General features: G+C 62.1%; 60 protein-coding genes and 1 pseudogene (2 of these 61 running past the window's edge). 19 read left to right on the top strand and 42 right to left on the bottom strand.

From position 1 onward, the window contains the following. The 3 genes in view from mutY to nudC are tightly spaced (at most 8 nt apart) and all read left to right on the top strand, a layout consistent with a single transcriptional unit that may run on beyond the window. Positions 1-469: the 3' end of an A/G-specific adenine glycosylase gene (gene mutY, locus ACFX59_RS02665; RefSeq protein WP_387429402.1), read on the top strand. Its footprint begins 581 nt before the window's first position; 469 of the gene's 1,050 nt are visible here — the last part of the coding sequence; its start codon lies off the left edge, out of view; it ends in the stop codon at positions 467-469. An 8-nt stretch (positions 470-477) separates the two neighbouring features. Continuing rightward, complete coding sequence (locus ACFX59_RS02660) at positions 478-1,797, top strand: serine hydrolase domain-containing protein (RefSeq protein ID WP_387429625.1); 1,320 nt, start codon at positions 478-480, stop codon at positions 1,795-1,797. Then, entirely contained in the window at positions 1,794-2,648 is an 855-nt protein-coding gene (gene nudC, locus ACFX59_RS02655) for an NAD(+) diphosphatase (RefSeq protein WP_387429399.1), read from the top strand. The genes ACFX59_RS02660 and nudC overlap by 4 nt, the downstream gene beginning before the upstream one ends. Positions 2,649-2,671: 23 nt before the next feature. Here the strand turns inward: nudC and ACFX59_RS02650 are convergent, their stop codons facing one another. Continuing rightward, a complete protein-coding gene (locus ACFX59_RS02650) occupies positions 2,672-3,562 on the bottom strand; it encodes a prephenate dehydratase (protein WP_309697154.1) in 891 nt (296 codons plus the stop codon). Between the two features lie 117 nt (positions 3,563-3,679). Between ACFX59_RS02650 and ACFX59_RS02645 the strand changes: the two genes are divergently transcribed. The 4 genes from ACFX59_RS02645 (at position 3,680) to ACFX59_RS02630 (ending at position 7,477) form a co-directional block, all read left to right on the top strand. After that, positions 3,680-4,387: a c-type cytochrome gene (locus ACFX59_RS02645; protein WP_387429395.1), complete on the top strand. Its 708-nt coding sequence runs from the start codon at positions 3,680-3,682 to the stop codon at positions 4,385-4,387. Positions 4,388-4,393: 6 nt separating this feature from the next. After that, positions 4,394-5,434, top strand: a complete 1,041-nt coding sequence (locus tag ACFX59_RS02640) for an NAD(P)H-dependent flavin oxidoreductase (protein ID WP_387429392.1) — start codon at positions 4,394-4,396, stop codon at positions 5,432-5,434. A 45-nt stretch (positions 5,435-5,479) separates the two neighbouring features. Beyond that, on the top strand, positions 5,480-6,547 hold the full coding sequence (locus ACFX59_RS02635) for an exo-alpha-sialidase (protein ID WP_387429390.1): 1,068 nt from the start codon (positions 5,480-5,482) through the stop codon (positions 6,545-6,547). 111 nt (positions 6,548-6,658) lie between these two features. After that, the gene (locus tag ACFX59_RS02630; RefSeq protein ID WP_387429388.1) at positions 6,659-7,477 is read left to right on the top strand and encodes a shikimate 5-dehydrogenase; all 819 of its coding nucleotides are present in this window, start codon (positions 6,659-6,661) and stop codon (positions 7,475-7,477) included. 263 nt (positions 7,478-7,740) lie between these two features. On the opposite strand, the gene ACFX59_RS02625 is transcribed toward ACFX59_RS02630, so the two are convergent. Beyond that, positions 7,741-8,142: an EVE domain-containing protein gene (locus ACFX59_RS02625; RefSeq protein ID WP_387429622.1), complete on the bottom strand. Its 402-nt coding sequence runs from the start codon at positions 8,140-8,142 to the stop codon at positions 7,741-7,743. A 140-nt stretch (positions 8,143-8,282) separates the two neighbouring features. Here ACFX59_RS02625 and ACFX59_RS02620 point away from each other — a divergent pair, with 140 nt between their 5' ends. Both ACFX59_RS02620 and ACFX59_RS02615 read left to right on the top strand, forming a co-directional pair. Further along, positions 8,283-8,663: a hypothetical protein gene (locus ACFX59_RS02620; protein WP_387429385.1), complete on the top strand. Its 381-nt coding sequence runs from the start codon at positions 8,283-8,285 to the stop codon at positions 8,661-8,663. Between the two features lie 76 nt (positions 8,664-8,739). Then, positions 8,740-9,018, top strand: a complete 279-nt coding sequence (locus ACFX59_RS02615) for a DUF3297 family protein (RefSeq protein WP_309697142.1) — start codon at positions 8,740-8,742, stop codon at positions 9,016-9,018. Between the two features lie 251 nt (positions 9,019-9,269). Here ACFX59_RS02615 and ACFX59_RS02610 read toward each other — a convergent pair whose 3' ends face one another. The 4 genes from ACFX59_RS02610 to lipB all read right to left on the bottom strand — a co-directional run bounded on the left by ACFX59_RS02610 (position 9,270) and on the right by lipB (position 13,276). Next, on the bottom strand, positions 9,270-11,132 hold the full coding sequence (locus ACFX59_RS02610; protein WP_309697140.1) for an ABC-F family ATP-binding cassette domain-containing protein: 1,863 nt from the start codon (positions 11,130-11,132) through the stop codon (positions 9,270-9,272). A gap of 161 nt (positions 11,133-11,293) precedes the next feature. Then, positions 11,294-12,001, bottom strand: a complete 708-nt coding sequence (locus tag ACFX59_RS02605) for a hypothetical protein (protein ID WP_307100574.1) — start codon at positions 11,999-12,001, stop codon at positions 11,294-11,296. A gap of 246 nt (positions 12,002-12,247) precedes the next feature. Then, positions 12,248-12,514: a hypothetical protein gene (locus ACFX59_RS02600; protein ID WP_307100572.1), complete on the bottom strand. Its 267-nt coding sequence runs from the start codon at positions 12,512-12,514 to the stop codon at positions 12,248-12,250. A gap of 90 nt (positions 12,515-12,604) precedes the next feature. Then, a complete protein-coding gene (gene lipB, locus ACFX59_RS02595; protein ID WP_387429381.1) occupies positions 12,605-13,276 on the bottom strand; it encodes a lipoyl(octanoyl) transferase LipB in 672 nt (223 codons plus the stop codon). A 173-nt stretch (positions 13,277-13,449) separates the two neighbouring features. Between lipB and ACFX59_RS02590 the strand changes: the two genes are divergently transcribed. Together ACFX59_RS02590 and ACFX59_RS02585 are read left to right on the top strand one after the other, a co-directional pair. Next, entirely contained in the window at positions 13,450-14,301 is an 852-nt protein-coding gene (locus tag ACFX59_RS02590; RefSeq protein ID WP_309701085.1) for a hypothetical protein, read from the top strand. 11 nt (positions 14,302-14,312) lie between these two features. Further along, positions 14,313-15,041, top strand: a complete 729-nt coding sequence (locus ACFX59_RS02585; protein WP_309697135.1) for a hypothetical protein — start codon at positions 14,313-14,315, stop codon at positions 15,039-15,041. On the opposite strand, the gene ACFX59_RS02580 is transcribed toward ACFX59_RS02585, so the two are convergent. From ACFX59_RS02580 to petA, 7 genes are all read right to left on the bottom strand, one after another. After that, the gene (locus ACFX59_RS02580; RefSeq protein WP_387429377.1) at positions 15,031-15,624 is read right to left on the bottom strand and encodes a GNAT family N-acetyltransferase; all 594 of its coding nucleotides are present in this window, start codon (positions 15,622-15,624) and stop codon (positions 15,031-15,033) included. The genes ACFX59_RS02585 and ACFX59_RS02580 overlap by 11 nt on opposite strands. A gap of 3 nt (positions 15,625-15,627) precedes the next feature. After that, positions 15,628-16,488 (bottom strand): oxygen-dependent coproporphyrinogen oxidase, encoded by an 861-nt coding sequence (gene hemF / locus ACFX59_RS02575; protein ID WP_387429373.1) that lies wholly within the window; start codon positions 16,486-16,488, stop codon positions 15,628-15,630. A 35-nt stretch (positions 16,489-16,523) separates the two neighbouring features. Continuing rightward, the gene (locus ACFX59_RS02570; protein ID WP_309697130.1) at positions 16,524-16,979 is read right to left on the bottom strand and encodes a TrmH family RNA methyltransferase; all 456 of its coding nucleotides are present in this window, start codon (positions 16,977-16,979) and stop codon (positions 16,524-16,526) included. Then, positions 16,979-17,515 (bottom strand): adenine phosphoribosyltransferase, encoded by a 537-nt coding sequence (locus tag ACFX59_RS02565; RefSeq protein WP_387429370.1) that lies wholly within the window; start codon positions 17,513-17,515, stop codon positions 16,979-16,981. The genes ACFX59_RS02570 and ACFX59_RS02565 overlap by 1 nt, the downstream gene beginning before the upstream one ends. A gap of 248 nt (positions 17,516-17,763) precedes the next feature. Beyond that, a complete protein-coding gene (locus tag ACFX59_RS02560; RefSeq protein ID WP_387429368.1) occupies positions 17,764-18,612 on the bottom strand; it encodes a cytochrome c1 in 849 nt (282 codons plus the stop codon). 25 nt (positions 18,613-18,637) lie between these two features. Further along, complete coding sequence (locus tag ACFX59_RS02555; protein WP_309701095.1) at positions 18,638-19,936, bottom strand: cytochrome b/b6; 1,299 nt, start codon at positions 19,934-19,936, stop codon at positions 18,638-18,640. A gap of 15 nt (positions 19,937-19,951) precedes the next feature. Continuing rightward, positions 19,952-20,545 (bottom strand): ubiquinol-cytochrome c reductase iron-sulfur subunit, encoded by a 594-nt coding sequence (petA, locus tag ACFX59_RS02550; RefSeq protein WP_307100557.1) that lies wholly within the window; start codon positions 20,543-20,545, stop codon positions 19,952-19,954. 287 nt (positions 20,546-20,832) lie between these two features. On the opposite strand from petA, the gene ACFX59_RS02545 reads away from it, so the two are divergent. Continuing rightward, positions 20,833-21,357, top strand: coding sequence for a hypothetical protein (locus ACFX59_RS02545; RefSeq protein WP_307100555.1), 525 nt, complete (start codon positions 20,833-20,835; stop codon positions 21,355-21,357). Here the strand turns inward: ACFX59_RS02545 and ACFX59_RS02540 are convergent, their stop codons facing one another. From ACFX59_RS02540 to ACFX59_RS02505, 8 genes and pseudogenes are all read right to left on the bottom strand, one after another. Next, on the bottom strand, positions 21,358-21,807 hold the full coding sequence (locus ACFX59_RS02540) for a MaoC family dehydratase (RefSeq protein WP_387429365.1): 450 nt from the start codon (positions 21,805-21,807) through the stop codon (positions 21,358-21,360). 12 nt (positions 21,808-21,819) lie between these two features. Continuing rightward, positions 21,820-23,145, bottom strand: a complete 1,326-nt coding sequence (locus ACFX59_RS02535; protein ID WP_387429363.1) for an ectonucleotide pyrophosphatase/phosphodiesterase — start codon at positions 23,143-23,145, stop codon at positions 21,820-21,822. 86 nt (positions 23,146-23,231) lie between these two features. Then, positions 23,232-23,624, bottom strand: coding sequence for a BLUF domain-containing protein (locus ACFX59_RS02530; protein WP_387429360.1), 393 nt, complete (start codon positions 23,622-23,624; stop codon positions 23,232-23,234). A 79-nt stretch (positions 23,625-23,703) separates the two neighbouring features. Continuing rightward, positions 23,704-24,804 (bottom strand): redox-regulated ATPase YchF, encoded by a 1,101-nt coding sequence (gene ychF / locus ACFX59_RS02525; RefSeq protein ID WP_309701103.1) that lies wholly within the window; start codon positions 24,802-24,804, stop codon positions 23,704-23,706. 207 nt (positions 24,805-25,011) lie between these two features. Further along, positions 25,012-25,206: a hypothetical protein gene (locus tag ACFX59_RS02520; protein WP_307100545.1), complete on the bottom strand. Its 195-nt coding sequence runs from the start codon at positions 25,204-25,206 to the stop codon at positions 25,012-25,014. A gap of 160 nt (positions 25,207-25,366) precedes the next feature. Beyond that, positions 25,367-25,969: a TIGR02466 family protein gene (locus ACFX59_RS02515; protein ID WP_307100543.1), complete on the bottom strand. Its 603-nt coding sequence runs from the start codon at positions 25,967-25,969 to the stop codon at positions 25,367-25,369. Continuing rightward, positions 25,966-26,541: an aminoacyl-tRNA hydrolase gene (pth, locus tag ACFX59_RS02510; protein ID WP_307100542.1), complete on the bottom strand. Its 576-nt coding sequence runs from the start codon at positions 26,539-26,541 to the stop codon at positions 25,966-25,968. Before pth ends, ACFX59_RS02515 begins: the two co-directional genes overlap by 4 nt. A 183-nt stretch (positions 26,542-26,724) precedes the next feature. Then, a pseudogene (locus tag ACFX59_RS02505) lies at positions 26,725-27,015 on the bottom strand (RadC family protein); the annotation flags it as partial. Positions 27,016-27,063: 48 nt separating this feature from the next. On the opposite strand from ACFX59_RS02505, the gene ACFX59_RS02500 reads away from it, so the two are divergent. After that, on the top strand, positions 27,064-28,689 hold the full coding sequence (locus ACFX59_RS02500; RefSeq protein WP_387429356.1) for a recombinase family protein: 1,626 nt from the start codon (positions 27,064-27,066) through the stop codon (positions 28,687-28,689). A gap of 50 nt (positions 28,690-28,739) precedes the next feature. Continuing rightward, the gene (locus tag ACFX59_RS02495; RefSeq protein WP_387429354.1) at positions 28,740-28,931 is read left to right on the top strand and encodes a hypothetical protein; all 192 of its coding nucleotides are present in this window, start codon (positions 28,740-28,742) and stop codon (positions 28,929-28,931) included. Between the two features lie 640 nt (positions 28,932-29,571). On the opposite strand, the gene ACFX59_RS02490 is transcribed toward ACFX59_RS02495, so the two are convergent. Beyond that, a complete protein-coding gene (locus ACFX59_RS02490; protein WP_387429352.1) occupies positions 29,572-30,048 on the bottom strand; it encodes a hypothetical protein in 477 nt (158 codons plus the stop codon). 14 nt (positions 30,049-30,062) lie between these two features. Further along, entirely contained in the window at positions 30,063-30,638 is a 576-nt protein-coding gene (locus ACFX59_RS02485) for a hypothetical protein (protein WP_387429349.1), read from the bottom strand. 490 nt (positions 30,639-31,128) lie between these two features. Here ACFX59_RS02485 and ACFX59_RS02480 point away from each other — a divergent pair, with 490 nt between their 5' ends. The 4 genes from ACFX59_RS02480 to ACFX59_RS02465 all read left to right on the top strand — a co-directional run bounded on the left by ACFX59_RS02480 (position 31,129) and on the right by ACFX59_RS02465 (position 34,105). After that, entirely contained in the window at positions 31,129-31,644 is a 516-nt protein-coding gene (locus ACFX59_RS02480) for a hypothetical protein (RefSeq protein ID WP_387429347.1), read from the top strand. 17 nt (positions 31,645-31,661) lie between these two features. Then, positions 31,662-32,321 (top strand): hypothetical protein, encoded by a 660-nt coding sequence (locus tag ACFX59_RS02475; RefSeq protein ID WP_387429344.1) that lies wholly within the window; start codon positions 31,662-31,664, stop codon positions 32,319-32,321. Continuing rightward, positions 32,321-33,637 carry an SGNH/GDSL hydrolase family protein gene (locus ACFX59_RS02470; RefSeq protein WP_387429341.1) on the top strand — a complete coding sequence of 439 codons (1,317 nt, stop codon included), beginning with the start codon at positions 32,321-32,323 and terminating at the stop codon, positions 33,635-33,637. The genes ACFX59_RS02475 and ACFX59_RS02470 overlap by 1 nt, the downstream gene beginning before the upstream one ends. An 87-nt stretch (positions 33,638-33,724) precedes the next feature. Then, positions 33,725-34,105 carry a hypothetical protein gene (locus ACFX59_RS02465; protein WP_387429339.1) on the top strand — a complete coding sequence of 127 codons (381 nt, stop codon included), beginning with the start codon at positions 33,725-33,727 and terminating at the stop codon, positions 34,103-34,105. Positions 34,106-34,141: 36 nt separating this feature from the next. Here the strand turns inward: ACFX59_RS02465 and ACFX59_RS02460 are convergent, their stop codons facing one another. The 18 genes from ACFX59_RS02460 to ACFX59_RS02375 all read right to left on the bottom strand — a co-directional run bounded on the left by ACFX59_RS02460 (position 34,142) and on the right by ACFX59_RS02375 (position 53,673). Further along, positions 34,142-34,423, bottom strand: a complete 282-nt coding sequence (locus ACFX59_RS02460; protein ID WP_387429336.1) for a hypothetical protein — start codon at positions 34,421-34,423, stop codon at positions 34,142-34,144. Between the two features lie 25 nt (positions 34,424-34,448). Further along, the gene (locus tag ACFX59_RS02455) at positions 34,449-40,673 is read right to left on the bottom strand and encodes a phage tail protein (protein WP_387429334.1); all 6,225 of its coding nucleotides are present in this window, start codon (positions 40,671-40,673) and stop codon (positions 34,449-34,451) included. Then, the gene (locus tag ACFX59_RS02450; RefSeq protein WP_387429331.1) at positions 40,673-41,110 is read right to left on the bottom strand and encodes a DUF6950 family protein; all 438 of its coding nucleotides are present in this window, start codon (positions 41,108-41,110) and stop codon (positions 40,673-40,675) included. Before ACFX59_RS02450 ends, ACFX59_RS02455 begins: the two co-directional genes overlap by 1 nt. Before the next feature lie 24 nt (positions 41,111-41,134). Continuing rightward, a complete protein-coding gene (locus ACFX59_RS02445; protein ID WP_387429328.1) occupies positions 41,135-41,725 on the bottom strand; it encodes a hypothetical protein in 591 nt (196 codons plus the stop codon). A gap of 7 nt (positions 41,726-41,732) precedes the next feature. Further along, positions 41,733-42,296 (bottom strand): hypothetical protein, encoded by a 564-nt coding sequence (locus tag ACFX59_RS02440; RefSeq protein WP_387429325.1) that lies wholly within the window; start codon positions 42,294-42,296, stop codon positions 41,733-41,735. Between the two features lie 13 nt (positions 42,297-42,309). Beyond that, positions 42,310-45,291 carry a tape measure protein gene (locus ACFX59_RS02435; RefSeq protein WP_387429322.1) on the bottom strand — a complete coding sequence of 994 codons (2,982 nt, stop codon included), beginning with the start codon at positions 45,289-45,291 and terminating at the stop codon, positions 42,310-42,312. A 250-nt stretch (positions 45,292-45,541) separates the two neighbouring features. Next, positions 45,542-45,919 carry a gene transfer agent family protein gene (locus ACFX59_RS02430; RefSeq protein WP_387429319.1) on the bottom strand — a complete coding sequence of 126 codons (378 nt, stop codon included), beginning with the start codon at positions 45,917-45,919 and terminating at the stop codon, positions 45,542-45,544. Between the two features lie 11 nt (positions 45,920-45,930). Then, a complete protein-coding gene (locus tag ACFX59_RS02425; protein ID WP_387429317.1) occupies positions 45,931-46,356 on the bottom strand; it encodes a phage tail tube protein in 426 nt (141 codons plus the stop codon). A 49-nt stretch (positions 46,357-46,405) separates the two neighbouring features. After that, positions 46,406-46,789 carry a DUF3168 domain-containing protein gene (locus ACFX59_RS02420; RefSeq protein ID WP_387429314.1) on the bottom strand — a complete coding sequence of 128 codons (384 nt, stop codon included), beginning with the start codon at positions 46,787-46,789 and terminating at the stop codon, positions 46,406-46,408. Beyond that, positions 46,789-47,178: a hypothetical protein gene (locus ACFX59_RS02415; protein WP_387429311.1), complete on the bottom strand. Its 390-nt coding sequence runs from the start codon at positions 47,176-47,178 to the stop codon at positions 46,789-46,791. The genes ACFX59_RS02420 and ACFX59_RS02415 overlap by 1 nt, the downstream gene beginning before the upstream one ends. Then, complete coding sequence (locus ACFX59_RS02410; RefSeq protein ID WP_387429309.1) at positions 47,175-47,531, bottom strand: head-tail adaptor protein; 357 nt, start codon at positions 47,529-47,531, stop codon at positions 47,175-47,177. The genes ACFX59_RS02415 and ACFX59_RS02410 overlap by 4 nt, the downstream gene beginning before the upstream one ends. Further along, entirely contained in the window at positions 47,531-47,701 is a 171-nt protein-coding gene (locus tag ACFX59_RS02405; RefSeq protein WP_387429306.1) for a hypothetical protein, read from the bottom strand. The genes ACFX59_RS02410 and ACFX59_RS02405 overlap by 1 nt, the downstream gene beginning before the upstream one ends. Before the next feature lie 8 nt (positions 47,702-47,709). Beyond that, positions 47,710-48,252: a head-tail connector protein gene (locus ACFX59_RS02400; protein WP_387429303.1), complete on the bottom strand. Its 543-nt coding sequence runs from the start codon at positions 48,250-48,252 to the stop codon at positions 47,710-47,712. Positions 48,253-48,476: 224 nt separating this feature from the next. Further along, positions 48,477-49,649: a phage major capsid protein gene (locus ACFX59_RS02395; protein ID WP_387429301.1), complete on the bottom strand. Its 1,173-nt coding sequence runs from the start codon at positions 49,647-49,649 to the stop codon at positions 48,477-48,479. Positions 49,650-49,697: 48 nt separating this feature from the next. Beyond that, positions 49,698-50,315 carry an HK97 family phage prohead protease gene (locus tag ACFX59_RS02390; protein WP_387429298.1) on the bottom strand — a complete coding sequence of 206 codons (618 nt, stop codon included), beginning with the start codon at positions 50,313-50,315 and terminating at the stop codon, positions 49,698-49,700. Further along, on the bottom strand, positions 50,302-51,603 hold the full coding sequence (locus tag ACFX59_RS02385; RefSeq protein WP_387429296.1) for a phage portal protein: 1,302 nt from the start codon (positions 51,601-51,603) through the stop codon (positions 50,302-50,304). The genes ACFX59_RS02390 and ACFX59_RS02385 overlap by 14 nt, the downstream gene beginning before the upstream one ends. Before the next feature lie 50 nt (positions 51,604-51,653). Beyond that, positions 51,654-53,225, bottom strand: coding sequence for a terminase large subunit (locus ACFX59_RS02380; RefSeq protein WP_387429294.1), 1,572 nt, complete (start codon positions 53,223-53,225; stop codon positions 51,654-51,656). A 1-nt stretch (position 53,226) separates the two neighbouring features. Further along, positions 53,227-53,673: a phage terminase small subunit P27 family gene (locus ACFX59_RS02375; protein ID WP_387429291.1), complete on the bottom strand. Its 447-nt coding sequence runs from the start codon at positions 53,671-53,673 to the stop codon at positions 53,227-53,229. Between the two features lie 93 nt (positions 53,674-53,766). Between ACFX59_RS02375 and ACFX59_RS02370 the strand changes: the two genes are divergently transcribed. Further along, positions 53,767-54,186 (top strand): hypothetical protein, encoded by a 420-nt coding sequence (locus ACFX59_RS02370; protein ID WP_387429289.1) that lies wholly within the window; start codon positions 53,767-53,769, stop codon positions 54,184-54,186. A gap of 237 nt (positions 54,187-54,423) precedes the next feature. On the opposite strand, the gene ACFX59_RS02365 is transcribed toward ACFX59_RS02370, so the two are convergent. Beyond that, positions 54,424-55,360, bottom strand: partial view of a hypothetical protein gene (locus ACFX59_RS02365; protein ID WP_387429287.1) — the 3' portion only. It continues 86 nt past the right edge of the window; 937 of the gene's 1,023 nt are visible here — the last part of the coding sequence; its start codon lies beyond the right edge, outside the window — the gene reads right to left on this strand; its stop codon occupies positions 54,424-54,426.

The raw sequence follows: 55,360 nt of genomic DNA, 5'->3' as shown, positions 1-55,360 counted from the left end.
TGGCTCCGCGATCTGCACGGTGAAGAAGCCGCAATGCCTGCTCTGCCCCCTGGCGGTCGATTGCGATGCCCGCGCGCAAGGGATTGCTGAGACGCTTCCCGCCAAGGCGCCCAAGAAAAAACGTCCCTATCGTCACGGCACCGTCTTCTGGATCGAGCAGGAAGGGCGGGTCTGGCTGGTCCGCCGCCCGGACAAGGGGATGCTGGGCGGCATGCGAGCGCTGCCGACCGGGCCATGGAGCGACGAACGGCCGGGTCTGGCCGAGGCACCGGGCAAGGGGCCTTGGACGATGTTGAACGAGACGGTCGTGCATGGCTTCACCCATTTCGAGCTGGAACTCGCGCTCGCCCGGAGCGAAGGGCGGCCCGAGGACGCGGCGGCGGGGGAATGGTGGCCGGTCGCCGATCTGGGAACCGCCGGGCTCCCCACGCTGTTCGCGCGGGCGGCCGATCTGTTGAAAAGGACCTGATGCCGATGATGCGCCGAATGATGATGACGGGCGGGGTGGCGATGACCCTGCTGGCGACCGCCGCCCCGGCCCAGCTCGCGGCACCGCCCCGCGCGTCGATGGCGGCGGCGACCCGGCTGCCCGCGACCCAGGCCCTGTTCGACAGCTATGTCCGCACCGGCAAGATGCCCGGCATCGTCGCCGCGCTGGGGATGCAGGGACAGCCGACCGTCTTCGTCTCGGCAGGGCGGACCGGCCTGGAGCCGAACGCGCCCGCCGCCGGGCCGGACACGCTGTGGCGGGTCTATTCGATGACCAAGCCGATCACCGCGATGGCCGCGATGATGCTGATCGAGGAGGGGCGGCTGAAGCTCGACCAGCCGCTGTCCGACATCTATCCGGCCTATGCGCGGATGCGGGTGCTGACCGATCCGGAGCATTCGCTGGAAACCCGGCCTGCGACCCGGCCGATCACCATCCGCGAGCTGATGACCCATACGGCGGGGCTGGGATACAGCATCGTCACGAAGGGGCCGCTGCTTCAGGAATATGAGCGGCTCGGCATCGTGCCCTTCGCGGCCAATGCGCAGGTCGAGGCCAAGGTGCGGCCGACCCGCCCCGCCAGCCTCCAGCAATTCGCCGAGCGCGTCGCGACCCTGCCGCTGATCGCCGAGCCGGGGACCAAATGGAGCTATTCGATCGGCCTCGACGTGTTGGCGGCCGTGGTCGAGAAGGTGTCGGGCATGCCGTTCGAGCGGTTCGTCCAGACGCGGCTGTTCGCCCCGCTCAGGATGACGTCCAGCTATTGGCAGGTCCCGGCCTCGGCGGCGAACCGGCTGGCGACCAATTACACCTTCATCGGCGACCAGCTGGTGCCGCTTGATCCGGCGGCGGGCTCGGTCTTTCGCCAGCCGCCCAGCTTTCCCTATGGCGGGGCGGGGCTGGTCATGTCGGCGCGCGACTATGACCGGTTCCTCCAGATGCTCCAGAATGGCGGGGAGGTGGACGGCGTCCGCGTGATGAAGGCCGAGACGGTCAAGCTGGCCATGTCGAACCTGCTGCCGCCGGGCGTCACCTATGGCTCGGTTTCGGGCACGACCGGGGGCAGCGCGGGCGAGGTGCCGACCGGCTTCGGCGCGGGCGGGTCGGTGACGCTGGCCGATACGCCGGGCGGTCCGGGCAAGGGCACCTATGGCTGGGGCGGCGCGGCGGGCACCATCGCCTTTGTCGACCCCAGCCGCCACATGCGCGGGACCGTCATGGTCAATTACTTCCCGGCGGACCGCTATCCGTTGCGGCGCGATCTGGCGGCGGCATTGTACCAGGATCTGGGGGCGCCGCGTCGATGAACGGACTGGGCTTTACCGGCGGGCGACTCGACCGCGCCGATCCGCTGCGTCATGACGAACCGGGTTTCGCGGCGGCGCTGGCCGATCCGGCGGCACGGCTGCTGATCCTGAACGAATATCAGCCGGTCATGGCCGAGGGACGCCTGGGCTGGACCGCCATCGCCCCCGACGCCCGGCCGGAGGATCATGTCCTGCTGGGCATCGAGGACGGCGTGCCGCATTTCGCTCGGCTGGTGGCGGAACCGGCCGCGGGGCGCTCGGTCGAGATGATCGCGGCGCTCCACGCACTGGCGGCGGGCGAGGCGGCGACCTATGCGGCGGCGCGCTCGGTGCTCGACTGGCATGCCCGGCACGGCTTTTGCGCGCGCTGCGGCGCGGCGACCGCGCCGTTCCGCGCGGGCTGGGGACGGCGCTGCCCGGCGTGCGGCACCGAGCATTTCCCGCGAGTCGATCCGGTGGTCATCATGATCGCCGAGCATGACGGGCGCGCGCTGCTCGGCCGCCAGCCCGCCTTTCCGCCGGGGCGCTATTCGGCGCTGGCGGGGTTTCTGGAACCCGGCGAATCGATCGAGGAAGCGGTCGCGCGCGAGCTGTTCGAGGAAGCGGGCGTGCGGGTGCGCGACGTCCGCTATATCGCCAGCCAGCCCTGGCCCTTCCCTTCGTCGCTGATGATCGCCTGTGTCGCGACGGCGCTGGACGACCGGCTGGCGATCGACACGACCGAGCTGGAGGACGCGATCTGGGTGTCGCGGGACGAGGTGCGCGCCGCGCTGGCAGGGGATGCGTCCAGGTTCGGCGTGCCGCCCACTTATGCCATCGCGCATACGCTGTTGGAGGCGTGGGCCCGATAATCCTCCCCGGTACGGGGAGGATTTCAGCCGCGCTGGCGTGCCTGGGCGTAGGTGCCCAGCACCCGCATCCATTTGCTGTGGAAGCCCAGTTCCTCGATCGCGCGGTCGAAGGCGGGGTCGCCCGGCTTGCCGACCACGTCGCAATAGAATTCGGTCGCCGCGAAGCTGCCGCCGCGCTGATAGCTTTCCAGCTTGGTCATGTTGACGCCGTTGGTCGCAAAGCCGCCCATCGCCTTGTAGAGCGCGGCGGGGATGTTCTTCACCTCGAAGATCAGGCTGGTCATCCACGGACCGTCGCCCACCGGCGGCTGGCCGCCGCGCGCCAGCACCACGAAGCGGGTCATGTTGCGGTCGCCGTCCGAAACATCCTCGGCCAGCAGGTTCAGGCCGTACAGCTCGGCGGCGCGCGGCGGGGCGAGCGCGGCGATGCTGGCGTCGCCCATCTCCGCCACCCGCGCCGCCGCGCCCGCCGTATCGGCATAGGCGATCGGGCGAATCCCATGCGCGCGCAGCCAGTGGCGGCATTGGCCCAGCGCCTGCGGATGGCTCATCGCCTCGACCAGCCCCTCGCGGCCGCCCGTCGCCATCAGGGCGTGGCGGATCGACAGGAAATGCTCCCCGACGATCGCCAGCCCGGATTCGGGCAGCAGGAAATGGATGTCGGCGACGCGCCCGTGCAGCGAATTCTCGATCGGGATGATCGCGCGGTCGGCCTTGCCGCTCTTCACCGCATCCAGCGCGTCGGCAAAGTCGAAACAGGGCAGCGGCAGGCCGTCCGGAAAGGCCTCCACCGCCGCGACATGGCTGTTGGCGCCCGGCGCACCCTGAAAGGCGACCGCGCGCGCGGGTTCGGCCAGCGCGGCCTCGGTCATCGCCGCGACGATCGGGCGGGCGGGGGCGGCATAATTTTCCATGGGCCAGCGGCCTAAAGCGCGGGCGCCATGCGATCAAGGGAAGCAAAACTTGCCGTCCGCGAAAGCCGCACCTAAGGTCTGCGTTCAGGAGAGATATTGGCGGGGCAGCGAAAAGCGATGGACCTAAAGACCAATACGATCGCGGGATGGGTGCTGGGCGCGGCAGGCGTCGCATTGGGCCTTTCGATCGTCGGCGGCATGATCTTCCACGACGAGCGTCCCGAGAAAATGGGCTATGCGATCGAGGGCGTCGAGGCCGAGGGATCGGGCGGGGGCGCCGCCGAGGTGCCGATCGCCTCGCTGTTGCCGACCGCCGATGCGGCCAAGGGCGCCGAAGTCTTCAAGAAATGCGCCGCCTGCCACACGATCAACCAGGGCGGCGCGAACGGGATCGGTCCCAACCTCTATGCCACCATGGGAGAGGCCATCGCGCAGGGCAAGGCGGGCTTCGCCTTCTCCGATGCGCTGAAGGCGGTCGGCGGCACATGGGACTGGGACAAGATGAACGCGTGGCTGACGTCGCCGCGCAAATTCGCGCCCGGCACCAAGATGACCTTTGCCGGGCTGTCCAATCCGCAGGACCGCGCGAACGTGATCCTCTATCTCAACCAGCAGGGATCGAACCTGCCGCTGCCCGCCGCGCCGGCCGCCAAGGAACCGGCGACGGGCGACGCCCCCGCCAACGGCGCCGATGCGGCGGTCAACCGGGTCGAGGAGGATCCGCGCGGCGATACCGGGTCGATCGCCAATACCGGCACGCCCGCACGGGGCGCGCCCTCGGTCGATCCGCAGGCGGCGGTGGAGGGGGCCAAGGCGCCGCGCTGACCGGGAATGCTGCCCGGCCTGAACCTCGATCCGCCGATCCTGCAAGCGCCGATGGCGGGGGTGTCGACGCCCGCCATGGCGGCGGCAGTCGGAGAGGCGGGCGGCCTCGGCGCGGTCGCCCTGGGGGCGAGCGATGCCGCCAGTGCCGCCGCCATGATCGCCGAGACGCGGGGCCGAACGCCGCGCCCCTTCAACGTCAATCTCTTCGTCCATGCGCCGCCTCGCCCCGATCCCGAGCGGGAGGCGGCCTGGCGCGAGGCATTGCGGCCCGTCTTCGCCGAACAGGACGCCGCCCCGCCGCTGGCCTTGCGCACCATCTATGCCAGCTTTGCCGAGGATGACGCGATGCTGGCGCTGCTGGTCGCGACGCGCCCCTCGGTGGTCAGCTTCCATTTCGGCCTGCCCGGTGCCGATCGGATCGCGGCGCTGAAACGCGTGGGATGCCGGCTGCTGGCCAGCGTCACCTCGCTGGCGGAGGCGCGGGCCGCCGAGCATGCGGGCATCGATGCGCTGGTCGCGCAAGGCTATGAAGCGGGCGGGCATCGCGGCGTCTTCGACCCGGATGCGCCCGACGACCGGCTGGGGACGCTGGCGCTGACCCGGATGCTGGTGGTGCGGACGCGCCTGCCGGTCATTGCGGCGGGCGGGATCATGGATGGGGCGGGCGTGTCGGCGGCGCTGGCGCTGGGGGCGGTGGCGGCGCAGCTGGGCACTGCCTTCATCGCCTGTCCGGAAAGCGCGGCGGATGACGCCTATCGCGCGGCGCTGAGCGGACCCGGAGCGGCGCATAGCGTCATGACCCACGCCATATCCGGGCGGCCCGCGCGCTGCCTGCCCAATCGCTTCACCGCGCTGGGCGAGACCTTGTCGGTCGCGCCGCCCGATTATCCGCGGGCCTATGACGCCGGAAAGGCGCTGAACGCCGCCGCCCGCGCGAAGGGCGAGCATGGCTATGGCGCGCAATGGGCCGGGCAGGGGGCTCCGCTGGCCCGCGCCCTGCCGGCGGGCATGCTGGTCCGCACGATCGCTGGCGAGATACGGCGATAGCGTCTATCCGCGCCGACGATTGCAGGCATCGGAAAGGGACAGTTTGTGAGAATCGCGCTTTGGATGGCGGCCCCCGCGCTGGTCGCGGCCGCGCCCCTGCCCGCAGCGGAGAGCCGCTCGCCGATCCTGCTGTCCGAGTTCGTCGATGCCGCCGCCCCCTATCCACAGGCGCATGCCTCCACGATCGTCCAGCTTCCCGACGGCACGCTGGCCGCCGCCTGGTTCGCCGGGTCGGGCGAGAGCCGCCCCGATGTCCGCATCTGGTTCGCGCGCCGGGGGGCAAAGGGCTGGGCCGCGCCAGTGCCCGTCGCCGATGGCGTCAGCGCGGACGGCAAACGCTATCCGACCTGGAACCCGGTGCTGTTCCAGCCGCCGGGCGGCGCGCTCCAGCTCTTCTACAAGGTGGGTCCGAACCCGCGCGAATGGTGGGGCATGGTGATTCGCTCGACCGATGGCGGCCGCACCTGGACCCGTCCCGAGCGGCTGCCCGAGGGCGTGCTGGGGCCGATCAAGAACAAGCCGGTGATCGCCGCCGATGGCAGCTGGATCGCCCCCTCCAGCCGCGAGGAGGGCAATGCCGAGGCCAATATCTGGTCGCTGCGGATCGAGCGCAGCACCGACCAGGGCAAGAGCTGGATGGTGGGCCCGCGCATCGCCAGCCCCATGCATATCGAGGCGATCCAGCCCAGCATCCTCTTCCACCCGGACGGTCGCCTGGAGCTGATCGCGCGGACGCGGCAGGGCGCGCTGGCGCAGAGCTGGTCGCGCGACAATGGCGTCACCTGGTCGCCGATCGCGGCCATCGACCTGCCCAATCCCAATGCGGGCACCGATGCGGTGACGCTGGCCGACGGGCGGCAGCTGATCGTCTATAACCACAGCGCACACGCCCCCGATACGCCGGGCGACGGGCCGCGCTGGCCGATCAATATCGGGCTGTCCGATGACGGGGTGCGCTGGCACAATGCGCTGACGCTGGAGAGCAAGCCGATGCCCGACGGCTATGCCTATCCGGCGGTGATCCAGACGCGCGACGGGCTGGTTCATGTGACCTATACCTGGAACCGGCAGCATATCCGGCATGTCGTGATCGATCCCAGGCGGCTCAAATAAGGGAGGAGGCCCGAGCGGGGCCCCGAACGGAGCGAAGTCGAAGGCCACGGAAATCGCCCGCGAAATCAACAAGGGGGTGCCACCCGCGCCGCACCCCGCTACACCGTCGCGATGACCACAAAGCCCCCCATCGGTCGCGATACGCGGCTGTGCATGTCGCTGTCGGCGCGGCCCGGCAATTTCGGATCGCGCTTCCACAACCGGCTCTATGAGCTGACCGGGCTCGACTATGTCTACAAGTCGTTCAGCACCACCGATCTGGCGGCGGCGGTCGGGGGGATTCGCGCGCTGGACATTCGGGGCTGTGCGATCTCGATGCCGTTCAAGGAAGCGGTGATCCCGATGCTCGACGGGCTCGCCGGGTCGGCGGCGGCGATCGACAGCGTCAACACGATCGTCAACGATGGCGGGCGGCTGACCGGATATAATACCGACTATGCCGCCGTCGTCGAACTGGTCGCCGATATCGATCGTGCGACGCCATTCGTGCTGCGCGGATCGGGCGGCATGGCCAAGGCGGTGGCGGCCGCGCTGCGCGATTCGGGTTTCACGCACGGCACCATCGTCGCGCGCAACGAAGCCGCGGGGCGGGGGCTGGCCGAGCTTTACGGTTTTGGCTGGGCGCGCGAATTGGGCGAGGGCGCGCCGCTGCTCATCAACGTCACGCCGATCGGCATGACCGGCGGCAATGAAGATGACCTTGCCTTTCCCGAGGCGATGATCGCCGATGCGGACATCGCCTTCGACGTGGTGCAATATCCGCCCGAGACGCGGTTCCTGAAGAGCGCCGGGGCGCTGGGCAAGCGAATCGTCACCGGCACCGAGGTGGCGACCATCCAGGCGCTGGAACAATTCGTCCTCTATACTGGCCTGCGTCCCACCCCCGACCAGGTGGCCGAAGCGGCCGCCTATGCCCGCAGCCTGGGCTAGGGCCGATCGACATTTAGCCATGCTTTATCCTTCCCTCGCCCCTCGCAGAGGGGAGAGGGTTGCGCAGACTTGGCCTTTGCGAGAGCAAAGGCTTAGTCGGAGCTGGGTGAGGGGTGAGCGCTCGCTTCGCGAGCGCGCGAGCCTATGGGCTCGCTCAACCCCTCACCCAAGCTGCGCTAGCCAGCAAGCTGGCAAGCTTCGCTAACTCTCTCCCCTTTCCAGGGGAGAGGGGAAGAAGACGCAATCGTGAATGTAGATCCGCCCTAGATTTCGCCCATCGCCATCAGCACCGCCCATTCGGCTTCGCCTACCGGCGAGACGGAGAGGCGGGACTGGTGCAGTATCGGCAGGTCGGCCAGCCTGGCCTCCGCCTTCATCGCCGCCAGCGTGACGTGGCGGGGAAGCGGCCGGTCGGGCGCGACCTGGACCGAGACCCAGCGCCCATCCTCGCCATCGGGGCGCGCGGCGCGGGTGACGGCGACGATCCCGACCGCCGCCTTGTCCTTGCCGCTGTGATAGAAGATCGCCGAGTCGCCCACCGCCATGGCGCGCAGATGCCCGGCGGCGGCGGCGTTGCGCACGCCGTCCCATTCGGTTGCGCCGTCGCGGACCAGATCGTCCCAGCCATAGCTGTCCGCCTCCGATTTCAGCAGCCAATGGGCCATGGTCGTATCGCGCTCCTGAACCGCGACTAAACGCCGCATTCCATGTCCATTCAGCCCGATGATGGCAGGGAACGCAACACCGACGCCAGCGGCGCGTTTTGCCATCAGCGGACCGGGCGTATCAGTATCGGAGGTTCGGTATGAACGGAGTTTTGAAGAAAGTGGGGTTGGGCGTCGCCTTGGCCGCGACCGCGCTGACCGCAGCGGCACCCGCCGAGGCGCAGCGTTGGGGTCGTGGCTGGGGTGGCGGCTATTACCACCGGGATCGCGGCGGCGATGCGGTGGCGGGCGCGTTGCTCGGCGGCATCCTCGGCCTGGGCGTCGGGGCTGCGATCGCCAGCAGCAACCGGCCGCGCTATGTCGATCGCGGTTATTATTACGATCGCGGCTATGATCCCTATTATGCGCCGCCGCCCCCGGCGGTGGTCTATGAATATCAGGATTATCGGCCGCGTTGCTGGAACGACTGGCGCTGGGACCCCTATTGGGGCCGCAACGTCCAGGTGCGGGTCTGCAACTAAGTCCAAGGGCGGCGTCGGATCATTCCGGCGCCGCTTTCTCTTGGCAGCGAGCCCGTCTCGGCGTTAAGGCGCGGACATGACCGATACCGTTCCCGATCGCCTGTCCACCAACCCGGACAGCCCCTATTTCGACCAGGACCTGCTGCAGCGGGGCGTTGGCATCCGCTTCAAGGGCGCCGAACGCCGCGACGTCGAGGAATATTGCATTTCCGAAGGCTGGATCCGCGTCGCGTTGGGCAAGAAGGTCGACCGCCATGGCCGCCCGCTGACCCTGAAGCTGACCGGCGAGGTCGAGGCGTGGATCGAGAACCCGGCCGCTGGCGAAGACGCCGCCGAAGGTTCGGACGAGGCCTGATTTCCGGCCGTACCCCGGCGAAGGCCGGGGGCCGGTTGCTGGGTGCCTTCGAGGGTGGGGTGTAGTTGCCTCCCACTCATCGGGTAGCGCGCCATCTATTTCGCTGTAACTGGGCCCCGGCCTTCGCCGGGGAACGGGCCTGCGTTATGGACCATCTGCCCCCAACCACCCGTTCAGGCTGAGCGAAGTCGAAGCCCAAGGGAATCCCCCGCCGCATTTCAACGTCACGCAACGCGAACGGAGGGCCGGGCTCAAGCCGCCTCCATCGCCTCGCCCGCCTCCATCCAGCGCGTCTCGGCATCGGCGAGTTTCTCGACCACCTCGGCGCGGCGCTTGTTCAGTTCACCCATCGACAGCCTGGCATGGCGCGGTTCGGCCGAGGCCGGGTCGTTCATCGCCTTGTCCAGCGCATCGCGCTCGCGGGTCAGCTTGGCCATCTCGTCCTCGATGCCCCGCAGCGTCTTTTTCATCGCGTTGAAGCGTTCGCGCTGCTCGGCCGAGGCCTTCTTGCTGGCCGCGCGGTCCGCCTTGGACGCGGCATCGCCCTGGCCCGCATCGCCCTTCAGCACGAAGGCGATATAGTCGTCCAGCGACCCGTCGAACTCCTTCGCGGTGCCGTTGTCGACGAGCACCAGCCGGTCGGCGGTCATCTCCAGCATGTGGCGGTCATGGCTGACCAGCACGACGGTGCCCTTGTACATGTTGAGCGCCTGGACTAGCGCCTCGCGCGCATCGACGTCGAGGTGGTTGGTCGGTTCGTCGAGGATCAGCATATGCGGCGCGTCGCGGGTGATGAGCGCCAGCGCCAGCCGGGCGCGCTCGCCGCCCGACAGCTTGCCGACCTTGGTCGTCGCCTTGTCGCCCGAAAAGCCGAACCGGCCCAGCTGCGCGCGCACCGCCGCCGGGGTCGCGCCGCGCATGATCCGGGTCATGTGCTCCAGCGCGGTATCATCGGTGTCGAGCTCCTCGACCTGATACTGGGTGAAATAGCCGACGCGCATCTTGCCGGACGAATTCATGTCGCCTTCCATCGGCGTCAGCTGCGCGGCGAGCAGGCGGGCCAGCGTCGTCTTGCCGTTGCCGTTGCGGCCCAGGAGCGCGATCCGGTCGTCCGGGTCGATACGCAGGTTCAGCCGCTTCAGGATCGGCGTTTCCGCATAGCCGACACTGGCGAGGTCCAGCGTGATGAGCGGCGGGCGCAGCTGGTCGGGATCGGGGAAGTCGAAGGACAGCGAGGGATCGTTCGCCATCTCGGCGATCGGCTGCATCTTGGACAGCATCTTGGCGCGGCTCTGCGCCTGTTTGGCGGTCGAGGCGCGGGCCGAGTTGCGCGCGATATAGTCCTGCAGCTTGGCGCGCTGCGCCTCCTGATTCGCCTTGGCGGCGGCGAGCTGCGCCATCCGCTCGGCGCGCTGGCGCTCGAACGAATCGTAACCGCCGGGGTAGAGCGTCACCTTGCCGCCCTGCAGGTGCAGGATATGGTCGACGACATTGTTCAGGAAGTCGCGCTCATGGCTGACCAGCAGGATCGTCGCGCGATAGGATTTGAGGAAATCCTCCAGCCACATCACCGCTTCGAGATCGAGGTGGTTCGACGGTTCGTCGAGCAGCAGCACATCGGGGGCCGAGAAGAGCAGGGCGGCAAGCGCCACGCGCATCTTCCACCCGCCCGAATAGCTGGACAGCGGGCGCGCCTGCATCGCCTCGTCGAAACCCAGGCCCTGAAGGATGCTGGAGGCGCGCGCGGGCGCGGTATAGGCGTCGATCGCGATCAGCCGTTCGTAGATGTCGCCCAGCTTTTCGGGATCGCTCTCGGTCTCGCTGCGCTCCATCAGCTCGGCGCGTTCGACATCGGCGGCCAGCACCGTCTCGAACGGCGTGGCGGTGCCGTCGGGCGCTTCCTGCGCGATATAGCCGAGCCGCGCGCCCTTGGGCATTTCGCACGCGCCGTCATCGGCCTCCAACTGGCCCGCGATCACGCGGACGAGCGTCGACTTGCCGGCGCCATTGCGGCCGATCAGGCCGACCCGGCTGCCGGGGGGGAGCGCGGCGGATGCACCGTCGAGGATCGTGCGGCCGCCCAGGCGCACGGTGATGCCATTCAGATTGAGCATGGCGCGCGCCTAGCAAATTCCGGCGCGAAAGGGGAGGGGGACCATGCGAAACATGGTGGAGGGGTGTCCCGGCTGGCGAGGTCGGCTCTGCCTTACCGCCGGGGAAACCCCTCCGTCAGGCCTTTGGCCTGCGACCTCCCCGTGTCGGGGAGGTGTAAGGTTCAGCGCGCGGCGAGGTTGGTCGCGCCGGCGGGCGGCCAGTTCTGCGGCCCGCACTTCTTGACGACCCATTCGGCCCGCTTGTTCCAGCACAGCGCGTCGAGGCGCGGCATGGTCACGGCGACATGCTCGCGGCCGATATAACGCGGGAAGCGCTGCTCGCCATAAGGGACCAGGCTGTTGCGCAGTTCCTGCATCCGATCGACCGCCAGCTCGCCCAGATGGCCGCGCGGGGTGAAGACCGCCTGATGCAGGATCGAGCTGGCCGTCTGGCAGAAGCCCAGCTGGCCCGACACCGAGGAGAAGCTGGCATAGGTGCGCGTGCCGAACTGGTCGAGCGCGTTCTGGCCTTCCTTCACGGTCTTGTTCTTGCGCTTGAAATAGGCGCCGAGCGTGTCGAACGCGCCCTTCAGCTCGCCCTCATGATCCTTCAGGATCGCATTGTAATTGGCGACCGTGGCCAGCGTCGGCTCGAACTGGCATTGCAGTGCGGCGACGTTGAGCGCGGCGCGCATGTTCCAGAGCAGCCCCGCGCGCAGCTCGGCCGGGGTCGCGCCGGGCAGCGGCTGGCCGATGCCGGGTTCGTCGCCCTGAACGGGCTTTCCCTGGAAATTATAGGGCTGCAGGAAGAATTGTGCCGATGCGGGTGCCGCGGCACCCATCCCCCAAAAAGCCACGCCGGCGACCAGCGCGGTACGCACCACCTTCATTGTGTTCCGATCCTTCCCCCGTAGGGCTTTCGAGCGTCCCGAAACATAACGCTTTTTGGGGGCCGACCCAAATGGAAATCACGGGGTCGCGTCGATTGTCGGATGCGATCGGTCGTTACGGAAAGGCAGCGAAATCGCGGTGTTGGCGGCGCTGGCGACGCCCTCTGGCGCGGGCTGGCTCACCCATGAAAAGGGCCGCCCGGTTGCCCGGACGGCCCCTGTCGTCAGGAATGATCCTGGCGATGATTACATCGCGTTCGACGCGTTGGTCATCGTGTCGTTGGCCATCATCATGTCGTTCGACATGGTGTCGTTGGCCATCACGCCACCGTTCATGGCGCCGTCGACGGCGGTCATGTTGTCGGTGGTGGTGTCCATGCCTTCCGAAGCGTTCATTTCGGTGGTCATGTTCGCGTCGGTGGTGTTCTCGGTCTTCGAGCCGCAAGCCGAAACCGCGAGCGCCGCGCCGGCGATGATCGAGCCCGTCAGGACCTTGGAGATGATTGCACGCATTGGAAGCTCCCTTGATAATAAGGATTTGGAACGGCTTGCTGGCCCTATTACCCAAATCGGGGTGGACATTAATCGGATACCGCCTGGTCCTCAAGCCTCGTTTTGTCGGACCGGATCAAGGGTCTTGAGGAAAGCCGGAAAGCTGAACGCAAGCGCCTCGTCAAAGGTTTCCAATGACTTGGTGCCATTCAACGCAAAAAGACTGGTCACCGGGAACTCCGGCAGGCCGCAGGGGACGATGCCGCCGAAATGGGACAGGTCGGGCGCGATATTGACCGCGAACCCGTGCAGCGTGACCCAGCGGCGCACGCGCACCCCGATCGCGCCGATCTTGGCCTCCGGCCCGCCGTCGCGGGTCCAGATGCCGACGCGCCCGTCCACGCTGAAGGCATTCACCCCCAGCCGGCCGAGCGCGGCGATCAGCCAGTCCTCCAGCGCATGGACGAATTGCCGCACGTCGCGGCCGCGCTTGGTCAGGTCCAGCACCAGATAGCCGGTCCGCTGTCCGGGCCCGTGATAGGTATATTTGCCGCCGCGCCCGGTCTGGTGCACCGGAAAGCGCGGATCGACCAGCTCGGCCGGATCGGCGCTGGTCCCCGCCGTATAGACGGGGGGATGTTCGAGCAGCCAGACGAGCTCGCGCGCCTCGCCCGCCGCCACCGCGGCGGCGCGCGCCTCCATCTCGGCAAGCGACTGGTCATAGGGGGTGAGCCCGGCGCTGATGCGCCATTCGATATCGGAAAAGGCGGGAAGATCGGTCACGATGCGCGCTATCTGCGCCCGGGGCGGCGGCGATGCAAGCGTTCCGCCGGGAAGGGGGGCGGCGGGCCAACGCGACCGATGGCGTCCCGTCCGGCAATCGGTTAGGCAGGAGTCATGTTCATGACGGATGACGCCGGACAGGTCGGCCGCATGACGGGGCAAAGGGAAACAAGATGACCGTCAGGATCGGATCGGTGTGGGACAGCACGCAACAGGTGCTGGCAGGCAGGGCCGGGATGCTGGTCCCCTTCGCCGCGATCGGGTTCGTCGTCCCGGTCCTGGTCCAGCTGCTGCTCGTCCCCGCAGGCAGCGTGCCGCATGGCGGCCTGATGATGGTATCGACGATCCTGGGTGCGCTGCTGGGCATCTGGGCGCAGCTGGCAATCATGGCGCTGGCCACCCATCCCGCGACCACCCAGGCCGATGCGGCGCGTGCCGGCTTGCGGCGATTCCCGGCGGCGCTGGGCGTGGCATTGGTGCTGGGCCTGGCGTTCATGGTCGCGATCCTCATTCCCATGGTCCTGCTGGGGGCCTCGGGCTTCGACTTCGCGCAGGCGGTGGCCGCCAATGGCAATCCCGCGCTGATGCCGCCCATCCCCTCGGGGCTGGGTGCGATTCTGGGGCTCTACATCCTGGCCCTCGCCCTGGTCGCGGTATGGATCGGCGTGCGGTTCATGCCCCTTTATGCGGTGGTACTGAACGAGCGGCGGGGGCTGGGCGCCTATCGCCGGTCGCTGACGTTGACGCGTGGGATGACCTGGCGGCTGATCGGCGTCTCGCTGCTGTTCCTGATCGTCCTGTTCGTCACCACGCTGGCGGTGCAGGGGGTGACCGGCGCCGTCCTGCGGCTGGCGCTCGGGCCCGACCGGCCGGGGATCGTGCTGGGGCTGGTCGGGGTGCTGGGGTCGATCGTCACCGCCGCCTTCATGACGCTGGCCTATGTCTTCGTCGCCCGGCTCTATGTCGCGACGGCGGCCGAGCATCCCGCCGGTCCGGCCACGGAGGACGGCACGCCGTCGCTGTGATGACGTTCGACATGATGGCTGCGCTGCGGGACGCCTGGGGCCTGTTCCGCCGGAATGCCGACCTTACGCTGCGGCTGGCCGCGCCCTTCCTGTTCCTGCCGACGCTCGCGCTCGGCCTGCTGGTGCCTGCGCCGCCCCTGCCCGAAGAGGACGCGGCGGACGGCGCGGCGCGGGCGATGGCCTGGGTCGATTCGGTGGGCAACTGGGCGGGGCAATATGGCGGCTGGTATTTCGCCACCTATGCGATCGGGCTGATCGGCACCGCGGCGCTGCTGGCACTGCATCTGGGCGGCGGCCGGTTGACGGTGGGACAGGCGCTGAACGTCAGCCTGCGGATCGCGCCGCGCTTCCTGCTCGCGATGATCCTGGTGGCGTTGCCGGTGGGGGCGGGAATGCTGCTCTATATCCTGCCGGGGCTGTATGTCGCGGGGCGGTTGTTGCTGGTCGGCCCGATCCTGCTGGCCGAGCGGCGGATGCCCGCGCTGGCGGCGCTGGCCCGCTCGTTCGCGCTGACGCGGGGCGTCGGGCTGCCGATGGCGGCGCTGGCCTCCTGCACCTATCTGGGCGGTATGATCCTGGGCCAGCCCTTCATCCTGCTGATCGACACGGTGCAGGGCAGCGGCGGCAATCCGGTCGCGATCGCCCTGCTCCAGACCGGGGCGGCGGCGGTGGCGCTGGCGTCCGGGGTGGCCCAGGCGCTGATCGCGCTCGCCGCCTATCGCCGACTGGTCAGCCGCTGATCCCCAGGCGCGGGATCTGCGGCGCGGCATCCTCGGGCAACAATCCCAGCGCGCGGGGATCGGGAAAGGTCTCGATCGCGCGCCCGATCGGGGTGAATCCCTGCTTGCGGTAGAAGCTCAGCGCCGAGGGATGGTCGAGCGTGCAGGTATGCACCCAGACCCGCTCCACCCCCGGCGTCCAGGCGCGCAGCATCGCCTGCGCCATCAGCCAGCGGCCATGGCCATGCCCCGCCAGTTCGGGGATCAGCCCGAAATAGCCGATCTCGCACGCGCCCGTCTGGCGATGGTCGAGTTCGAGCAGCCCGACCTCGATCCCCATCCGGTCGATGACCGCGAAGACCGAGACGGCGGGATCGTGGATGATCCCGGTCAGCATCGCGTCGTCCATCACCAGCCGCGAGAACCACAGCCACGGCGCGCCGACCCGCGCGAACAGCGCCCGGTATTTGGCGGGCTCGGGCCGGGCCCAGGCGGTCAGCCGCAGCGGCGAGGCGAGCATCGGGCGCGGGCGTGGGCGCTCGCGCATCTCCAGCGTGGTGACGATGGTGGCGATCTCGCCGGGATCGACGGGGATCAGCGCCATGGATTATTCCCAGGTCGCGAGCGGCGGCAGGCTCATCAGGATCGCCTCGATATTGCCGCCGGTCTTCAGTCCGAACAGCGTGCCGCGATCATGGACCAGGTTGAACTCGGCATAGCGCCCGCGCCACGCCAGCATCGTCGCGCGATCCGCCTCGGTAAAGGGCTGGTCCATCCGCCGCCGGACGATGCGCGGATAGACATCCAGGAACGCCTCGCCGACATCGCGGGTCAGCGCGAAATTGGCGTCGAAATCGCCCTCCAGATGATCGTAGAAGATGCCGCCCACCCCGCGATGCACCTTGCGGTGGGGGATGTAGAAATAATCGTCGGCCCAGGCCTTGAACCGCGGATAATGGCCCGGGTCATGCGCATCGCACGCCGCCTGCATCGCGGCATGGAATTCGGCGGTATCCTCCTCGATGGGCAGCGGCGGATTCAGGTCCGCGCCGCCGCCGAACCAGCGCTTGGTCGTGGTCAGGAAGCGGGTGTTCATATGGACCGCGGGGACATGCGGGTTGGCCATGTGCGCGACCAGGCTGATCCCCGTCGCCACGAAGCGCGGATCCTCGCCCGCGCCGTGGATAGTCTGGGCGAACGGCCCCTCGAACGTGCCGCCGACGGTCGAGACGTTGACGCCGACCTTTTCGAAGACGCGCCCCTTCATCACGCCGCGCACGCCGCCGCCGCCGGGCTCGCCGCTGGGATCGGCACGGTCCCAGGCGGTATAGGTGAAGGCCGCGTCAGACCCCGCCTCGCGCTCGATCGCCTCGAACGCGGCGCAAATCCGGTCGCGCAGCGATTCGAACCAGAGGCGGGCGGCGTCCTGCTCGGCGTCGAGCGCGATGTCGGGGGTGCGGCTGGTCATGGTCCGGAGTCTCTGGGCGGGGGAGGGGGCGGGGGTCAACCCGGCATTTGGTCCCAACCCGTCTGCCGCCGCGCCTCGGCCAGCAGGATGCCGCCGGTGATCGCGACGTTGAGCGAGCGGACGCCGCTGCGCATCGGCACGCGCACCCGGATGTCGGCGGCGTCGTGCACCGCCTCTGGCACCCCTGCGCCCTCCGAGCCGAGCAGGATCACGTCGTCGGGGCGGAACACCATCTCGGGCAGCGGCAGCGCGCCCAGCGTCGTCGCCAGCACGATCCGTCCCGGCGTGGCGGCGCGGAAGGCGTCCCAATCGGCATGGCGCACCACCTGGGCCATGGCGGCATAGTCCATCGCCGATCGCGCCAGCGCCCGGTCGGAATAGGGAAAGCCCATCGGCTCGATCAGGTCGACCGCGACGCCGAAACAGGTCGCGGTGCGGATCAGCGTGCCGACATTGCCCGCAATATCGGGCTCATGAAGCGCCAGCCGCATCAATGGCCGGGAAAGGACAGCAGCGCATCGACCGCCAGCCCCTCCGCCCGCAACGCGTCGGCGCCGCCGAGATCGGGCAGGTCGACCAGGAACTGCGCCTGTTCGACGACACCCCCCGCCTTGCGCAGCAGCCGGACGGCGGCGCGGGCGGTGCCGCCGGTCGCGATCAGGTCGTCGACCAGCAGGACTCGTGCGCCGGGGACCAGCGCATCCTCGTGCATCGCGATCCGGTCCTGGCCATATTCCAGCGCATAATCCTCGGCGATGGTTGCGCCGGGCAGCTTGCCGTCCTTGCGGATCAGCAGCACGCCCGCGTTCAGCGGCACCGCCAGCGCGGCGGCGAACAGGAAGCCGCGCGCCTCGATCCCTGCGATCAGGTCGACCGGCCCGCGCGTCGCGGCGACCATCCGCTCGATGGTCTGCGCGAAACCCGTCGGGTCGAGCAGCAGCGTGGTGATGTCGCGGAACGCGATGCCGGGCTTGGGAAAGTCCGGCATCGTGCGGATCAGGGCTTTCAGATCGTCATTGGCGTTCATGCGGCGCCTCATGGGCCTGATGGCGGCGGGGGTAAAGGGGGGCAATCCCAACCCTCCGTTCGGCCTGAGCGAAGTCGAAGGCCAAGGGAATCCATTGCCAAAGGGGCCGGAGGAAAGGTTCGGGCATGGGCTTCGACTTCGCTCAGCCTGAACGGAGGTCGGGAGTGGGGCGGCGGCTTCCCCAAGAAAAAAAAGGCGGCTCCCTCGTCGGGAAACCGCCCCAGGCTCTCACATGATTCGATACGGCCTCAATGCTTCACGTCGCGCCAGACATTCTGATACGCGCCCCAGGCCAGGAAGCAGAAGATCAGTATGAAGATCACCGCCCCGGTCCCCGCCGCATGGCGCGATTCCAGCTTGGGCTCGGCGGTCCAGGTCAGGAAGGCGGCGACGTCCTTGGCCATCTGGTCGCGGGTCGCCAGCGTGCCGTCGGTATATTGGACCTGCCCGTCCTGGGTCAGCGGCGGCGGCATCGCGATGTTGAGGTTCGCGAAATAGGGATTGTAGTGCAGCCCCGTCGGCGTCTTGGCATCCGGGAACTGGCGCAGCAGCGCGGCGGGCTGGTTGCGATAGGCGTCGGGACCGATCAGCGAATAGACGTAATTGGTGCCGTCATGCCGCGCCTTGGTCATCAGCGACAGGTCGGGCGGCAGCGCATTGTTGTTCGCCGCGCGCGCCGCGACCTCGTTGGCGAAGGGCGAGGGGAAATGGTCGGCGGGCACGTTCTTGCGCGTCGTCGCCTCGCCCGTCTCCGGGTTGATGCTCGGCTGTTCGATGACCCACTGGTTGGCGATCGCCTTCACCTCGGCCTCGTTATAGCCCAGATCCTTCAGGTCGCGGAACGCCACCAGCCGCAGCGAATGGCAGGCCGCGCAGACCTCCTTATAGACCTGGAAGCCGCGCTGGAGCTGGCGCCGGTCGAACCGGCCCAATATCCCGTCCGAGGCCAGATGCGCGGGCTTGGGGTGGAGGTGGAACTCCTCCTCGGCGGTGGGGGCGGGCGGGTCGGAGACCAGCCCCGAGACGCTGCCCCACAGCGCGATGGCGAGGACCAGGGTGAAGGCCGCCCCGACCAGGAATGCGATGCCACGAACCATGTTCGAAATCCTCTCTCGGTTCGTGTCAGGCCGAAGCCGAAGGGGTTAGGGCCGACTTGGTGGGCGCGGTGCCGCCATGTTTGGCCAGCACGGCTTCGGTGATCGAATGGGGCAGGGGGGCGGGCCGCTCCGTCCGCGCGATCCACGGCAGGATCACCAGGAAGTGGAGGAAATAATAGGCCGCCGTGACCTGGCTGAGGATGATGAAGAAGGGCGTCGCGGGCGACCCCCCGCACCAGCCGAGCAGCAGCACGTCGACCACCAGCACCCAGAAGGCGATCCGCGCCTTGGGCCGGAAATTGCTCGACCGCACCGGCGAGCTGTCCAGCCAGGGAAGGAAGAACAGCAGTAGGATCGACCCGAACATCGCCAGCACGCCCCACAGCTTGGCGGGCAGGATGAAGTCGGCGGTGAAGGCGCGCAGGATCGCGTAGAAGGGCCAGAAATACCATTCGGGCACGATATGCGCAGGGGTCGAGAGCGGGTTGGCCGGGATGTAATTGTCCGGGTGCCCCAGATAATTGGGGAAGAAGAACAGCAGCCCCGCGAACACCAGCAGGAACACGCCCAGCCCCACTGCATCCTTGGCGGTGTAATAGGGGTGGAAGGGCACCGTATCCTGCTCGCCCTTCACGTCCACGCCGGTCGGGTTGTTCGAGCCGGGAATGTGCAGCGCCCAGATGTGCAGGATGATGACGCCTGCGATCACGAAGGGCAGCAGATAGTGGAGCGAGAAGAAGCGGTTGAGCGCGGCATTGTCCGGCGCGAACCCGCCCAGTAGCCAGACGCGGATGGTGTCGCCGACCAGCGGGATCGCCGAGAAGAAGCCGGTGATGACCTGCGCGCCCCAAAAGCTCATCTGCCCCCAGGGAAGGACATAGCCCATGAAGGCGGTGGCCATCATCAGCAGGAAGATGACGACGCCGAGCAGCCAGACCATCTCGCGCGGGGCCTTGTAGGACCCGTAATAGAGGCCGCGGAAGATGTGCGTATAGACGACGATGAAGAACATCGACGCGCCATTGGCGTGGGCATAGCGCAGGAACCACCCTGCGTTCACGTCGCGCATGATGCTTTCGACCGAGTCGAAGGCGACGCCCGCATTGGCGGCATAGTGCATTGCCAGCACCACGCCGGTGATGATCTGGATGGCGAGCGCGGCGCCCGCCAGCACGCCGAAATTCCAGAAGTAATTCAGGTTGCGCGGCACCGGATAGCCCGCGCCCACCGCATTGTAGACGAGGCGCGGCAGCGGCAGCTTCTCGTCCAGCCAGCGCATGACCGGCTGTTTGGGTTCGTAATGCTTGGCCCAGGGAAAGCTCATGTCTCGGGTCCCCCTTTAAGCGGCCGCGCCGACCGTGACGGTCGTGTCGCTGTCGAACTTGTAATCGGGCACGAAGAGGTTCTTCGGTGCCGGACCCTTTCGGATGCGCGCGGCGGTGTCATAGGCCGAACCGTGGCAGGGGCAGAAATAGCCGCCATAGGGGCCCTTATTCTCGCCCTCGCCCGCGCCCAGCGGCACGCAGCCCAGATGGGTGCAGACCCCCAGCGTGATCAGCCAGTTCTTCTTGCCCGGCTTGGTCCGCTCCTCCAGCGTCTGGGGATCGCGCAACTCGGACAGCGGCACCGCATCGGCCTCCGCCATCTCCTTGGGCGTCAGGTTGCGGACGAACAGCGGTTGCTTGCGGAAACTGGCCTTAATTGCCTGGCCCGGCGCGATCTTGGACAGGTCGATCTCGGTGGTCGACTGCGCCAGCACGTCGGCCGAGGGGTTCATCTGGTTGATCAGCGGCAGGACGATGGCCAGCGCGCCCACGCCCGCGAAGGACACGGCGGCGACGTTGATGAAGTCGCGGCGGCGGGGATCATGGACCTCTTCGTGGAATGGCTCCGGCGACTCGCCGGGGGGTACGGTGTTCTCCGTCATCGCCATTCGTCCTGTCCCTCCACCTCGTTCGCGTGGCGCCGGTCGCGCCCTGGCGGTCGTGCCGGATTGTCCCCGGTCATGCGCCGCCCGATCTCGCCCGCCCATGATGAACGGAGCGTCAGGTTAGCCTTGCTTGGCGGGCTTTGCCAATCCCCTTTGCGGTGGCGTTCATGGCGGGTGCAGTCGGGCGGGCGCAGGAACCATGGTGGCGTGGTTCGGGTTGACCGATGACGGACGCGGATGACGGGTCCCTGGCGCATCCGCAGGAACGACCAGGGGCATGGAGAGAGGCGATGCTCTTGGGCAGGATCGGATGGGGCGGCTTGCTGGCCGCCGGGCTGTTGGCGCTGGGCGGCTGCGCCGACGGCTATGGCTATAGCGGCGTGTCGGTGGGCACGGGCTATGGCGGATATGGCGGCTATGGCTATGCCCCCGGCTATTACGGCGCGGGTTATGCGCCGTCCTATTATGGCTGGTACGACGACTTTTATTATCCGGGCACGGGCGTCTATGTCTATGACCGCTATCGTCGGCCGTTCCGCTGGAACGAGGGGCAGCGCGCCTATTGGGAAGGGCGGCGCGGCGCGTGGCGCGGGGCCCCGATCCGCGACCAGTGGCGCGGCTGGGGTCGCAACGGCTGGCGCGGCGATCGCTGGGGCAATGGCCCGCGTGGCCCCGGCCCCAACCCCGGTGTGGGTGTCGCGCCCCGCCCACCGGCCCCACGGGTCGAGGGATGGCGCGGCCCTCGCGGCGGCAATCCCGGCTGGCGCGGCGGGCGGCCCGGCGGCGCGCGGGGCGGGCCGCGCGGGCCGCGCTGATCAGCCTGCCGAGCGGGCCCAGATCATCAGCGTGGGGCGGAACCGCATCACCGCCACATCGTCCTGGTTATAGACGGTCAGCAGGCTGACGATCAGCCCCATGTCGGGCCGACTGGCCGAGCGACGCACCTCCAGCACCTCGGTCTCGCAGCGCAGAGTGTCGCCCGGATAGACCGGCTTCAACCAGCGCAGCTCGTCGATGCCGGGCGATCCCAGGCTCTGAAAGCCGGTCGCCCGGTAATGCTCGACGATCATCGCCATGGTCATCGACCCGGTATGCCAGCCGCTGGCCGACAGCCGCCCGAAATGGGTGGCGGCGGCGGCCTCGTCGGACAGGTGAAAGGGCTGGGGATCGTAGCGCGTGGCAAAGGCGATCACCTCGTCCCGCTCGACCCGATGATGTCCGAACCGCGCGGTATCGCCGACCGCCACATCCTCCAGCCAGATCATCGCATCCTCTCCTTATCGTTTGAAAACGCGGCGGAACGGCGCATCGTTGCCATCCAGCCCCCGACCCGCCGGAAGCCCGATCAGATCGCGCAGCAGCGGGGCGACATCGACATTGTCGAACGGCGCCAGCCGCACCCCCGACCGAAATGCGGGGCCCTGCGCGATGAATAGCGCGGCCATGGCGGGATCGGCATTGTCATAGCCATGGGTGCCCTTGGCAAAGGGGGCGTCGGGCCGCTTGGCCTGGATCAGCCAGCCGGTCTGGGCGAGGCAGAAATAGGGGGGGATGCGCGGGTTGCGACCATAATGGAAACGCGCGGGCATCGCCGGGCTGCGCCAGCAATCGGCATGATCGTGATGGCCCAGCAGCCGATGCTCCAGCGCGGCCTCGTGCCCCGGCACCGCGCGGAAGGTCGCATAGGGGCCGTCCTCGGTCATCACCGCATCGGCGGGATCGACCAGCGAATCTTCGGTCACGATCCGGTCGCTGGAGGTCGCGGCCATGCCGTGGTCGGCGACGACGACCAGATTGGCGGGCTGGCCCAGTTCGGCCAGCCCGGCCAGCAGGCGGCCGATCGCCTCGTCCACCTTGCCGACCGCCGCGTTCACCTGTGGCGAGTCGGGCCCGGCGTCATGGCCCGCGCTGTCCACTTCGTCGAAATACAGCGTCAGGAAGTGCGGGCGGCTGGCCGCCGGGCGACGCAGCCAGTCGATGATCGAATCGACCCGCTGGCGGTCGGTCACGTTCTGGTTGAACTGTTGCCAGTCGTGCGGACGCATGCCGCCCGTCACGGTGCCGCCATAGTCGCCGGGGTGGAAGGTGCCGCCCCAGGCGACGTTCGATCCGGGCCAGAACATGGTGGCGGTGGGAATCCCGGCTTTTTCGGCGGTGATCCAGATCGGCTCGGCGGCGTTCCACCAATAGGGCTGGTCCGAGGCCATGGTGAAGCGCGCGTCGGGATGGGCCGGATCGGTGAAGCCGTTGGCGACGATCCCGTGGCGATCGGGCACCAGCCCGGTGACCAGCGTCCAGTGATTGGGGAAGGTCTTGGACGGGAAGGAGGGGCGCATCGACGCGCTGACCCCCTCGGCCGCCAGCCGCGACAGGTTCGGGGTCAGCCCGCGCGTCAGATAATCGGGGCGGAAGCCATCGATCGATACCAGGATCGTGACCGGCGCGCGCGGCGCGACCGCATCGGCGGCGGGGCGGGGCGTCGTCGCCCTCGCGCTCGCGCTCGCCGCGCTCTCGCCGATCGGGGGCAATGCGGGCGGCGTATAGGGGTAGGCACAACCGGCCAGGAGGGTCAGGGCCAGGGCGGCGAGGGGGAGTCGGGTCACGGAGCGGCTATCCTTTCAGGCCAGCCGATAGCGTCGTCCTGTGACACTGGCGAGGCCCGTCGGCACGATCGCGCTTGCCCGGCCAGTCAGTCCAGCGGGAAGAAGTGGCGCACCTCCGGCCCGGCATGGCGAAGCAGGACCCGCAGCCGTTCGGCGGCTTCGGCAGGATGATCGCCGGGCAGCCCCGCCATCGCCCAGTCGCCGAAGGTCGCAGTGTCGGTCCGGCGGTCGTCGAGGACCTGGATGTCGGTGTGGCGCGGATCGCGCCGGATCCGCTCGAACGCGTCGCCGACGCTGTCGACGGGGCCCTCGATCAACTGGAGATAGCGGCCCCGCTCGATCCAGAGGATGCCCGAAATGCCGTCCATGCCGTTGTTGCGGCGCGAGACGCGCAATATGGCCAGGTGGTCCGACCGGCCATCCTCGCCCACGGCCTGGCTGCTATAGATGATACGCCGGAACGAACTAACCTGGATCATAATCGGCTTCTAGGTCCTCCGGCGCGCGCTGCAAAGCGGCAATGCGCCGGGCGGCCGGAGCCGACCGGCGCATAATGGGTCAGACGTTGAAGCGGAACAGCATCACGTCGCCGTCCTGCACGACATATTCCTTGCCCTCGGCGCGCAACTTGCCCGCATCGCGGGCGCCCGCTTCGCCCTTGAAGGCGATATAGTCGGCAAAGGCGATGGTTTCGGCGCGGATGAAGCCGCGTTCGAAATCGCTGTGGATCTCGCCCGCCGCATTGGGCGCCTTGGCGCCGCGATGGACGGTCCAGGCGCGCGCCTCCTTGGGGCCGACCGTGAAGAAGGTCAGCAGGTCGAGCAGCGCGTAACCGGCGCGGATCACGCGGGCGAGGCCGGTTTCGGACAGGCCCAGCTCGGACAGGAACTCGCCGCGATCCTCCGCGGGCATGGTCGCGATCTCGGCTTCGATCGCGGCCGACACGACGACCGCCTGCGCGCCCTCGGCGGCGGCCTTTTCGAACACGCGCGCCGAATGGGCATTGCCGTTGGCGGCGTTCGATTCCTCGACGTTGCAGACATAGAGGACGGGCTTGGCGGTCAGCAGCTGTGCCTGCGAGAACACGCGCGCCTCTTCCTCATCCTTGGGCACGGTCAGCCGCGCGGGCTTGCCGTCGCGCAGCAGCTCCAGCGTCTGGCCCAGGACCGAGGCGGCGATCTTGGCCTCCTTGTCGCCCTGCTGCCCCTTCTTGATGAAGGCGGGCACGCGCTTTTCCAGGCTTTCGAGGTCGGAGAGCATCAGCTCGGTCTCGACCGTCTCGGCATCGGCGATGGGGTCGACCTTGCCCTCGACATGGGTCACGTCGCCGTCCTCGAAACAGCGCAGGACATGGACGATCGCGTCCACCTCGCGGATATTGCCGAGGAACTGGTTGCCCAGGCCCTCGCCCTTGGACGCGCCGCGCACGAGGCCCGCAATGTCGACAAAGGCGAGCTGCGTCTCGATGATCTTGGCGGACCCGGCGACCTCGGCCAGCTGGTACAGGCGCGGATCGGGGACCGCGACGTTGCCGACATTCGGCTCGATCGTGCAGAACGGATAATTGGCGGCCTGCGCCGCCGCCGTTTCGGTCAGCGCGTTGAAGAGGGTGGACTTGCCGACATTCGGCAGGCCGACGATGCCGCAGCGGAAACCCATGCGTCGCTTATCCTACAGGAAGGGGAAAGCGTCCCTCTAGCGACGATGGGGATATTTCTCAACCGAGCGCTTCTCCCATGCTCCGTTCAGCCTGAGCGAAGTCGAAGGCCAAGGGATGACGGTTGGGCGGGGCGCTATTGTCGGATGTTCCAGCGTGGCCTTCGACTTCGCTCAGGCTGAACGGACTGGGGGGAAGGGGTTATGGGGTCAGGCGATCCCGACCATCATCGCGGCGGCCCAGGCGAGCAGCATCACGCCCAGCGCCCCCGAAAACCCCATCAGCACCAGGCCCAGATAATGCAGCATCGGCGGATTGGCGCGCTGCGCCTTCTTGTTCCGGCCCAGGCCCGACAGCACGAAGCTCGCCAACATGCCGAAGGTGAAGACAGCGAATTCGATCATCGGGAATAACGTCCGGGATAGGGGGTGCGATCGATGCCCCCTTTAACCGAGATAAGTTAACGGCACGATATCGGCGCGGCGAAGCGCCCGCTTTCATCGATGAAGCGTGGGAACCTTTCGCCCTGTCGTGGGTGCGGCGCGGATCGTCGCACGCGGCGGATCAGCGATAGTTGAAGCTGACGCTGATCCGCTCGCCCTTGGCACCGTTGGGTACGACCTCGTGCCGCAGCCAGCTTTCCCACAGCAGCACCGTTCCCGGCTGGGGCGTGGCGGTGGCGAAGGTGGCCAAGTCGTCGGGCGCATCGGCACGGCGCGGCGGTGCCGCCATCAGCATCGGCAGGCGCGGATCCTCCAGCTTCAGCGCGCCCGATCCCTGGGGCATGGCGACATAGAGCGTGCCCGAGACGACCGAGTGCGGATGGATATGCGCCGAATGATGCCCGCCGGGTTTCAGGACATTGACCCACAGGCTGTCCAGCTTCAGTTTGCGCCCGCCCAGGTCGAAGGCGCATTCCTCGGCGAAGCGCGCGACATGGCGGTCCAGCTTCTTGCGCAGGTCCGCGAAGACCGGATCGCGGATCGGCAGGTCGTTGAGCGAGGCATAGCTGGTATAGCCGCGATAGCCATGCTCCTTCGACCAGCGCCGCCCGGCGCGGTCGTCCTCGGCCAGCGCCCAGCAGCTCTGCTCGATCTCCTCCAGCAGATCGGCATCGTCCAGCTGGCCCTCATAGAGAAGCGAGGCGAAGAGGCGGCGCACGCTCATGCCGGATCTCCCAGGCGCAGCGCGATGTCGTTGACGAAGCGGACATCGTCCCCCTCGGCCAGCCAGCGCGCCTCCGCCGCCAGCGCGCCGAGCAGGTCGGACAGCGGCTCGATCTCCGCCTTGGCGTAATTGCCCAGCACATGGCCGGTCACGCGGTCCTTGTGCCCCGGATGGCCGATGCCGAGCCGGACGCGGCGGAAGTCGGGCCCCAGATGCTGGTCGATCGAGCGCAGTCCGTTATGCCCCGCCGTGCCGCCGCCGGTCTTCACCTTCACCCGGAAGGGCGCGAGGTCGAGTTCGTCGTGGAAGACGGTCAGCGCCTCCACCCCCAGCTTGTAGAAGCGCAGCGCGTCGCCGACGCTGCGCCCGCTCTCGTTCATGAAGGTCGCGGGCTTGAGCAGCAGGATCTTCTGCCCGCCGATCCGGCCTTCCTGGGTCCAGCCCTGGAACTGCTTCTTCACGGGGCCGAAATCATGCACCTCGGCGATGGCGTCCATCGCCATGAAGCCGACATTGTGGCGGTGCATCGCATATTGCGGCCCCGGATTGCCCAACCCGGCCCAGACCTGCATGTGATATTCCTTATTCGCTTGGTTGGCAGGGCCCTAGCACCGGGGGCTTCGGGTTTCCAATGCGGTGAGGGTGGAGGGGGCGTGGGCTTCGACTTCGTTCAGCCTGAACGGATGTTGGGGCTAAACCAAATTCCCCGAACCCCGTTCAGCCTGAGCGAAGTCGAAGGCCAAGGGAATCCCCCCTTAGATCAACCCCTGCGCCCGCAGACTCACATGCCCCGAGGTGCCGATGATCAGATGGTCGTGCACCGTGATCCCCAGCCGCTTGCCTGCCTCCGCGATGGCGCGGGTCACGTCGATATCGGCGCGGCTGGGCGAGGGGTCGCCGCTGGGATGGTTGTGCACCAGGATCAGCGCCGCCGAGCCGAAGTCGATCGCGCGGCGAATCACCTCGCGGATATAGACCGGCGCCTGGTCGATCGAACCCTGTCCCATCAGCTCGTCGCGGATCAGCATGTTGCGCGTGTTGAGGTGGAAACATGTTGTTAAACCCACTTCAACACCCATAATCGGCATACACCAATGACCCAAGCCATTCGCTATCATCGTTTTTCGACCCGCCGACAGGATCGTGGTTCGTCCATTGAACGTCAGGATGACGCCACTCGCGCTCTATGTGATTCTGAGGGCTGGACTATTGTCGAGACGATTGAAGATCGTGGGCAGTCCGCTTGGAAGGGCGACCATCTCAGTGTCGGAAATCTGGGCAAGTTACGGCGGCGGATCGACGCGGGCCAGATTGATGCGGGCACCCGGATCGTGGTCGAAAATCTCGATCGACTCTCGCGTCAGGATTATCGAACCGCTCGCCGATGGATTGAGGATGTCACCGACCGTGGCATTGTAATTGCTGTCTGTCGTCCTGCGCTCATTCTTGACCGAGAGGCGATGAGCGGCAGCAATATCGTTGCTTTTCTCCAACACCTTTTGGAGTCGAACCGCGCGACAGCCGAAGGTGACCGAAAGAGCGAATTTCAGAAGAAGAATATTGAGCGGATGACGCAGATGATGCGGGACGGGCTCTGTCCTTCCCCGCGCGTGCCCGCGTGGCTTCACGGCGTTGTCGGTGAACCGTTGACGGTCGTTCAGGATCGCGCGGCCCTCGTAAACCTCATTTATGAATGGTCAGCGTCAGGGTTGGGACTTCAGTCGATTTGCAAGCGTCTGAATGCCGATCACGAGCCTTGGACAGACGGGGGCTGGAAGACCGGGGCGCGGCAGTGGCGGATTGGATATGTCCGAGACATTCTCAATTCGCCAGCGGTCGAAGGTCGACATATTGTCCGTGGTGGAGATGGTCGTCAGCCAACGGGCGAAATTATCACAGGTTATTACCCGAGGATCGTGGACGCGGATTTGGTTGCCCGCGCTCGCGCGGCGATCAAGAAACGTGCGGGAACTGGCGGCGCAAAAAGAGGTGAGGCGTCCAATTATTTCATCGGCCTGATGACGTGCAAACAGTGCGGTGGCTCGGTGGGCCGCATTCTGGCTGGCGCGGGATACGCCTACATGTCCTGTAGAAACGCACGATATGGGACATGCGAAAATAGGTCGCACATGTCCTACGCGACGTTGGCAAAAGTGGTCGTGGACCATCTCCTGCATCTTGCGCTCGATGATACCCATTTCGCGGCAGTCGATGACATTGCACCGATCGCAGCCCGGCTTGCTGATGCGCGGGGAGAAATTGAAGCCATACAGACGCAGCAAGCCAACATGATTCAAGTGCTGATGCGACTTCCCGATTCGCCTGCTGTGATCGACCAACTGGAGCGGATTGAGGCTGATCTTGCCGCCGGTAAGGCTGAGGTCGTCCGCCTCGAAGAAGACTTGATCAAGGCGCGGGGCAGCGTGTCACCTGACGAACATCTGCGTCGTGTAAAGTCAGTTGCAGCGTCGCTCGACACGGACGCTGAGGCGCGCCGCATGGTTCGGGACGCTCTGCCGTCCCTCGTTCGACAGATGGTTTGGGATGGTGAGAAGGTGACGGCGTCTGGCCTGCACTTCTACATGACAATCGCCAAAAACGGTGCTGTCGATGGGTTTGATCTATACCACCCGAAGCATGGCCCGGCTGCCGATCCCGAATATACGCGGCGGCGTGACGCGGCCATTGCAAGCGGGACGTATTTGCCTTTCGGAGGCTGAGGCGGTTGGCGTAGCATCGGTCGCCGACTCATTCGGCACCGGAGGATGCTATGTTTCGTCATCTGATGTTCGCCACCGCCGCGCTGACGATGGTCGCCACGCCCGCGCTCGCTGCGCCCTGCCGCGACGCCAAGGGTAAATTTGTGAAGTGTCCTGACAAGGCCCCTGCCAAGCCAACGCGCTGCAAAGATGCCAAGGGAAAATTTACGAAGTGCGGCACGCCGGGCGCTAAAGCGGCGTGAACCTGATCTGGGCCATCTGGTCCATCTTCACCGCCACCATGAATGTGATTTGGATCGCAACCGTGGTGGCGGCTGTGGGCTATAACGCATGGCAGCATTTTCTTAGGTTGGCGCGATGAGGCATTAAAATGCCTGTTGTGTCTTGGGCACGGGCATTATAACGCCTTCGAGGCCCTCTATTTCCGATGACGGTCGGTTCAACGATCTTAAATGTGAAATCACTTTAAAGAATTTAAAAGGCCATACCATGCGGCGGGCATGGTATGGCATTACATACTTTCACGAATTCTTTCCTTTTTTGATGTTTCGTGAGCGTCGTTTATCAGGTTGTGGCACTCTTGCCATTTTCTCCGGCAGTGCAGGAGAAAACGAACGCAAAGCTAACTCCGCTTGTTGACGGAATCGCCGTCGTCGGCCCACGATGACAGTTTTGAGGGCCACTTTCTCGGCAATAGTGGGCCGTCCCATGTCCATCGGTGCAGCCCTCATAGCCACTTCGGCCGATCGAACACTTGAAATTTACGCATCTGTAGCAATCCCGCCAGCCTTGCGCATCTACCGCTTGGCCTGCGACAAATACGACTGAGACGACGGCGAATACTTTGGTTTTTGATAAAATGCCCATATTTCTCCTCCCGTTTCACTTGAATAGATATCCCAAAAATCCAATATACTTTTCATCATTGCTCTTTGCGTACAACACGGCGGTCTTGTATCCATTAATGAGCCCAAGCCCGCTGATTTTTTCGCCCGCAAAGGTTGTTAAATTGCCACTATAGCCGGGCCTCCTTTCTGGCAAAGATGCGACAGGAATGACGTAACAAATTTCGCAAATGTCCGATCTGCATTCGATCCTTTTTCTATAAGAGCCAATAATCCCAAGATTATTCAGGTTTTTAGCTATGTCGACTTCAAGTGCCCTATTGGGAATGGGTTTTGCTGAAACAAATGTTTTATGCAGCACTGCTGGATCAGGCGGCGAATGGAAAGCCTTATCCATCTTGTCTTCATAGACATCCTTAAACAAGATGTCTTCGCTGATCTTGTCTACGCTTTTTGCTAGACTTGCGCTTCCTAAGTTAAGGGCTATGAAGAAAAATATGAAAGACACCCTCATCTCAATCTGATCCTTTATTTTTTGGGAATAAGGTAGGACTGAAAGTAAGATCTCCCATTCTCTGAATAATAATAGTTTGAATCCCCAGAAAATCTTCCATTTTCAGAAGTGTCTCCGGAGAATGCGCTTCGCAGGAGATCGAGCGCTGAGTTGCTGTTTTCAACAGACGCGTCATTTGCTACTTCTCCAGTAATCCTGCATCTGTCCCCTCTGCAAGTTATATCAGGTGGAGGGTCGCGCTTAAGGTAAGAATTTTCACGCAGGATTCTTGAAAAAATTTCCCTGAAGGATGCTTCAAGTATTTTGTTGGGTGGCTGATTATTGAAATCGACATCTTCCCGAGTCAGGAATTCTGGCGACGGCAAAGAAGGAGCTGGGGTTCCGGTTGGCAACGGAATCGGCTGCCAAGCGCCTGCTTTCTCGGGTGATACCGCAGGAGTAGGCACTGGAGCCGCCGAAGAAGTGCTCGAATCTTGTGCCCTAACGATAGTTATCATGCCCGTGTCTGGTGAACCACGCGCAGTAGGAACATGAAATTCATGAAAGCCGACATAAAACGCGGCGGCTGCTAATAGCAGCGCTGATATCATAAATCTCCGTCGCATGGTCTCCTCTTCCATATCAACAAGGCGTATCTATGATTCTTCCCATCATCTCACGAAATTTGCTATTTGTGAAGATTAAATGGTGTTTTTTTCATGATGGTAAGGGTTTAGATGGTGCTCCACAATTTAGATGATTGATAAGTGACTGAATTTTAGAGCGATTATTCTGATCGCGGTGATGAGCGAAGCCGGTCTGTCAACCATCGCTTTGGATGGTTATCCTTGGGTTCCGGCACTTGCGACCCGCGCATGAAAAGCCGCGCAGGATCGCGCGGATCATGCCCCGCATGTTTCGGCTATGTCTCCGGATTAGCTACATTACCCGAAACGGCGAGGCGATTCGCACAAACTGTGATACCTCGTCCGCCATAGTTCTCATAAGCAGCATCATTCTTGTGATAGCACAGTTGCGGCATACCGCCGTTTGAGACTTGAATGCGGCGGTTGCCAAATTCCATGCGCTGATAAATACTGCATGGCCCTATCCATTAACAACACACTGACCACTATGCGCGTGTCGGCTGGCGAACCGATTGTCTTTAGCTATCAGCCGACCGACCTGACCGGCCAACCGGAAGACCTAACGGGACGCGTTTTCGTCTTCTCGATCTATGACAATGCACGAACGAGCTATGGCCAATTCGAGGCCGCAAATAGCCAGAGCACCGCGACGTGGAAGTTGAACGGACTTGTGACCGAAGACCTCTTAGGCAAGCCGGGTCTGTTGTGGGAGGTAGCCGAGCGGTTGGACGATGGGCGAGACGTGATAGCGAATGGATCACTGACGATCGACATGTCTGCCCCTGCGATCAGCGACTACAACGCAGCGCCAATCTCCCGGTACATCACCAAGATCGTGCGCCTCAACGACATCACGACGAAGGATGCGGCGGTCTTTAAGATCGTTGTCGCGCTATACGTCGAGCGTCCCGATATATCACTCAATTTCATAAATAATTCGAATTCTGTTTTTGCCCTCACCCTTTTCTGAAACTTCCAAGGAGAAAAATGGCCGACCTACAAATTACGATCAAAGACGCGACAAACTCGACAAAGAACCTCCTTGCTCGCGACAATGGTGACGCGACTATCACCCCATATCACGCTGAAGACAGCGCTCAGCGCACCGCGCTCTTAGCAGCGCTGGCCACACTCTCGACCGCGTCCAACCAGACCGCTACGAAGTCGGTTCTCGACACGCTGACTGCCAAGGTCGCGACCGCCACCAACCAGACCACCGCGAATGGCTTTCTCGGCGACATCAAGACTGCGCTTTCCGGGACACTGACCGTCACAGGGCCGCTGACCGCCGCTCAATTGACCACCGCCGCGCTCGCCACATCTGCCAACCAGACCACCGCGAACACCTCCCTCGCCACGATCGCAACCAACACGACCGGCGGATCGACTGCCGCGCGACAAGATGAAGCGAAGGCAGAACTTCGCGCCGTTCAGGGCGTCGAGGCCATCACGGTTGGAACCGATGGGACGCCCCGTCGCGGCCTCCTCATCGTATGCGCCGGGGCTGGCGATGTCCGCATCAAGCTCGCCGACGATAGCCAAATCACGATCCCGGTCGCGGTTGGTCTGTCGATGCTGCCATTCGCGGTGAAGACAGTCATCGCCTCAGGCACCACCGCAACGGCCAGTTTCTGGAGCACGCTGTAATGCTGGCTCCCGTCATTCCCGCGCCGCTGGCGCGCAATCCACGCCTCGTTGTTGCCCTTGGCGACAGCCGCATCGCAGCGCTGTTCTTCGATCCGTCGCGGCGCAACAAAGGGAATAGGTCGCCGTTTCACTGGGCAAACGCGCTATTGGACCAGCGCTTCACGCTTGTTGATAGCTTTGGTCTATCAGGTGATCGAACAGATCAGATGCTCGCACGTCTTGACGCCACCATTGCGACCGGTGCGGGCCTCTTATACTTCCAAGGTGGCGTGAACAACATCGGCGCGGTGGCGTCTGGCGGCTACACTTATACTCACGCTGTCACGGGTGAAGTTGTGACGATCGATACTGTCGCGGCGGTCACGGCGCGAGACATTCGATTGATTGCAAACAAGGCGCGCGCCTCAGGGATGATTGTGGTGATCGAGCATGAGGTTGGCGCAGGTGGGTACACGACCCAAGAAAAGGTCACAGCGCTCGCCGATTTGCGCGCCAACATTGCTGACTTCGCGGAAAACACACCGGACATTTTTGTCCACGACGCGATGCCAATCGTCATGCAACCGCAATACAGCGCAAATGCTGTCGCATATCGTAGCGGTTATTCATACGATCCCACGCATTGTAGCGCACGCGGCGCATATCGGTGGGGCAAAAGTCTCGCAAAGGTGCTGGCGGGTATAGTGACAACTGCTCGGCCGGTGCTGCTCACCAACGCAATCGAAACTTCTGCCGCGCGCCGTCGTCAAGCGTTGATAAATCCGCTCTTCGCAAACGCGTCTGGCGGGACGGCCAGCGCTGGCGCGTCGGGAACAGTGCCAGCTAATTGGACTGTCTCGCGATCAGGTAGCGCCACGGCCAACGTTTCGACAGCCGCACGTGCAGACGCCAGCGGCAACGACTTGATCATAGCTGCATCATATAGTGCTGCGGGTGAAATAGTCACAGTTTCTCAGGCGTTTGATGCCCCCGCGACAGGTCAATGGAATAGCCGACTCGCTGTAGGCGATACGTATGAGGTCGTTGCACAAGTTGAGATAACCGACGCATCGGCGCTTTCTGCGCTGTGGTTACAAGTCACGACTTTTGCGGGGTCTGGGGCGCAGACAGACAGTTACGATTTATACGGTGTGACGACTGAAGCAGGATTGGATGAAGCCGCAACATTAACTCTGCGGACGCGTCCATTTGCAATCGTTACGCCAACATCATCCGCGTATCCATATGTGGTGGTATACATCAAGAGCGCGGGCACAGCGGCTGGCAATTGCACTTATCGGATAAAGCAAATCGGCATGAAGAGAATTGGAAATTGATAATAACGGGGTAGCGCGCTGCCCCGTTTATTTTCGCGTGATGTCGATCTTGTGTTCGATCATTGACGGCTGAGGCGCGAGTTCGATTTGGTAGCCAAGATAACCCACGACGCCGATCAGGCACGTCACCACGACCTTAAGCCACGATCCCAAGCGCTGCGCGCCCGCCAGTTCACCTGCACGCTTAATCTCAGCGTCTTCCAGAGCATCGACGCGGCGGTCGAGATCAGCCGCCCGGCGGTCATATGCGTCAAGGCGCTGATTGATCGCTGCGAAACCATCGCCAACACGCTGGTCGAGGCGGATGAGCAAATCTCTGGCCTCAAGGGGGAAGGGGTCAGTCACCTCGCCACCGCATCCACGATCGCGGTCAACATCGCAGCCGTAGAAGCTGACAGGCCAGCCCTGATCAACCACGTGAGCGCGACAGATTTGACGGACGGGACTTCCCATACGATTTTCGCATAATGAAGCATCGTCGCGGCCAGCCGCTTCCAAGTCGATTTACGCATTCGTCACCGGGGCGGGCGTCGGGGCCATCTGCATGGACTGGTCGAGCCCCATTTGCTGTCGAAGCATCGCCAACTGATAGTTATAGCCGGACTGAGTGGCGCACTGCTGAGCGCACTGGTAAACGACGCCCGATTTGGCGGCGTCGGGAAACTTATCAAGAATCGTGGCGTAGATCGCAGCGCTACGTTTCTGCTCTTCAGCTAGTTCTTCTAAAATTGCTTTGTGGAAATCGGTGACTACCTCGTAGGCATCTGCAAGTGTGGTGGTGGACATTTTGTATTTATCCGCCCGCCACGCATCACTGTTCTGTCTGCACGATCGATATATTTTGCGTGGCCGTGCCACCGTTATTCGACCCATTTTGCGGGCCGGGTCCGGTGTTACGACTGGTCAGTCGCGCCGAGTATGTCACCGATGAGCCGCCCGAATTGTCGGTGAAGGTCAGCGACCCGCCGATCGCCTCGCGATAATCGCCGGGTTCGTCTGAGCTAAATGCAGGATCGCGGTCCCATGATCCGGTTGCGTTCAGGGTGGCAACGTCTGCACCGTTGCGTGACAGGATGATTTGCGCGGTAAGGTCGTTGCCTGACGCCTCGGACTGGGGCTTGTCCACCCGCTGATACCACGCCCAACTATAGCTAAGGACCACTACACGCGTGCCACCGCGCGATCCGACAGCGCCGGTCGAAACGTTCGCATTGCTCGCGGTGCTGGTCGTCCCGATAGCGTTCTTGATCGTGCCAGCCGACAAACTGCCGCCAAAATAAGAAGAACCATCAGTCTTGAGATAATAGCTGGCATTCTGCTCGGTGCACTCTGATAAGTTGTTTTTGCGAGGTCCGAACCATTCGATAAACTGGCTGGAAGAACCAAAGCCGTTGCCCGAGACCTTCATCACGCTGCCATTATCGAAAACGATCCGCCCGGCGGTGAGGTCGAATTTGGCAGAACCTGAGGCATTGCGGACGACGCCCGCCGTCACGTCGCCGATGTTCGCCGACAATGCCGACAAGCTCGTGACATTGAGACGATCGGCGGTGATCGTGTTCGCCGCGATCTGGTTCGCAGTGATGGAGCCAGTTGTAATTCGCCCGCCATTGATCGTGGTAGTTTCACCACGATTGATGCGCCCGGCGGGGTCCTGTTGGCCAGTATAGGCCCAATTTGTCACCTGTTGGGCTTCTGTGTTGCCTACGTAAGTTCCGGCAGGAGCCCCAACGGTAGCATCGTTCTGAACGTTAATTAGGTTATCTACGCTACGACCATTGGAGAACGTCAGATCGCGAGCATCTTTGATCGATTGCCCGCCAACGGAAGGCACTCCGTTGACGATTGAGAAGGAAGTTCTCACATAGCTTGCCGACCCACCTGCACTGTAGAGTTCAAAACCATTGCCCTCTCCAATCCCCTTCTGCCCAATCAAGACATATGATGAGTGGGCTGAAAAATTGGAACTACCGAAAACCGATCGGCTCGCGCCGCAATTATACATTTCAGTCGGAAGTCCGCTGCTCATACGGTTCGTTCCGGGTTCGTCCGATGTATACATGACGATGGTAGACCCAAACGCTATGTCACGGAGAAGCTGAGCCATCCCGCTGGCATTCGATGCATAGTCGGGGTTCCAATTTACCTCGCCACCGCCATATACGTCGAAGTGACGGACGCCCCAATAGCCACCACCATCAGAAGACCAGCAAACCGTGTAGCTTCTGTTATACGCATCGGATCGTAGGTTAGTATAAGCGCCATCCGCATAGATTTGACCATCGGGACCACGAAGACCTTGTGCGAAGCCGGGTGGGAGTGTGGAAGTCTGATTCCCTCGCGCACCCACTGTGTATGTCATCGGCTTGCCAGCGCCAGAAATTCCGTTCCACTTGGCACTGTCGAATGCGCTATCGACGGTGCCGCGACCGCTAACCACGACTGTATTCGCTAAGACGGTGTTCGCCTTGATGCGATTGGCGTCGATCGACCCTGTGGTGATCCTGTCGCCGTTGATGATCGTTCCGCCATAAGTCATGTTGAGGTTGGATTCTCCCCACCATGATCCCAACATCACCCGATCAGAGCCGCCGAATGCCTCCTGCTCGGATTGAGTGTGATAAATCGAAGAGCCATCTTTTACCCAATAGAAGAAGCGATGGGGACTAGCACCAGCCGTGTTGCCACTGTCGACAAATTGAGCGCGCGGACTGCCATTGTCGTCATGATAGTAGATATAGCCGTTTGACCACGACACCCAGTTGTTCGACGGATTCCACTCGAAATTAAGACCAATGAACGATATTGCGCGGTTGCCGATCGTCAGCTTGTTCGCAGTGATTGTGTTAGCGCTGATTGATCCGCCCGCGATCCGCGTATCGTCACCCCCTTGCCGCCAATTAGCAAGAGTTGTCGAGCCACTTACTGTTATTCGACCCGGATCGATGTTGGTTGAGTTGGTGTTAATATAGTAAGCCGGGTTGCTAACAACCGCATTTACCGTGCCAAGCGTGGTATTGGTGCCACTAATGACAAGATTGTTGGCGAGAACGGAATTGGCCATGATGCGATCAGCGTTAAGCGTACCGGCTTGAATACGATCGCCATTCAGACTGTTGACCGTGATTTTATTGGTGGTGATTGCGCCATCTTTGATCAGCGTCGTGTCAGAGACACGGACAATCTTGCAGACGAAAGCAAGATTTCCACTCCAGTCTCCTATTAAACGGAATTGCCATCTTCTGCATTCCAGAACATTTGGATTCGTGATGACAAATTCGTTTTTAAAATATGAACTTGGAGATATCCAGTTTACGGCTGGATTGGAATCTTCCGGATTAATGCCGTATGCGGTTTTAAGGCTCAACCAAGCCCAATTGGGCATGTGTATCACGGGGCGGAAACTGCCGCTAAAGTCGCTATATGTATAGACGCCAACACTAACCCTATAACTTGCGCCAATTTCTACAGGGAAAAGCATTGAATAATAATCGGTGCGACCAGTAGACGTGATCTTAAGCTCTCTGCCGGTTTCATTCATGCTAGAGTCGCCGACTGACAAACGGCCATCGAAGTTACCGCCGTTCCACCACGCAGCGTCGTTGTAGCCACTGTCCCCTACAATGTTGTCTGGGTTTCCGACCGCCAGCACACGTGCAGTCAGGGCGCTGGAAGCGATCTGCGCAGCGGTAATCGTGCCGGTCAGAATTTCGTTCGCAGTAATAGAATTTGCGATAAGACGGTCTGCGCCAATAGACCGCGCTTGAATCCTGTCCGCGTTTATCGATCCTGTGATAACCTGATCGCCGTTTATCAGCGTTCCGACACCGGCCAGAGGAACAAAGCCCTCCTTGTTACCGTGCCAGCGGCCGATCATTATGACGTTCTGATTGTTCAGAATATTTTCGTCACTGGTATAATCGAAATAGCTGCGGCCATCAGGCGTATAAAACACGTAGTTAGTGTAGGGCTGCGGTGCCAGTTCGTTGCCGCTGACGAAGGTTGACGTGTAACTTCCATTGTCACTGGTATATTGGATGTAGCCCGACCCCCACCGTAAGTAGCCGTCATTATCGACACGGAAGCGCATGCCAAACACGCTCACCGGACGGTTGGCAGCGGTTAGGCGATTGGCCGTAATCGCGTTCGCGGCGATCTTGTCCGCCGTGATCGCCGATGCTGCGATTTTCTCCGCAGTGATCGCGTTGTTGACCAGCTTGTCGGTTGCGATTGTCGAGGCGGTGATATCCTGACCGCTGACCGACTTGGTCCACGCGCCATTCACCAGCCGGTACAGTTCACCACCGAACAAGACGACTGGAGAGCCGGTCCAGCCTGACGCGGCGGGCAAACTCGTGACGGTCTGCGGCGGCACCAACCCCGGTGTCAGTTCATCAAGCGAAACACCGCCTGTGGTGGCGACCGAGACATTCGCAGTGGCGGGCGAAACGTTATCGCTGCTATCTATGGCGACCGCTGTGACGTAATACGCTGAAGCACGCGCAAGGTTGTTGAAGCGTGTTTCGGCACGCGTGTTGGCAGTGGCTGACACGGTCGCCTCACCAATTTTCGCGCCGTCGTTGCGATACAGCGTGAACCTGATTTTGGCCTGATCAGTATCGGCGGGCGCGACGGCTGCGACATCGATCCAAGTGATACCCCCGACCGCCGCCAACGCTGTGGGAGCCGCTGGGGCCACCGTGTCACGTGAAGTCGAGAAGGCAGGCGCACTAACCCAACCGGAGGCCACGTTGACCTTGAGCGCCCGGATATGGGCAGAATAGGTCGTGTTCCGCTTGGCGGCGAACCTGTAGCTCGTGGACGGTGCTGCGAAGACGATCCCGCCACCACCGTTTTCACCAAGCTCCACTTCATAGCTCGTGGCATCTTTGGCGGCCGTCCACGTCACCGTCACGTCAGCGCCCGCGTCCGTCAGTGTGCTGGACCACTGGATGTTCGAGACGGTGCCGGGCGGGGTCGCTGCGGCTATCTCGCGATCCGCCACCGCCTGACCCGCCGCCAGTGCCTTGTCGATGTCAGCCCGAATGTCGGGAAGCTTATCAATGCCCGCCACGATCGTGGAGGAGGGGCGTCCGCCGACATTCGCCGTATCTCGGGCCGTGTTCTGGCCGGTGACATCCGCATTGTCAGCGGGCTTGCCCGGTCCCGAAACGCTATTGTCCCAACTGACTTTGAATGCGCCCGCAGTCGCACTGATCACCAGCCGGTCGCCGATCACGCCCCGGACAGTCCGATAACTCAGCGCGATGTCATAGGTGGTGGCATCGGTGAGGCCACTGACTTCGATCCGGGAAGTCGTGCGCGGGAACTCGCCATAGTTGAGCCAAGTCGCTGACCCGGCCGGTCGATATTCGACAATGATCGTTGCGGCGTTGGGATCATCCGTCTGACCCGCGACGACGATGACGGGCAGGGTGGTGGTACCATTGCTGATTGTCGTGTCAGTGATGGACCACGCGTTTGCGGCGGGTGCGCCCGGATTTGAGGGGTCGTAGCCATCGAGTTTCGCCGATGGTGGCGCAACCTGCGTTTGACCAAGCGCGAAAGCGTGCTTTGCGTCCGTCTCGGATTTCAGCGTCAACGTCACCGACATATCGGCGGGATTGAACTCGCGACCCGCTACGAGACATTTCGTGAATCTTGATGCAATCTCGGGCACCGTCACGTTGATGCAATCGCCCACGCGTGCGGCGAGAAGTCGCTGTTTTGCACGAACGGTGAAGGTCAGAAATTCACGGCTGTTGACCAACTCATAGGCCGCGAGTTGATGAGCCTGTGCGGCTTGCTGAACGAGCGGGAATTCAATCTCGACAGTCTTCTGCTCACCACCGTCTTCGGTGACATACTGAGCGGCTGAGACGCGTTCGCCCGATATGATTTCCCACTTCTTCGCTTCCTCACGGTAGCGGGGAATGATCGTGTTTTGTCGGTCGCGAAAAGAAGTTGAAGACGACATCTCGACATCGCCGATGATGTCTGCGGCGGTGAGGGTGAGGACAGATGTCTTCGGTGCATTGACCGAAACCGCGATCTGCGCGCCGCGTGCGACTGGTACGCCGCCACCCGCTGCCAAGATCGAGGATAAAACGGCGTATTTGTCATCGAGTGTCGAGACGACGCCGCCAATTTTCCAACCATTGGCATCCGCGACATTCGCGGCATTGACGAAGCTCGCTACATCGACTTCCGACCACTTCGCGCCGATGCCATAAACGCGGTGGCCGTTTTCCCAGCGTCCCAGCGTCCATTGCAAAGCGGCGAGGTATGGGTTCTCGCTGTAGGTCCACGTCGCGGGCTGATCGACGCGATGTGCACCGGAGCCGCCGGGATAGGTCGAGTCTTGTCGAGGATCGTAAAGCCGGACGCCGCGAAGCGTCCAAAGACTGGTCGGAAGACCTTGCGGGAAGGCGTCGGCGTTATACTCGTAGCTTGTGACGACATGCGCGAGGCCCGACAGTGCGCCACCACGCATCGGGAAGCCGGACGCAGCGGCGGGCGTGGTCGTGGCGGGCGCATCGCCATTTTGCCATCGCTGACGGAGCTTACCACGATAGAGCTTGGAATTGCCGCTATAGCCGCCGACGTTCGTGACGCTGGCGGTCGCTGTGGCGGGGCTGGTGTTGAACGAGATCGGGTAATCGCCCGCGCGATACGCCTCGATGCCAGCGATCGGCCCGCCCGCGCTCAGCACGGTAACGATGCCATACATGGCGTTCTTCGCGCTCCACGTCAGCCGGTCGGTAATCACGCCGCCCGTCGCCGTTCTGCCGAACGCGATCGGCACGCCTGCCTGTGGATCAAGTTTTTGGGATAGTTGCGACCCCGCTGAATCTGGCTTGGGTGTCTTCCTCGCAAGGTAGCTCACCGCCATCAGCGCGACGCCAGTGATCGTGAGCGCTGCGGCCCATGTGATCGTGAGCCCAGCGACGACGAATGCTGTACCAAGGCCGATGGCGGTCGCGACTGATCCAGCCGCAAGGAATGCGCCCGCGATGAGGGGAAGGGCGGCGGGCATTACGCAACCCTCCACGCGACAGTCGCGACACTGACGGGACCGACGCGGACAATCGCGGCTTCACCGTCAGCGGCTGCGAAACCCAAAATCTTGTCAGAGCCAGTGTGAACACCAAGCGCCGTCCACGCATGATCTTCGTCACGGCCACCGGGGAAGCCCACGATGTCACCGACGATGGCAGTGGCGGGCGGAATGCGTTCAAAGCCGAGCCTGTCGAGGAAGTCTTCCATGGATGATGCGCCAAGTCTCGAAATTACACGCTTCGCGCCAATCTCGGTTTTGTAGCTGCCCGCCATGGCGAGTGGGGTGGTGATCCCCATAGTTTCCAAATGACCGCCTACCATCTGGCCGCAATCGGCGGTGCCCCAGATGAATTCCCGGTCTAGCCATGTATCGATAGTCTTTTGAGTGTTTTCGACGCGCGCAATAAGATTCATGCAGGTATTTATGCGCGAGTGCTTTTACCTTGCTGGCGCTTCCGCTCCCCACATGATGTCGGTTTGGGCGTCGTAGACATAATCAAGACCCGTTTCGCCGGGCCAAATCGAGCGATGCCACTCACCGTTGAGTCGCTGACCTTCTTCGGCCGCAAATAGTCGATCGAAGGCCGAAACAGTCGCGATGTCGGCGGTCATGACGTGATCGCTTATGTTCGCCTTCACGGTGTCGAGCCGACCATTCCAAAGAAGCTCGGGTGTACCGATCACCGCTCCCGTATTGTCATCGACAAGACCCCACCACGCATAGACTTTTGAGCCCTGTTGAAGTGGGTCGTTCAGTGTCCCGAGTGCAGAAATAGAAGGTGGCAGGATGGTGAGCGAGAAATGCGGCGCTTCATCCGCGACACGTTCCGCGACGCTATTCGCTGACGCCAAGGTGCCGAACGTCGGGTCGTAGCCGGTGAAAGTCGTGGCAGTTCCGTTGACGGGGAAAGATATGACGCCAGACCCATCAATGAGGTTGATCACCGGGCCAGAATTTAGCTCGATTCTGACGGCAAGGAAAACGCGAAGGAAGGCGGCATTCGTTGCATTAAGAAGTGTAGATTCCATCCACTATTTAGATCGCCTCGTTGATCTTGAATCCGAGGCCAACATTGTCGACCAAGCCCACTGTCCAAGATTGCTCGTTGCCCTCAAGGAATCCTTCTATTTTAGGCTGTTGGAATTCGAGCGCTTCTCCACCCGCTATCGTGACCTTAAGTGGCGGATTGCAAGTCAGGGTCTGGCCGCTGATCGCCGTCACCATGTGGAGATACCGGACACCACCCGCCACGAGGCTGAAAAATTGCCCGACCGTCTTCCCGTCCATCGATCCCATCACGGTGATGGCGCGGCCAGCGCCCGACTGTGCGTTGACATCTGTCTGAGCGGTGAGGTCGATACCCTTCATGATGACCGGGCAGAGGACTTTGGCCGTCAGCCCCTGCGTCAACAATGCGATGAGAGGTCGCGATTGTGAAACGTGCATAGGTCGAAGCTCGACCGCATAAGTCCACTTGTCTCCCATTCTCCCGACGCGTTGGACAGGACCGCCGAGATATGGTGTCTGATCTATCGCGCTGGACTTCAGCGTTAGCGTTGTCTGTGAACCGGGCGGCAGGGTGGGAAGGAGGATGGCCATCCATTATTTAGATTCAGCGCCTCCCCAACGTGTTTCGGTTCCTCTCCGCGATTCCCTGTGTCGTCATCTTGTTAGACGTTGTTACCGCGCTAACATTCGCTTCACGAATCCAACCCTTCACCGTATCGGTCAGGACTGCGTCATTCGCGTGAACGGTCGTATTGATATTTGTGACTTGTGACGCTTGATTGCCACCCACAGGGGCTGCAAAGGCATTCTTCAGAAGATTGTTGGGAAGAACCTGCGAGCCGCGTGGCATCCCGACAAGCTCGGGGCCTTTCTCACCTACAAGCGACAAGCCGCCGGGGAAGTAATTGGTACCCATGGCGTTCTTCTTCGTCTCTATCCCAAGCGATGCCTTTCCCAGCCCCCTCACACCAAACGCCGCCCCAATCATCTCGAAAACCGCGAACCGGACAGCCATTTGGATTAGCTGCGCGATGACGGCTTTCGCCATTTCCCCGAACGCTTCCTGAAAAGACTTCGCACCCATGATCGCGTCAGTGAGGCCCGCCGTGATGTTGTCGATGCCATTCTTCGCGATATTTCCGAGCTGTTCGTTGAGTGAACCAAACGATTTGGCATAATCGGATATTTGGCCCGCGACGCTCTTCGGTGTTTCGCGCTTCTGATCGCGTTCAAGTTGCGCCGTTTCGTTGCGCTTCGTCTTGTTGCGGTTATTCTCCGCCGCCTGACGAAGCTGCTCGACCTCAGCACGCGTGTAGCCTTCGCGAAGGCGTTGCAGCGCCAAAATATCTTGTTGGACACGAAACTCAGCATCGTCGGCTTCTTGCTTTTTTGCGAGCGCCTGACGTTCCAACGCGAACCGTTTGCGTATGTTCTTCTCGGCATCCGCCATCATCGCGAGACGGTCAGCGTCGAGACGTAGTTCGTCAGATTTTGCGGATGTGATTTGCTGCGTTATATCGTTTTGACGATCGGCGATCGTGTTGCCGAACTCCAACATCTCGTTGGCGAAGTTCTGCTCATATGTCTGTTCGGTGAGCTTCTTGGCCGTTTCCGCAGCCGCCTTCGTGATGTCGCCTTTCGCTGCGCGACGATCTAAATCGCTAATTGCTTCATCGTGATCGGCTTTCAGGTTTTCCAGCGCGAACTTATGACGTTCCTCCGCCGTTTGGGCGGATGCCATCATAGCTTGGCGGTAAGCTTTCTCCGCCTGTTCAACCGCTGCGATGGAGGCGTCAGTGGGATCGTGTTCCTTCTTCCCCTTCTTCTTGTCCTTTTTCTCTGCGGGCGCGGCAGGGGCGGGCTTATATTCGTCGAGCCCATTCTTCATGATGCCTTGCGTGTTTTCGACACGCGCACGAAGAACGCGGATCGACTTTCCGAATGTCTGCCCCTCTTCGCTCGCATTGGCGCGACGATAGGCAGCGTCGCGCTGCGCTTGCGTGAGAGGGGTTTGGATCGACGGGACGCCCGGCCCGACAAAAGTTGTGTTGCGCGACTGCTCGCGACGAAGCTCGGCATCGACACGCGAACGATAGCCCGCCCGAGCCGCGTTCATGTCATTCTTCGCCCCCATCATGTCGGTGCGGGCCTGTTGGATCGCGAGCGCCTTCGCCGCAGCCGCCGCGAGGTAATATTGATCTTTAAGCTTGGCGACTTCGCCGGTCATCGCGGCGGTCGCGACCGCCGCCTTGTGTTCCGCTGACGTTAGGTTTCCCGTCTCGACGCGCTTCTTCTGAGCGGCACGATCCGCTTTATCCAGTGCCTTGGCGTTTGCGTCGATCCGGTCGTTAAGCGCGGATGTTTCCAGCGCGGCCTTCGCGCTTGATACGCCGAGGTACGCAATTGCCGCACCTATTGCCATTATGGCGATCCCCACCGGGCCACCAAGAAAGCTCAGTGCTGCGTTCAGTGCGCGGGTGGATAGGATCGCGGCGGTTTGTGCAGTCGTCAGGCCCCGCATAGCACTGGCGCGAGCAAACAAGGCGGCGGTGTCGGCGATACTGGCGGCGGTGGACTGGATCGTCGCGACGGTGCTGACCGCCAGACCGGCCGCAGCGCGTCCGAGCGCAGGGACGAAGGTCGCGGCGTACATCGCACCAAGGATCGCGACAGATTGGACCAGTGGTCCGAAATTCTCCGCCATCAGCTTGATAGCGGCGGTCAACTTCGCCGTGATATTCCACGTCTGGTCGGCTTGGCCAATGTAGTGGGTGAGGGCGGTTTGCAGATTCTGAAATGATGCCGCGACGGTGAGCGGCGCTTTCGCAGCCTGAGCCTCCAACGAAGCCGATCCCGCGAGGAAATCGGCGAAGAATTCCCGGCTCGTGACCTTTTGCTTCAAGACTTCGGCACGCAGCTTCGCGACACTGCCACCGTATTTGTCAGAGCCACGCGCGACCGCTTCGAGAATGGGTCGAGCGCCTTCATTGACGCTGTTAAATTCTTCCGCATGAACGGTGCCGCTGGCGAGAAGCTGGGATAGCTGGAGGAGCGCGCCCGAGGCTTCTTCCGTGCTGGTGCCGCTGACGCGAAGGGCGGAGGACACGCCATTAGTGAACGCCAATAGGTCTTTTTGACTGGCACCAAGTTCCTTCGCGGACTGTGACGCGCGGCCATACAGCTTACCCAACGGCTCAAGCGCGATGCCATTCTTGATAGCCATCGCGTAGAGTTCTTCTTGGACGGACTTTAATGCCGTGCCTTCGAGGCCAGCGACTTTCAGCGAGTTGGAAAAGCGGGTGTAGGCGTCAGCGGCTTGAAGCGCTTCGCGACCGGCGAACATCCCGGCGAGAAGCCCGGCATATTGTTTGATCGCCGATCCTGCGCCCGCAAGCTGACGTTCAAGAGCCCGGCCGATGTTCGAATTTGCCCATGCGGCGTTTGACTGCTGTGCGGCGCGGCGATGGGCATTTGCGACATTGTTGGCCGCTGCGGCGTTGAGCCGTTGAAGTCGTCTTAGTTCGGATTCAAATTGGGTAATTGACGCAGTGAAGCGTGTTTCTAGTGTTGCAGAAGGTCCGGCCATGAACTTATTTATTGTTCATGGCTGGATGCCTGATTTCAGGTCGCCCAATCTATGGGCTGATCAGCGAACTGATTCACCATAGCCTCGAATTCATCTTCACTTGGCGCTCTTGGCTTCCCGGAAGATTCACCCGCACCGTTGGCGAGTTTAAATCCCTCGATGCACATGAGGAATTCCCAAAGGGACATTCCTTTGACTTCTTGTGGGCTGAAACCCGCTGCCCCGCCCGCCTTATAAAACTCGCCCCACTTCAGAAGTCCGTGGGGGTCGTCATCTCCGTCGTCGGCGGGGCTTCGGCTTCCCCCGGTAGCGGTTCGTCCTCAATGCCAGCGAGAGCGGCGAATAAGAGGTTGGCGGCAATAGCGGCATAGTCGAGGAGATGGCCTTCGCGGATACATCTACCTACGAGGTCGAAAGCGTCACGTTGCGACATCCCACCACCAATCAGGCCAAGCCGGACAGTTTCGCGAACATCCTCAACAAGCCACTCACCCTGCAAGAGACGGGTCGCGGCGACATTCGGTCCAACCCCAAGTTTCTCCTGAAGTTGGATCAATTCATCAATTCGTAGGCAAAGGTCGTGATAACCTTCGCCCACGAATTGATTTTCAAGTTTTGCTGAGCGCATTACCATGTCGATCAGCCCGTAATCGTGAACGCGCCAGCGGCTTCAAGCGTAATCTGACATTCCGACGCCTTGCGACGTTCACCCGAAATTTTGAAATCGGTGAGAACAAAGAGCCCAGTGATGGTCCACGTTCCATCCGTAACTTTTGCATTTTTCGAGGCACCGGACTTCGCCCAGTTGAGCCAAGTCAATACATCCGCCTTGTTTACCATACCTGCGCCATCAATCTTAAGATCGACCGACTTGACGTAGCGCACGGTCGTCGCGGGTGCGGACTGGTCAGCGAGGTCGATGAGTTCTTCCGTTTCGGTAGAAGTCGAAAGTGAAATACCACGGGTGGTGTTGATCAAGTTGGGTGCGGTAAATTTTTCAGGTGACGCACCGTCACCAATCTGCACCAAAAGCTGTTCGCCCAGAACGGGTGTAATAATTGCCATTTAGATAATCTCCAGAGAAGTTCTGGAGTTATTTATCTGCCGCGCTGTATCAGACGGTCGGGGCTATCAAGTAGCTGAATTCCAACGACGCTTGATGCGTCAAGCCATCTTCCATCTTGCGATAGTGAATGAAGCTAACCCGCCATTCCAAGATTTGAAATCCCGTGATTTCAAGCGGCTGATCCAAGCGCTCCAAGATGTCGCGGACAAGCTCCTTCAACGGAATCTTGTTGGCCGCAAAGGCATCGAGATTGGCAGAAACTTCGAAAAAATCGCCGCCGCTGTCGTAGTCACCCGAGATGTCGTCATCACCAAAGTAGATATAGGGCAGGGGCGTGCCGTCTGGTACGTCATAGAAAACGCTACCGGAGGCCAAGTCCTTGATCGCGAGGTAAATCGCGTCTTGGAGGGGAAGGGCGGGGTCACGCGTCATTAGTAGATTGCCTTCATCGCTTTGCGGAGGGCACGACGCATCCGGGCAGCGTGCTTCTTCTTCATGATCCGGCGGACGGACCGGAAGAAGCGGATGCCGGGGATGAATTTGTTACCAAGCTTGTGGCCGAATTCGAGCGGTATGACGTAGTGGAGAGCGGACGAACCAATTCGGACGATCTTCTCCAGCTTGTTTGCCACGCCATCCACGACCTCAATAGTGGCGCGGATGTGATCGGGGCCGGGACCGATCGGGGTCGCACGGATGAGGCGTTTTTGCGCTTCCGCTTGGGAGGCGGTGTTGGCGTCGAGCGCGGCTTTCCGCAGAGTGTCGGGGACGCGCGACATCTGGCTTGCCCATCGCGCGATTTCGGTTTCGGCGTTGATCATCGCGCGGCCACCGTTCCGGTTTTGGCCATTATGGTGATCCAACGCGAACGCCCCTCGTCGAGGCAGCCAGCCCACTCGATGCTGTATATCGTGCCATGCTGGTCGGTGAGCGTGTCACCATGCTGGATCGCAGCCGTTGTCGCGTCGTACCGGACGGTGATGTCGTGGGACGTGATGCCGCTGAGGCGCTGCGCCTGCACCTGCTCGCCGCCACGCTTCACGGCGATGCGCGCGGGGATGTTAGCGGCGACGATCGTCGTGGATGCAACCGTACCACCGCGACTATCGCTCACCCGTGATGGTCGCGAGACGGTAATCTTGTCACGCAGGATGCCAGCGCCCGCCCGAGACATCAGGCGTCCTCGTGGTCGTCGTGATCGCCTTCGATCAATTCGGCCGCGCCATCGGTGATCGCGTCCGTGCCGCAATCTTCTTCGACTTCGACTTCCATGCCCTTGAGGTAGGCGACCGTCAGGTAGTTGGTCAGCCGATAATCGTAATCTTCTAAAAATCGTATCAACATGAAGGTATTTATGCTCTGTAGCGGTTCAAGATTGTCTCCACGGCCAACGGGACTTTCTCCAACTTTACCGTCGAGGTCGCCTCACGATTTTCATATAGATGGCCGACCAACATCAAGAGAGCGTGGCGGAGATCGGCGGGGATGATGTCGTGACCAGCCGTGAAGCTCACGACGATGGAGCCGGGCTGTGCGTCTAGGTTTCGCAAGGAGTGGTAGACGGTGCCGGTCTGGCGAACGAATCTGAGATTATTTTCGACATGAGATAGCCCTGCGCTGTCGGTCCAAGAGATGGATGCGACTGAGCGGATGGGGTAGATCGGTAGCTTGAATGATCCGGCGGGAAGATGGTCCAACGCGAGTTCGTAACTCTGTGTCATCAGCGCGATGCCAATCCCATGGGGGCCGTCAATCATCGCCGTCGCGGCATCTATGAGTGACATGATGTATCGATCTTGTGACTGGTCGGAGATCATCAGATGTTCGCGAACGTCCGCCTGCGTGATGGCGATTTGGGATGGCTCGTGCGAGCGATGGAGGCGGTCGTAATTCATGACGGTATTTATGCGAAAAGGGGCCGGAATATTCTTCCGACCCCTTTTGTGGACTTAGCGAGTTTCCTTCGACCGTTTGGTGGTAGCCGTTTGTTTGGCGGCGGTTTCGACTTCCGCGACCGCCAACCCTGCTTCCACCAATCTGACCGCATCATCGCCCGTCACCAACTCGCCAATTGCCCGCATGGGGTGACCGGCGAGGGGGACCGTGAGGCGAGCGCGCATTACGCTTGCTTCAGCGCCTTGATCGCGGCGGTATCGAGAAGCTTGGAGTCACCACGTGCGAACGCGACGAAGCCAGTCTGATCCGACCCGGCGAACAACTCGTTGAGACGACGCAGGACGAAGCCTCCAGCACGACGAACCGCGAACTTTGAGAAGTCACCGAACAGGACCGACTTTTTGCCGGTTTCGATGACGGGCATGTCCTGATTGATGTAACAGGGCGAGCCGTCGAACGTGTCGGGCGCACCAACCGTGTAAGCGGCCTGCCACAACAGACGCCCCGTCGAATCCGTCAGCTTGCGCACGGCTGCGAACGTGCTGTCGTGCCACATATAGCCTGCGCCAGCGCGATAAGCGGGATCGACAGAATGCTTCAAGTCGATCAGGTCAGCGAGGGCAATGGCGGTAGCGGTTGCGGCGGTCTTGCCCACGGCTGCGGCGGTCACGATACCCTGCGGCTCATTCGTGCCGGAACCAACGGTGTATTTCTCATTGAAGATGCGACCCAACCTTTCGGCCATCGCGTCGTTGACGATGCGGGAAACGTCCTGTGAAGAGTCGGAGAGAAGCTCGCTCGACACCTTGAACATGCCGCTCGTGAATTTGAACGCACCAAGCGACACCTGACCGAACTTGACGGTGGATTCACCAACCGCCACGCCTTCGGCGATCATGCTGCCCTTGTTGCCGGTGTCATCGCTGGTTGGCATCACCAGCGGGTTGCCGCCGGGCGTCAGGATGTAGCGGACGGGGCCACCTTCGTTCATCGGACCAAAGGCCTTGAGCGACTTGATGAGTTCGTTGCTCATCGTGGTGGGGACCGTGTAGCCGCCGTCAGCCGCCTGACCGATCGACTGGCTACGCAGTTCCATGTCGCTGATTTCGCCACGCAGGTAAGCGTTGAAGGCATTGTCGGCGCGCTCAACATCAGATGCGCGGGCTTCGACGGTCGAGTTTACGGGGGTGATGATAGAGGCGAAATCCCGCTCACGAGCCTCAACCTGCTCCAAACGGTTGGCGCGAGCCGCAAGCGCGTCGCTGTCCGCGATCATGCGGTCAAATTCCGCCTCGACTTCAGCCGCGTTGCTGCCATCAGCCGCGATTTCGGCGAGCTTGGCGCGCGCCTCGTGTGCAATCTTCAGCGACTTTTCGCGAAGCTCAAAAATAGTCATGTAGAATAATCTCCAGAATGGTTCCGAAGATTATTTATTCACGCGCAATCAGAGCTTGCCGCGCGCACCCAAACTTGCGCGTAGAGCACGGGTCATCATGGTTGCGATCTTTGAATTGAGATCAATAACGGGCTGTTCTTCGACTTGGGCGCTTCTCCACGCCTCAAGGCTGCGCTTCGCGGCGCTGGTGTCGGGGTAGGCGGGATTGATGACGAAGCTAACTTCGAGAAGCTCGACATCCATCAGCGTTCGCGTGATCTGGCCGTCATCTTCCTTGCGCCATTCGTCTTGTCGAACGATGAAACCGAATGACATCCTGAGTTCGTTATCCGCCAGCGCGTCGAGTTGCGCGGGCGTGAAGCGCTTCGTGTCGAGGTCGAACGCCAAACCGCGCTCATCTTCCGACAGCGACAGTTTACCTGCCTGCGTGGAACCAAGCGGTTGCGAATTGTCATGCGACCACAACGCGAAGATGTTCAACGCGCCAGACGACGCGTCCGCGAGCGAGCGCGAGAAAGCGCCGGGCGCGATGAATTCTCGGAAGCCCCCGAGATCGTGGCTGGCACTATTGAAGATGGCGGCATAGCCGCTCGCACGATTGGATTGGTCAGCTTCTGTCGCGGCGCGGACTTCAACGCCCGCCATGTCGAAATTACGAATCTCCATTACTATCTTCTTCCTTTGCATCCTCTTCGGTCTGGTCGGTTTGGTCCTGCTGCGCGGGGGCAGGGGTGGGGGCCGCAAGGGGCTGTTTGCCCGCATCGCGAAGCGGGACGGTTGCGCCTTGGATGTAAAGTTCGTCACCACCGGGCAACGGTGGTAGATTGTCGAGCGCGCGCGCTTCGTTTGGCGTTCTGATGCTACCAAAGACGCTGCGAACCAATGCTTCCATGCGTGATTTGAGATCGCCACGAACAAGCGCATCAATATTGAATTCAACGAAGTTTGCTGTGTTGCGCTTGCCGAACAGTTTGAGGTTTAATTCCTGCTCAATCAGCTTCACCAACGGAAGAATGGTCTGAGAGACAAAGTTGAGCGCTTGCTGTTCAACGTTCGAATACGTTCCGGTCGTCAAGTCATGGAGAAGGGCAGGGGCGATGTTGAAAATGCGCGCCACCTCTGAAATCTGCCATTTGCGAAGCTCGACAAGCTGCTGCTTCGCAGGTTCAAAACCGAGCGGTTCAATTTCAAGGCTATTAGGGAGCGCGAACATGTTGCGCTTGCGGTCCTTGCCATTCTGGATGGCTTCGCTGACCTGCTCAACCGCACGGTCGGACGCGGCTGGCGAGCTTGGCGGCATCTTGAGCGCGAGCGGTGGGACACCACCATTGGCGAACATGCTGGTCGCATACCGCTCTGCGGCGATGATCGCAGCTATTGCTTCGCGATTGGTTTCGACTGGTGAGTAGACCGATAATCCATCCGCGCGGAGAAGCGGCGAGATGTCGATGATGTCAGTGCCGGTATAGGTCTGGCCGCTGTACGTGTAGGTGCGCTGGACGGTGCCGCTTTGAATGGTCTGGTTGATCGTCACCGAGCGCTCATCGATGGGCAGAAAACCTTGCGCGCGGTTCGCCTTGTTCCGAAGAATGATCGCAATGCCACGGCCACCAAGAAGTGCGCGCGAAACGATCAGCTTCCAAAAGTCAAACTTAGTATGGTAGTCGTTCGCGTAGTCGTGGATGATTGAATAGAGTGGGTCGGCGGTCGCCTTATCGGTCTTGCCATCGACAGTCTTGTAGAGATGCAGCGGAAGATGGGCGATGGTGCCCGCGATCACATTTACCGCGCACCAGATTGCCGGAACACCCAAAGCGAGGTCTTCCGTGACATTGATACCCGATGTCGTACCGGGAAGATTATAGAATGAATACCAGTCGGAGGCGTTGGACGCGGTCACGCTGGTCGATGGTGCAGAAGAACGTCTCTCTCCGCCAAATAGTCCGAAAATCATCCAATATTTATGATCGTGGCGAAGATAGCCGCCGGATCATTGGCGGATGTCTACGCGATCAAGCGGAAGTCAGGGTCCTCGAAGGGATTGATTTCATGTATCGTGGGACGGTCGAGGGCTTTCAGGCCAAGCGCCATCGCGAGCGATACCGCGCCGTCTATGCGAAAACGGCTCGCTGCCTTGTCGAGCTTGCGGTTCCCGGCCGGGTCCATGGTCGCAAGAGCGTTCATCATGTTGTTGGTCAAAAGTGGATGGCCGTCGTGCTGGAGATCCCCAGTGAGAACAGCCGCCTCCAGCGCGTTGATGGCGGGAGCGAAGCCGATGAAACCTTGCCCCCACGCGATGCAGCGGATGCCGTCACCTTGTCCATCCTGCGCCTGTGCCTGTTCGTCATCAAATTGACGAAGCACTTCCCCCATTCTGGCGCGATCGAACGCGAGGCCGCGAAGGTCATACATAGCCGCCAGTTCGATCACTTTGCGGGCGATTTCGCGTGGGTTGATCACGCGTCCCGGTGAGGCGTTGAGATGGCCTTGGCGGACCCAAACATCATAGGGCTGGCGATCCCGCTTGGCGTGTTCGGCGACAAGGTCGGCGGGTTTCCAGAACCAAGCTTTTACGCGGCTGCCATTCGTGGCGCTGACCGCAACCAGTGCGGTGAGGTCAGTGGTCATGGACATGTCGAGGCCAAGGTAAATTGGCTCGCCGGGGATGAAGTCGAATTCCGCCCGACACGATTTCCAATCACTCGCGGCGATAAGTGGGGTGTGCATGGAGACGCGCTGATTGAGGTAACGTCGGCGAAAGTTTGCTTCCTGAGACGGCAGGCGCATCGCTTCTTTCGCCGCCACCTCGATCGGCTTGAACGGCTTCCAATGGTTGAGCGCCGGGTTCGCCTTGATCCATTGTTCGCGGTCATCGAGCGCGCAATCCTCATCAGCAGCGTGAAGGTGACAGACGATTGTCGGGTCCTCACCCTTTAGGCCGTCATCGATCAAAACGCTGAGCGGGTGCTGAGGGTCGTTATTCTGCGTGCTGATCACGACCGCCAGCGGTGCGACGCGAAGCTGCTGAGAGTCTAAGAGGGTGTTGTAGAGGTCGTTATCGCGCGCCTCGCCGAACTCGTCATAGACGAAGAAGTCGGCACCAAGACCGTGCTTACTTGACGCCTCAGCCGACAGTGCGCGGTAACGTGATCCGCGTCCTTTGCAATCCAGCCGGGTTACGACGATCGTGGAGGTGGATGGCACCACCTTGAGGTATTTCGCCAGCGTAGGGCGCATCTGGATCATCTGCGCGCACATGCGGAAGATGACCTTGGCCTGCTCGCGGTCCACGGCGCACGAGTAAATCTGCCCGTTTAGCTGTGATTCCGGTCCAATGAGGTGGGATAGAAGAAGACCGGCCACCAGAAGGGACTTCCGGTTCTTACGCGCCACCGACAGGACGGCGCGACGGACGATGCCAGCGCCGGTGTCGTCACATGGTTCGTAGATGGCCCGAAGCCACGACTCCTCCCATGGATCGAGCTTGATGCTCTGTCCGACCGCTGGACCATCGGGGATCGGAAGTTGTTCGATGAAGGCAATGACGCGATCGGCACGCGTCTTGTTGGACGGCACGTTAGTTGATCAGGTTGCCGAACTCGTCGCTTCCCTGATCCTTATCGCCGGAGTTAATTGCCTGTCGCGAAACCGGGTCCAACCCCAGCTTGGCACCAAGGGTCGCCATCAATCTGGCGCTGTCGGACTGGACTGCAAACCACGGCGATAGCTTGGTCTGGCCGGTCGAGCCTGTAGTCTCAATCTCACCGCCCGCGATCTTGGCCGTCGCCAACTGATGGTTTGACGCCGCCTCGCAATATGCGGCCAGTGCGTAGCTATCGGTTGCAGCAAAGACACCCGGCGGCATGGCGACAACCAAGCGCTTCCAAACAGTCTTCGCGCGGTTGGACATCGCGGTAGGGGGTGAAGGTAGACCGGACGGTTTGGGCTCACTCTTGTTTAGCGCCCGCTTGCCCGGATTTCCCTCAATTTCTTTGACGGCGGTAGGTTTGCGAATAGCTGGCATTAACTATTTAGCCGCAAACGGAAAGGAAGGCTCGCCACCCGTGCCCGCTCGCGGCGAAAAATGACGGGTGCTGTTTAGAAAGGTGTAGAACTTATGACGGACAATCCATCACTATCCGATTTGTCGCCGCCTGATGCAGCAGAAAAGGTAGATGGTGTAGTCACCATCGCGTTGACCATCGCCGACCTTTTCTATAAAATTATCGCAGCAGCTATCGCTACAGCGGTAGTCGCATACGCCGCCGACAAAACACATTCCATCCTTCTTTGGTTTATTGTGGCAGTCCTGTCTCTGATTGTTGCAATCTACTCAGTGCTTATTCCTTTCAAAGTTGCATTTCCCTTTCGCAACAAGGTGAAAAGCGGAGGTCGGAAACTGAAAGTTATGAGTACAATTGCTCTTTTTGCTGTGGCCACATTTACGATCGCGATGTTCCAGCAGTTGCCCGATATGGTCAAGTACATGAATGACGCTGCTCACCCAGCAATAGCGGAAGTCTCAATCCAACACTGATTTATCTGTTGGAGATGATGAAAAAAGATCGCTGAAGTGCGGAATACTGCGTGAAGGGGGGCGAGCGGTGTGGCGACACCCTCGACCTCGTGGCTCACCCACCCCCTACCCGGCTGGCGGCGTCGGAGCCGGGCGGGGCAGGGGCGGCTTGAGCGCAAGTCGCGACCACCGGGACTGGAGATCGCAACCCATGCGCTCAGATGTATTTAGCTTCGAGCATGAATGTCGTGTCCGTTTTTAATCTTCAGCCATCATCTTGTCGTGCATGTAAGAGCAGTATCCACAAAGCCCTTCATCCATGCCCTCAAGGAAATCCTGAATGCTTATCGCATTCCCGCAACGGTTGCATTCCGCCTCGTAATCCAGTTCGTTGTTGCAGTTGGCGCATGTGTCTTCACCTTCAACCAGCGTTTCACGATCACATGCAGGGCAGGTATAGACTGGGCCTTCCTCTCCAGTGTCTTTCGCCCGTAGATATGCCTCGCGGCCATGAACCTTGTCGATTGCTCTTTCGACCGCATCGTCTAACTCCGGATACTCGCCGCAGGTCTTGCAGTGAAGCTCGACCGCGCCCTGCGCCGTATTATCAGGGTCTATTTGCTCGATGAGTTCGGATTGACATTGATCGCAGGTAAAGACGGTTTCGTTTAGCGAGGGCGAATACCATTTTACCTTTTCGAGGGTTGCGCGAGCCTCCCGTAGCTCTGCGTCGTAAAGCTCCTTAGTCCGCAGCATTGTCGCCCACGCATCACCTAAAAGTGCGACGGGCTCTTCTTCCATCTGCTTCAGAAGCGATGCCACAACTGGGAAGCCCTTGCTGATGGCGGCGCGAATAGCATTTGCTGATTCGTCAGTGTAGTGATGCTCCATGTCGTTGCGAATGGAGTTGAGGTCCTTCAAAGCCTTGTGGTCTAATTGAATTCCAAGGTCTTTCGCGCGCTCAGCGATCTGCTGGAAGTCAATCGTTGTATGACCAACTTTGACCATCTCAATGCCGCCAGCGCCGTCCGAGATAGGTTTCAGTTTTGCACCTATGATCAGCTTTGGATCGGCGTTCGGGGTGGCACGGATCATGGTCTCTTTGGCAAGTAGCAAGACGCCTGCGTAGAAGTTTCGGACAGCGGATATATCCCGATCTGCGTCCTGTTGCCCAAAATCTTCAATCCCCATCCTG

Source organism: Sphingomonas sp. NCPPB 2930 (genome assembly GCF_042867205.1).
Classification (GTDB): Bacteria; Pseudomonadota; Alphaproteobacteria; order Sphingomonadales; family Sphingomonadaceae; genus Sphingomonas.
The sequence above is the reverse complement of the archived record's forward strand: the minus strand, read 5'-3'. Positions and strand labels throughout refer to the sequence as shown.

Coding starts and splice junctions, on each gene's coding strand:
- nudC (WP_387429399.1), top strand. CDS start 1,794: ATGAACGGACTGGGCTTTACCGGCGGGCGACTCGACCGCGCCGATCCG.
- ACFX59_RS02370 (WP_387429289.1), top strand. CDS start 53,767: ATGACGGACAATCCATCACTATCCGATTTGTCGCCGCCTGATGCAGCA.
- ACFX59_RS02495 (WP_387429354.1), top strand. CDS start 28,740: ATGTTTCGTCATCTGATGTTCGCCACCGCCGCGCTGACGATGGTCGCC.
- ACFX59_RS02425 (WP_387429317.1), bottom strand. CDS start 46,356: ATGGCAATTATTACACCCGTTCTGGGCGAACAGCTTTTGGTGCAGATT.
- ACFX59_RS02530 (WP_387429360.1), bottom strand. CDS start 23,624: ATGATCCAGGTTAGTTCGTTCCGGCGTATCATCTATAGCAGCCAGGCC.
- ACFX59_RS02615 (WP_309697142.1), top strand. CDS start 8,740: ATGACCGATACCGTTCCCGATCGCCTGTCCACCAACCCGGACAGCCCC.
- ACFX59_RS02395 (WP_387429301.1), bottom strand. CDS start 49,649: ATGACTATTTTTGAGCTTCGCGAAAAGTCGCTGAAGATTGCACACGAG.
- ACFX59_RS02585 (WP_309697135.1), top strand. CDS start 14,313: ATGATGGCTGCGCTGCGGGACGCCTGGGGCCTGTTCCGCCGGAATGCC.
- ACFX59_RS02430 (WP_387429319.1), bottom strand. CDS start 45,919: ATGCGCTCAGCAAAACTTGAAAATCAATTCGTGGGCGAAGGTTATCAC.
- ACFX59_RS02445 (WP_387429328.1), bottom strand. CDS start 41,725: ATGGAATCTACACTTCTTAATGCAACGAATGCCGCCTTCCTTCGCGTT.
- ACFX59_RS02560 (WP_387429368.1), bottom strand. CDS start 18,612: ATGGTTCGTGGCATCGCATTCCTGGTCGGGGCGGCCTTCACCCTGGTC.
- ACFX59_RS02600 (WP_307100572.1), bottom strand. CDS start 12,514: ATGCGTGCAATCATCTCCAAGGTCCTGACGGGCTCGATCATCGCCGGC.
- ACFX59_RS02630 (WP_387429388.1), top strand. CDS start 6,659: ATGACCACAAAGCCCCCCATCGGTCGCGATACGCGGCTGTGCATGTCG.
- ACFX59_RS02450 (WP_387429331.1), bottom strand. CDS start 41,110: ATGAATCTTATTGCGCGCGTCGAAAACACTCAAAAGACTATCGATACA.
- ACFX59_RS02580 (WP_387429377.1), bottom strand. CDS start 15,624: ATGGCGCTGATCCCCGTCGATCCCGGCGAGATCGCCACCATCGTCACC.
- ACFX59_RS02545 (WP_307100555.1), top strand. CDS start 20,833: ATGCTCTTGGGCAGGATCGGATGGGGCGGCTTGCTGGCCGCCGGGCTG.
- ACFX59_RS02605 (WP_307100574.1), bottom strand. CDS start 12,001: ATGAAGGTGGTGCGTACCGCGCTGGTCGCCGGCGTGGCTTTTTGGGGG.
- pth (WP_307100542.1), bottom strand. CDS start 26,541: ATGCAGGTCTGGGCCGGGTTGGGCAATCCGGGGCCGCAATATGCGATG.
- ACFX59_RS02400 (WP_387429303.1), bottom strand. CDS start 48,252: ATGAATTACGACCGCCTCCATCGCTCGCACGAGCCATCCCAAATCGCC.
- ACFX59_RS02610 (WP_309697140.1), bottom strand. CDS start 11,132: ATGCTCAATCTGAATGGCATCACCGTGCGCCTGGGCGGCCGCACGATC.
- ACFX59_RS02645 (WP_387429395.1), top strand. CDS start 3,680: ATGGACCTAAAGACCAATACGATCGCGGGATGGGTGCTGGGCGCGGCA.
- ACFX59_RS02460 (WP_387429336.1), bottom strand. CDS start 34,423: ATGTCCACCACCACACTTGCAGATGCCTACGAGGTAGTCACCGATTTC.
- ACFX59_RS02590 (WP_309701085.1), top strand. CDS start 13,450: ATGACCGTCAGGATCGGATCGGTGTGGGACAGCACGCAACAGGTGCTG.
- ACFX59_RS02555 (WP_309701095.1), bottom strand. CDS start 19,936: ATGAGCTTTCCCTGGGCCAAGCATTACGAACCCAAACAGCCGGTCATG.
- ACFX59_RS02475 (WP_387429344.1), top strand. CDS start 31,662: ATGGCCGACCTACAAATTACGATCAAAGACGCGACAAACTCGACAAAG.
- ACFX59_RS02390 (WP_387429298.1), bottom strand. CDS start 50,315: ATGGAGATTCGTAATTTCGACATGGCGGGCGTTGAAGTCCGCGCCGCG.
- ACFX59_RS02405 (WP_387429306.1), bottom strand. CDS start 47,701: ATGTTGATACGATTTTTAGAAGATTACGATTATCGGCTGACCAACTAC.
- ACFX59_RS02455 (WP_387429334.1), bottom strand. CDS start 40,673: ATGCCCGCCGCCCTTCCCCTCATCGCGGGCGCATTCCTTGCGGCTGGA.
- ACFX59_RS02470 (WP_387429341.1), top strand. CDS start 32,321: ATGCTGGCTCCCGTCATTCCCGCGCCGCTGGCGCGCAATCCACGCCTC.
- ACFX59_RS02515 (WP_307100543.1), bottom strand. CDS start 25,969: ATGAGCGTGCGCCGCCTCTTCGCCTCGCTTCTCTATGAGGGCCAGCTG.
- ACFX59_RS02385 (WP_387429296.1), bottom strand. CDS start 51,603: ATGATTTTCGGACTATTTGGCGGAGAGAGACGTTCTTCTGCACCATCG.
- ACFX59_RS02440 (WP_387429325.1), bottom strand. CDS start 42,296: ATGGCCATCCTCCTTCCCACCCTGCCGCCCGGTTCACAGACAACGCTA.
- ychF (WP_309701103.1), bottom strand. CDS start 24,804: ATGGGTTTCCGCTGCGGCATCGTCGGCCTGCCGAATGTCGGCAAGTCC.
- petA (WP_307100557.1), bottom strand. CDS start 20,545: ATGGCGATGACGGAGAACACCGTACCCCCCGGCGAGTCGCCGGAGCCA.
- ACFX59_RS02485 (WP_387429349.1), bottom strand. CDS start 30,638: ATGATATCAGCGCTGCTATTAGCAGCCGCCGCGTTTTATGTCGGCTTT.
- hemF (WP_387429373.1), bottom strand. CDS start 16,488: ATGACCAGCCGCACCCCCGACATCGCGCTCGACGCCGAGCAGGACGCC.
- ACFX59_RS02565 (WP_387429370.1), bottom strand. CDS start 17,515: ATGAACGCCAATGACGATCTGAAAGCCCTGATCCGCACGATGCCGGAC.
- ACFX59_RS02540 (WP_387429365.1), bottom strand. CDS start 21,807: ATGATCTGGCTGGAGGATGTGGCGGTCGGCGATACCGCGCGGTTCGGA.
- ACFX59_RS02620 (WP_387429385.1), top strand. CDS start 8,283: ATGAACGGAGTTTTGAAGAAAGTGGGGTTGGGCGTCGCCTTGGCCGCG.
- ACFX59_RS02375 (WP_387429291.1), bottom strand. CDS start 53,673: ATGCCAGCTATTCGCAAACCTACCGCCGTCAAAGAAATTGAGGGAAAT.
- ACFX59_RS02480 (WP_387429347.1), top strand. CDS start 31,129: ATGGCCCTATCCATTAACAACACACTGACCACTATGCGCGTGTCGGCT.
- ACFX59_RS02410 (WP_387429309.1), bottom strand. CDS start 47,531: ATGTCTCGGGCGGGCGCTGGCATCCTGCGTGACAAGATTACCGTCTCG.
- ACFX59_RS02640 (WP_387429392.1), top strand. CDS start 4,394: ATGCTGCCCGGCCTGAACCTCGATCCGCCGATCCTGCAAGCGCCGATG.
- ACFX59_RS02500 (WP_387429356.1), top strand. CDS start 27,064: ATGACCCAAGCCATTCGCTATCATCGTTTTTCGACCCGCCGACAGGAT.
- ACFX59_RS02435 (WP_387429322.1), bottom strand. CDS start 45,291: ATGGCCGGACCTTCTGCAACACTAGAAACACGCTTCACTGCGTCAATT.
- ACFX59_RS02520 (WP_307100545.1), bottom strand. CDS start 25,206: ATGATCGAATTCGCTGTCTTCACCTTCGGCATGTTGGCGAGCTTCGTG.
- ACFX59_RS02490 (WP_387429352.1), bottom strand. CDS start 30,048: ATGAGGGTGTCTTTCATATTTTTCTTCATAGCCCTTAACTTAGGAAGC.
- ACFX59_RS02650 (WP_309697154.1), bottom strand. CDS start 3,562: ATGGAAAATTATGCCGCCCCCGCCCGCCCGATCGTCGCGGCGATGACC.
- ACFX59_RS02660 (WP_387429625.1), top strand. CDS start 478: ATGCGCCGAATGATGATGACGGGCGGGGTGGCGATGACCCTGCTGGCG.
- ACFX59_RS02625 (WP_387429622.1), bottom strand. CDS start 8,142: ATGGCCCATTGGCTGCTGAAATCGGAGGCGGACAGCTATGGCTGGGAC.
- ACFX59_RS02420 (WP_387429314.1), bottom strand. CDS start 46,789: ATGACGCGTGACCCCGCCCTTCCCCTCCAAGACGCGATTTACCTCGCG.
- ACFX59_RS02415 (WP_387429311.1), bottom strand. CDS start 47,178: ATGATCAACGCCGAAACCGAAATCGCGCGATGGGCAAGCCAGATGTCG.
- ACFX59_RS02570 (WP_309697130.1), bottom strand. CDS start 16,979: ATGCGGCTGGCGCTTCATGAGCCCGATATTGCGGGCAATGTCGGCACG.